Here is a 57,671-nt window from a genome sequence, read left to right on the forward strand (position 1 = left end):
GGATTTATCCACACCATGTCCATGCTGGTTTGGGGGAGAGAGGAGATTTTATGAAGATAGAAAAAGCCTCGACTCAAGGAGTCGAGGCATATGAAAATGCTTAGGTTTGCTTGTTTGCTTCGTCGTATTCTTTACAGATCTGTTCTCTGAACGTAGGATCATCAAGGGCTTTTACCATGTCGGAATTGCGTCCTGAATCAAGGAGCCATTTGTATACAAGACTTATATGGCTTTCACCTTCTGCACGGCCTTCTGCACGGCCTTCTGCACGGCCTTCTGCACGGCCTTCTGCACGGCCTTCTGTACGACCCTCAGCAAGACCGGCTTCACGTCCTTCGGCGAGGCCTTCTTCTCTGAATTGATGCTTATAACTATTTATGGTAAGCATTTCAAGTTCTTCATTAGTTATCATTTTTCTAACCTCATGATTCTCTGAAAACTTGGCAACGTCCTTATAAAGATCTAAAAGAAAAGGATTGCTTCGTATTGCCTCTCTTACAGCGGGATGATTGATATCTGCAATCATGGCGAGCAATGTAAGAAGCTCTAAATCTTCATCTTCATTATAGGTTTTGTTCACAAACTGTTCAAGAGCCTTATCTAACTGTACAAATGCTATATTTCTGAGCATAGGGAACTCCATACCTGTGTCAGATATAGCTTTGTTTACACGATGTATGTATCTTGAGCTGTCAAAGTTTTTGAAAAGTTTGGGAGATTCCTTCATTAGTATGACGAATATTACATCTAAGATATTTGAATAGTTGATTTCTCCTTTGGATTTTCCTGCTTTGGCAGAATATTGAAGAAGCAGTGCCTTGGAGGAATAGATATCAATTCTGTTAAATATAAATTCCTGTGCCACTTGCTGTATTTCCAGATCTGCATATCGCTCATCCTTAAGCCAAGAGGGGATATCAGTTATAGATTTCTTGGCCTCGAATGAATCTACCGGTGGCTCATTTGTGGCGGAGCTATTTGCAAAGATGGTATAGTCTCCGGTTACGTGCTGCATTAGATAATCGAATCTCTCGGGATGGATGTCTGGAGAGAGGACGAGTTTACTGATTGTATCTGTTGCGATGGAGGCCAGCTTTTTGTTGTCAAAGATATCCAGCAGGTTCTGCTTAACATCTTCGGGCATCGATAAATTGTTAATTACTCTTTGTCTTAATTCCTGTAATTCTTTTGATTCTTTTGTTTCTTCCATAAAATCTCACTTTCTTTAATGTTTATTAACCCTGTGTACAAGCATACTTGGGATTCTTTGACGATCAGTCAAAATTGAAGGGCATAGCCCAAATTGAAATCAGCAAGAATTGCTGACATAAGGATAATAGCACATTCACAGGCAAAAATCGTGAAGTAATTGTGAAATTTAGTTGCAGATAATGGTCTTATACAAATGTAATAAAAATACGTGAATTATAAAACAGTATTTTGTATTGATTTTAGAAAAAATTTATGATTAAATATTGCCGTTTGCGTTTCGTTTAGATTATGAGGAAAAAATCTATGAACTATATTTTTGATGGAGTTAAGTGTGCTCCGGGGCATGCGCTGCCTTTTGGTGCGTCGCTGACAGGTGACGGTGGAATCAATTTTTCCATAAATTCCAAAGACGCTGAAGCATGTATCCTTGAACTATATAAAAAAGACAGCGGACCTGTTTTTGCAAACATCAGGATTCCACAGGAGTTCAAAAAGGGCAACAACTATTCGATCATCGTCTATGGACTGGATCCAAAGATGATTTCCTATAATTATAGATTTGAAGGAAGATATGAGCCTTCTGAAGGCTTAAGGTTTAATCCTGATTGGTCACTTCTTGATCCTTATGCTAAGAGCGTAACGGGCAGAGAAGAGTGGCACAAGGATGTTTCACTTCCCATGAGAGGCAAGATTCTCACAGAGGAGTTTCGGTGGGATGATAATCCACTGATTGACCTTTCCTACAACGACTTAATAATTTATGAAATGCATGTCAGAGGTTTTACCAACGATCCTGCATCCAAGGTAAAGTGCAAAGGAACCTATAACGGCATTGTAGAGAAGATTTCTTATCTCAAGGACCTGGGAATCAACTGTATCGAGCTTCTTCCTGTGTTTGAGTTTGACGATCTGGAGGATAACGGTTCCTACAACGGAGAGCCTCTTTACAATTACTGGGGCTACAACACGGTTTCATTTTTTGCCCCGAAGGCTGCTTATGCCAAGAGTAATACTCCAGACGGCATAGCTCATGAATTCAAGAACATGGTTCAGGAGCTTCATAGAAACGGTATAAAGATAATCCTTGACGTTGTGTTTAATCACACCGCGGAATATAACGGAAAGCTGGGCCTTACCTACAATTTCCGCGGCATAGACAACCGTTCCTACTATATTCTTGATGAGAACGGTGAGTATGCAGACTACACAGCCTGCGGCAACACCTTTAAATGTAATGATCCCATGGTGGCAGGCTTTATCGTGGACTGCCTCAGATACTGGAAGGATGAGTATCATGTGGATGGCTTTAGATTTGACGAAGGAGCGATCCTCAGCAGATCCGCCACAGGGGAAGTAATGAGTAACCCTCTTGTCCTCGACATGATATCAAAAGATCCTATTCTTGCAGATGCAATCCTGATAGCTGAAGCTATCGATGCTTCAGGACTTTATCAGGTGGGCTGTTACCCCGCTGATTCCCGCTGGGGAGAGTGGAACGACAAGTTCTCACACTGTATCAGGAAATTCATCAAGAGTGATGAAAGCGCAGGCCCTGAGCTGATAAAGCGCATCAAGGGATCTCCTGATATTTACAACGAAACTTACACACACTTTGGTGTTAACTATGTGACCTGCCACGATGGCTTTACCATGAATGATCTGGTTTCCTACAACGACAGGCACAATATAGAAAACGGCTGGAACAACGAAGACGGAATCCATGAGAACTACAGCTGGAATTGCGGTGTAGAGGGTGAATCTGATGATAAAGAGATCGAGAGCCTTCGCAGCAAGCAGGTAAAAAATGCCTTCGCGCTTCTTATGCTAAGCCGCGGCGTTCCCATGATGCTTGCAGGTGACGAGATCAGAAACGGACAGAAGGGTAACAACAACGTCTTTTCACAGGACAGCGAGATTTCCTGGATTAACTGGAAAAACGAGAAGGCCCACAAGGACGTACACGATTTCTTTAAAGAAGTAATTAAACTTAGGCAGGATCATCCTGTTCTTAGATCCACATATAAAGGAACTGACAAGAATTCAAGCGATTACCCGGAGCTTTCCTTCCATGGAACCACTCCCTGGGAGCTTGATGAGAATGCACCTTTCTTAACTTTCGGGTTTATGTATGCTGAGACGAAGGCTGATCACAATGCAGATGAAGACTGCTTCATATACTGCGGTGTGAACGCTTTCTGGGAAGACCAGACTTTAGGACTCCCCATCGTTCCGGAAGGCTTTGAATGGAGCCTTTACGTAACCTCTGCCAACAGGAAGTATAAGAAAACTGATATAAACGACAGTATTACATTAGAACCCCGTAGCCTTACAATCCTTATTGCAAAAAAGACAAGGAGGAGCTCTAAGTGAAGAAACAGGAAGATATTAAAAGAGAATACTTAAAACTACTCCCGGTCCAGATAATCGGTATTTTGGTGTCGGCAACAAACGCTCTGATCGACAGCGTTATTACCGGCAGATACATTGGCTCTGAGGCCCTTGGAGCAATAGGCCTTTTTGCACCTGTTATCTCAGCGGTGGGATTTTTCATGATCCTTATTACAGGCTTTGAGATCCTCTGTAGTAACGCCATGGGAAAAAAGGATAGTAAAGAAGCCAGCGCACTTTTTTCAACCTGTATATTTATGGCGGCCCTTCTGTGCATACTGTCCACTGCTATATGCATATTGTTCAGAGCTGTGCTGTCACAGCTTCTTGGAGCAGATGAAAGCTCAAAGCAGCTCCTTATGGACTATATTTCGGGATATTCCCTTGGATTTGTGGGGGACGTCCTGTGTGCCATATTTATGATCTTTCTGCCTCTGAACGACGATACAAAAAAATCCTATTTCGGCCTTGTGGCAATGATAAGTTCAAACATAATTCTTGACCTGGTTAATGTACTGGTGCTGGACATGGGAACCTTCGGAATGGGCCTGGCTTCATCAGTAAGCTACCTTCTATCCGCAGCCATCATGCTTCCTGGCTTTACCAAGAGCGGAAGACTTTTGAAGCTTGGCTTTAAGAACCTTAAGTTCAAGGATATGCCTGAAGCCATCAGACTTGGTTCGCCGAACCTTATGTTTACGCTGGGAACCGTAGTTAAGGCTTATGTTTTTAACAGAGTCCTTGTCAGCAGCTTTGGCATTCCCGCCATTGCAACAGCTAACGTTCAGGGAACTCTCTGCAGCTTCCTTGGTGCAATACCCCAGGGCTGTGCTGGAGCCTTCCTCTTTATCGGAAGTATGTACTACGGAAGTAAGGATAAAAAGAGCTTTACCCAGGGGTTTAGCTTTGCCATGAAGATCGGTGCAGCTCTTTCTGCCACTGCAGCTGCTGTACTTATGATCTTTTCCGGCATGATCGCATCATTTTATTTTGATTTTAATGAAGAGGCTTATATTATGACAAGAGACATGCTTTTGGTGTTCCCGTCATTTTTGATCTTCAACACAGCACTGAATCTTCTTCTGAAGGTTTATCAGAGTCAGGGGAAAATTACTCTGGTAAATGTCTTTTCAATAGCTGAGAACCTGATGATTGCGGGACTTGCCGTTGTTCTGATAAAGGTTATCGGAATAAACGGTGCATGGATTGCATTTCCGCTGACAGAATTATTATGCATACTTCTCGTCTGCGCAGACATAGTATTTAACGGTAAAAAAGGGGAGGAACCCGTAAGGGAATGGATTAGTGTTAAGGAATGAGCTTTTGGTTTTCGAGTAAAAAAGGAGAGAAGTAATGAATTTTTGTTTTATATCACCTAATTATCCTGAGTGCTACGGCAATTTTTGCGACAGATTAAAAAAGAACGGCGTTAATGTCCTTGGTATCGGCGATGCTCCCTATGATGAGCTTTCTGATATGCTTAAGGAGGCACTTACCGAGTACTACAAGGTTGATTCACTTATGGATTATGACCAGGTATACAAGGCAGTAGCATATTTCGCATTTAACTATGGAAAAATAGATTGGATCGAATCCCAGAATGAATTCTGGCTTGAAAATGACGCCAGACTCCGCGAGGATTTCAATGTTAATACAGGCGTTAAGGGCAGCGAGATTGATAAATACGTACATAAAGCCATGATGCATCAGATGTATGCAGATGCCATGATCCCTACAGCACCCCAGATCACAATAACTGACCTTAGAAAGGCTAAGCAGTTCGCCAAGAAGGTTGGCTATCCTGTTATTGTTAAGCCCGAGAGAGGAATGGGGGCATCCGGAACCTGGAAGATCAGAGATGACAAGGAACTGAAGGCATTTTTTGATGAGCTTCCCGAGACTACTTATGTTATGGAGAAGTTCCTCTCCGGAAGAATCTGTGCATTCAATGCTATCTATGATGCCAATGGTGAGATAGTATTCGAGCAGTTTATGGAATGTGATCCTATCATGGATGCTGTCGCTGAAGGAAATGATTTATCTTACTTTACAATTCCCAAGGTGCCTCTTAATGTGCATCTTCTTGGAAAAAAGATAATCGATACCCTTGGTGCCAAGTCAGGCCTTGCTCATATTGAATTTATCAAACTTGACCAGGATTATCCTGGAATCGGGAAGAAGGGCGATTTATCAGTACTTGAGCACAACATGAGAGCTCCCGGCGGTTTCACTCTTGATATGATGAACTTTACAGGCTCCTGCGATATCTATGACCTGTACGCAAGAATGGTCAAGGGAGAGGATTTAAAGAAACTGGTTTCCAAGGATACCTATTACTGCGCCTATGCAGCAAGAAAAGAGCATTTCTGCTACAAGTTCTCCCATGAAGAGCTCATGGAGAAGTTCGGCGAAGCTGTTATGATCGACCGTTTTATGCCTGAATCAGATTGGGAAGCTATGGGTCAGTATATGTATATCGCCAAATTCAAGACTTCAAAGCAGGCTGAAAATTTCATGAAAACAGTTCTTGCCAAGCAGGGCTGCGCTGTTCGTGAAATCGCTTAAGAACTTATTTTATATAATAAAATGACGGCTGAAAAATAAATTTTCAGCCGCCATTTTTGTTTTATCAAAAAATTACTGTTTTTTACGTTTATAAGTGGTACAATTATTTTAATACCACAATATATAGTATTATGCCTTTTTATATTTATTGTTTTAGCAAATTAATTTCATATAATTTTTCGTTAAATGAAATTATTCTCCATTTGTGACCAAAATGTGAACATTACATGGAGATTTAGGGGGATAAAAATGATAAAATATAGATAGACAGAAATAAAATTTCAAAATTCTTGAAATAATAGGCTAATTGAAATTCATCGGGGGATGAGATGACATGGACAGCCAATTGCTTATTTTGACCAAGATGGATACACGAAAAATAGTCATTAATTCTCGGTGTATTCAGACAATTGAATCAAGTCCGGACACAGTCATAATTCTAAGCGGGGGAAGGAAACTTATTGTTAAAGAAAGCTTGGATGAGATTGTAAAAATGATCCAGGAAGGATGACCTTGTTGGTCTTTTGTGATTTTCTTATGAACAGGTAGTATAAATATACTATAAGGGGGTATATTACGTGGATATAGCGTCATTACTTGGTGTAGTATTATGTTTCATATTCATGATTCTGAGTATTGTGTTCGGTGCAGGAATCACCGGTGTAAAGTACTTTCTGGATGCTCCTTCTGCTATGATCACATTCGGAGGAGCCTTCATGGCGGTTCTTGCTTCGCGAACCATGCCAAGTTTCATTAACGGTCTGAAGGCTTACACCCTTATCTTTAAGATGCCCAATTTTGACACTAAGGGCACCATCAAACAGATCATCGACCTGTCCAATACAGCCCGTAAGGAAGGACTCCTTGCACTGGAAGAAGCGGCAGGTAATCTTGAAGATGCTTTCATGAAAAAAGGCGTAGGACTTATCGTCGACGGTACAGAACCGGAGCTTGTAAAAAGCATTCTGGAAGCCGAGATCGATGCCATGTCCGAAAGACATAAAGAAAACTATTCATTCTACGGAGACGTTGCCGGCATGGGCCCTTCCTGGGGTATGATCGGTACACTTCTCGGACTGGTTCTGATGCTTCAGAACATGTCAGATCCTTCTTCAATCGGACCGTCCATGGCGGTTGCTCTTATCACTACATTCTATGGTTCAGTTCTTGCTAACTGGTATTGTTACCCGGCGGAGAATAAGTTAAAAGCCAGGGACAATGCAGAATATATGGCAAAAAGTATCATAATTGAAGGTCTGTTATCGATTCAGGCCGGCGAAAACCCCCGTGTTACCGAAGAAAAGCTTAAATCATTCCTTTCACCTGCCGACAGGGCAGCTTATGAGGCAGAGAATGGTTCCAGCGATGGAGGCGGCGAATAATGGCAAAGAAACCTGAAGAGATTAAACCGGGTTTGCCTGCGTGGCAGGGAACTTTCGGTGACCTGATGAATCTTCTTCTTTGCTTCTTCGTTTTGCTTTTCTCAATGGCCAGTATGGATGCGGCGAAGTTTGAAGAGGTGGCAGCATCCTTCAGTTCAGCCTTCGGTATCTTTTCCGGAGGTGAGATGGCAATTGGCAAGGGAGCACTTATTGGAGACGGTGTGTCCCAGCTGACTGAGTTATCTGCTTATACCACATCAATGGGCCTTGCCCAGAGCGGCGATGACGCTGAGGAGGAACGAGATGCGGTGGGAGAGATGGAACAGCAGGAACTCATGGAGGCAGCGGAAGAGGAACAGCTGGAAGCATCCGCTGAGCTTGCTGAGAAGATTGAGAAAGCTCTTGAAGAGGGAGAAATAGAAGATCAGGTTTATGTAAATTACACAAGTCAGTATGTGCAGCTCACAATCCAGGGCGCAATACTTTTTGATTCCGGACAGGTTGATCTTAAGGAGGACGCACTTCCCGTCGTTGACAAAGTGGGACAGATCCTTGAGACCTACGCCGGAGGAACCATCGAGATTGAGGGACATACAGATAACATACCCATGGGAGGAAAAGGAAAGTATTCCAATAACGATGAGCTAAGTTCCGGAAGAGCTCTGTCGGTGTTCTATTATCTTCAAGAGAACACCAACCTGGACCCTTCAAAGATTGTACATACAGGACGAGGGGAATACGACCCAATTGCTGATAATTCCACGGACGAAGGCAGGGCAAGAAACAGACGTGTTGAAATTAAGATCTACAATCCACTTAGCGCTTCTTATTGAGCAGGAGGAAAAAACAGACAATGAAAAAGAACCTTTTATCCATCATTATTCTGGCATTACTTGTTATCAATCTGGGAATGACAGGATTTATGCTTCTTAGCGTCATGTCCACCAATTCCCAGACAGCCAAACTGATATCGGATATAGCAGCTGCTCTTGAACTTGAAGCAAGCGGTGGCTCCGGCGGAGGCTTCGGGGGCTCGGCAGTTCAGCCTGTAGGCGTTGACAACCTTGCTACCTTCGAACTTACCGGCGATGACAAGATGACAATCAACCTGAAGGCAGGAGCCGATGGAAAGACACATTACATGGTTGTGGAAGTTGTATTCTCACTTAATACAGCCAATACGGACTACGCAACAATGGGAAGTTCCGAATCAATGGCAGCCAAGAAGAGCCTTATAAAGGCTAAGGTTCAGGAAGTTCTGTCATCACACACTATGGAAGAGATTCAGGCCAACGAAGCTACTGTTAAGGATGAGATCCTTGAATCTGTTCAGGATCTGTTCGGTTCCAACTTTATCTATGAAGTAAGCTTCTCAAGTGTGCTGTATCAGTAATGTTTTTTACAGAAAAAAGTTTTAAGAGAGGAGAGACATTGTGAGTGAAGTACTGTCACAAAATGAAATAGATAGTCTGCTGGCAGCACTCTCAACCGGTGAGCTTGATGTAGACCAAATGCAGGCCGCGGACGAAAAGAAAGTCAAAGACTATGACTTTAAACGTCCCGCGAAGTTCTCAAAAGAACACCTTCGTACTCTGGAGATGATCTACGAACACTATGGCCGACTTTTGTCTACCACGTTGCCTTTGTATCTTCGTAAGAATGTATCGGTATCAGTGGCCAACTCTGAGACGGTAACATATTCCGAGTTCAGTAACGCCCTGTCAAACCCTGTAATCCTTGGAGTTATCAATTTCCTTCCGTTGCAGGGAACCATCATTCTGGAGCTGCAGGCAAATATAGGTTTTTCCTTTATTGACAGAATGCTTGGAGGTGAGGGAGGAACCCTTGATAAACCAAGACCCTTCACCGACATTGAGATGCCCCTTATAGAGAAGCTTGTTACCATCTGTATGCAGCTGATGGTAGAGCCCTGGCAGAACGTAGCAGGCATCAATCCCGTAATGGAGAGAATTGAGACCAATCCGCAGTTTGCACAGGTTATCTCACCAACGGATATGATCGCCATCGTAACGCTTAACATCAAGATCGGTGATACGGAAGGTCTGATGAACGTCTGTCTTCCATACTTCACTCTTGAGAGTGTTATGGACAAGCTCAATACCAAGTTCTGGTTCTCAACAATGCAGAAGAACAACGACGAGGACTATGAAGAGACCCTTGAAACCATGGTCAAGCACGTTGATGTTCCTGTAAAAGCGATACTTGGTAAGTGCAATGTTTCAGTTAATGATTTTGTACATTTACAGGCCGGAGACATAATAAGGCTTGATAACAGAGTAAATACGGACATGCAGATATATGTAGGAAATCTCTTCAAATTTACTGCATTGCCCGGAACTGCCAAAGACAAGTATGCCGTCAAAATTACGTCGGTTGTAAGAGAGGAGGATGAGTAGAGCATGGATGGAATGTTATCCCAGGACGAAATTAATGCTTTACTGGCCGGTATGGATACTTCCGGCGGTGGAGGTGATGCCGGCGGTGATGGAGCAGGAGATGCTCCGGCCGAGGCTGCTGCCGCATCGGCGCCTGCTGCAGGCGGAATAGATGAGTCACTTCTTACGGATTCCGAAAAGGATGCCATCGGTGAAGTGGCCAATATCAGCATGGGATCATCGGCAACAACGCTGTATTCCCTTGTTAACCAGAAAGTAAATATCACAACCCCTCAGGTTGAGCTTGCTACCTGGGAGACTGTGATCAATAACTATGAGAGACCCTGCGTATTTATCCAGATCAAATACACCGTAGGTCTTGACGGAACCAATATCCTGATCCTGAAAGAACACGACGTAATGGTAATCACCGACCTTATGATGGGCGGAGACGGTACCAATACGGAAGGTGAGATCGGAGAGCTCCAACTGTCAGCCATTTCTGAGGCCATGAACCAGATGATGGGTGCTGCGGCTACGTCTCTTTCCACCATGATCAATCAGAAGGTAGATATCAGCCCACCGCAGGCTACCCTTCTTGACATGATTAATGACGATCCTTCGGATATTGCGGATTTCCTGACAGGAACCTTCGTAAGAATTTCCTTCAAGATGCAGGTCGGAGATCTTGTAGATTCAACGCTTATGCAGTTGTATCCCATAGATTTTGCCAAGACTCTGAAGGATACAGTTATTTCTGGTGATTCAGGCGCTGAAGCTGCTCCTGAACCTGCACCTGCTCCGGCACCCGCGCCCGCTCCGGAAGCTGCTCCGGCACCCGGACCTATGCCTGCTCAGGATCCTTCAATGATGCAGGGAATGCCTCAGATGGGTATGCCCCAGATGGGAATGCCTCAGATGCAGATGATGCCTCAGATGCAGATGATGCCCCAGATGATGAATATGAATATCCAGCCTGCTCAGTTCCAGAATTTTGCAGGTGGAACCACCATTATGGCAGGCGGCGAGAACATCGGTATTATCAAGGATGTACCATTGGAGGTTACCGTAGAACTTGGAAGAACAGCCAAGCCCATTGCGGATATTCTTGATTTTGCACCCGGAACCATCATAGAGCTTGATAAGGTTGCCGGTGAGCCTGTTGACGTACTGGTTAACGGTAAGTTCGTAGCTAAGGGAGAAGTAGTAGTTATCGAAGAAAGTTTCGGTGTCCGTGTAACGGAGATCGTTCAGTAAAAAAGGGAGACCGCAAATGACGGGGAGTACATATTTACAGTTTATTTCGGTCCTGATCATTTTTATCCTGGTTCTTGCGGCAGCCTACTATGTCACCAAATGGATCGCGAATTATCAGAGCGGAATGGGAAATACCGGCAAAAACATCAAGATTATTGAAACCTGCAGGATTTCTCAGACCAAGTATATTCAGATAGTTCAGATAGGCGGCAGATACGTCGCCATAGCAGTGTCCAAGGACCAGGTAACATCACTTGGTGATGTGAATAAGGAAGATCTTATCATCAAGGATGAAACTCAGGAAAACGTTAGCTTCAAAGATATACTTGAAAAATTTAAAGGCGAGAAAAAGGGTTAATGAAGAGACTAAGGGGAGATGGGAATCACAATCTGAAAATCAATCTTAAGAAGGGGCTGATCTCGGCTCTTGCTTTAATTGGCATGTTCGCATTTCTTTCTTTTTCCATTCCTATTTCAGCCGGTGCTACGGAGAATATCATCCAGGATTCAACACCTACGGATCCAACCCTTGATGAGGATCAGCATCTGACGGGGGAGAAGGATGAGAGGACCAATATCAATCCGCCCGGCGTATCCGAGGATCCTGAAGACCTTCAGGAACTTAATATTGCCAATACCGTTACGGTAACCTATGACAACGGCAACGGATCCCTCAACGGTGCGCTTAGGATACTCATTACTTTAACGCTTATTTCTCTTGCACCGACTCTTATCGTAATGATGACTTCTTTTACCAGAGTCATTGTTGCGCTTCACTTTACAAGAACGGCTATAGGTACTCAGACTTCGCCGCCCAATATAGTAATCATCGGAATCGCTCTTTTTATGACATTGTTCATTATGCAGCCTACGTTAAAAGAGGCTTATGATACGGCGGTTGTGCCCTTTGAAGACGGTCAGATGGATCAGAAGGAGTTTTTTGACACCGCAATGAAGCCCTTCAGGCAGTTCATGTACGGCCAGACTCAGACCAAGGATGTAAGGCTTTTCATGGATATTGACAAAATAGAGTGGGATGGCGAGCTGGAGAGCATTCCAAATATTGTTCTGGTTCCAAGTTTCATCGTCAGTGAACTTCGTACTGCATTTATCATAGGATTTTTGATCTATGTTCCTTTTATTGTAATAGACATGGTTGTGGCGTCGGTACTTATGAGTATGGGTATGATGATGCTGCCGCCCACAACAATTTCGCTGCCCTTCAAGATTCTGCTCTTTGTCCTGGCTGACGGATGGAGTCTTGTGATCGGCAATCTGGTGAAATCGTTCTATTGATATTTTAAGAATTAAGTCATTAAACCATATGAGGGAGGGAAGATAATGATCACAATTTCAGATATCAACTTAATAATCAGCGAAGCCCTCTATATGGTTATCAAGATGTCACTGCCTATCCTTTTGACATCGATGGTAATCGGTCTTATTATTTCAATCTTTCAGACCGTTACGTCAATTCAGGAACAGACCCTTACCTTTGTGCCCAAGGTAATCGGAGTATTTGTAATGATAATGCTTCTTGGCAACTGGATGCTTACCGAATTATCGGGATATATCATTTCTCTCTGGTCGGATTTTTCCAAATATGTCCGATAAGGCGAAGGAGAGGACGGGGCCATGATTGATTATTCCTTCAGCTACGGAGATCTTGAGATATTTCTATTGATCTTTGTAAGAGTTACAAGCTTTATATTTGTCGCCCCCTTCTTTGGAGGAAGACAGACACCTAACCTGGTTAAGATAGGTTTTGGCCTGCTACTTGCGATACTTTTGTACGGTGCAGTGCCTTTTAATCCGCCGGCATACAATACGATAACCGGATACACCGTTATTGTGTTAAAAGAGGTTATGGTCGGCTGGGTTATCGGCTACGCAGTCATGATCTGTGAACTGATAGCCAATTTCGCAGGAACCGTCGTTGATATGCAGATCGGTCTGTCAATGGTTTCTCTGTTTGACCCAAATACCAACGAGCAGGTTTCAATCACGGGAACAATTTATTCACAAGTTCTCACAATGATGCTTATTATCACGGGAATGTATCAGTACATACTTAGGGCACTTGCAGATACATTTACCCTTGTTCCGATAAACGGTGCGGTGATCAATCCCGACAGATTCCTTGAATCAATGCTTGTTTTTATGAGGGATTACATTGTTATAGGTTTCAGAATCTGTCTTCCGGTATTTATCATCACCTTTATTACCAACGTTGTTCTTGGCGTACTGGCTAAGGTATCGCCGCAGATGAACATGTTCTCTGTTGGTATTCAGATCAAGATCATCGTTGGACTAATGATAATGTTCATCACTGTTACAATGCTGGATGATGCTGCCAACTTTATTTTCATTAACATGAAGGAGCTGATGGAAAGATTTGTTTACAGCTTGCAGAGCGGCTGAAGAAGAGAGGTTTCAGCTTCGAATAGAATATAACCTGCAGTTCTTCGCTGAGGATGCCAACGGTGCTGAGAAAACCGAGCAGCCCACCGCCAAAAAGCTGGATGATGCCAGAAAAGAGGGGCAGGTTGCGAAGAGCCAGGAAATCGCCACTGCCTTCAGCTTACTCGCTTTGTTTTTGATACTTCGTTTTGGCTATGGCTTCATGGGCGAGAACTTTGTAGGTATATTTGGAAGAGTGTATGACAACATTCCAAATATTGCCAGAACCTATGACGGACATCTTCCCTGGGCTTATATAACCAGCACACTTAATAACGCAATGCTGACAATGCTGCTATTGTGTGCACCATTTTTCCTGATAGGTTTCCTGATCGCATTCTTGAGCGACATTGTTCAGGTAGGATTTAAACCAACCTCCAAGCCGCTGCAGCCTAAGCTCTCCAAGCTCAATCCTATCTCAGGTATGAAGAAGATCTTTTCGACAAGAAAACTCTTCGAGCTGGCTAAGTCAATACTTAAGCTCCTTGTTATGGCTGTGGTTATATATTCATTTTTTATCGGCAGAGATGAGAGCCTGTTCCTTTTGTATGACATGCCTCTAAGACAGGCAATTGGCCTTATGGGAAATCTTATTTTTGACCTGGGACTTCGAATTGCCATAGCATACATGATAATTGCCTTAGCGGATCTTATTTATCAGAGACGCAAGTTTAACAAAGATATGATGATGACCAAGCAGGAAGTTAAGGACGAGTTCAAGAACTCCGAAGGAGACCCTGCCGTTAAATCAGCTCAGAGAAGGAGAATGATGCAAGCGTCCCAGAGACGTATGATGCAGCAGCTCCCTCAGGCGGATGTAGTCATCACCAACCCTACACATTACGCAGTGGCCATCAAATATGATGCTGAGGAACAGGAAGCACCAATGGTCATCGCCAAAGGTGCCGATTATCTGGCTCAGAGGATCAAGGAAACAGCCAGAGAAAACGGCGTTGAGATTGTTGAGAACAAGCCCCTTGCCAGGATGCTCTATGCCAACGTTGAAGTCGGCGAGCTGGTACCGCCGGAGCTGTACAAGGCGGTTGCTGAGGTTCTTGCATATGTTTATCACTTACAGGGCAAGGTATGATAGTACTTTTTTTAGCTGTACTGTCAAATACTTAGAAAGGGGGACATGGGATGGATAAAAAAAGAATAGTCGATCGAATATATGACTACGGCCTGGCGCTATATATCGTGGCAGCGGTTGTAATGCTGATCATCCCGCTCCCGGACTGGCTTTTGGATATACTTCTTGCGATGGATATGTCACTTTCCTTTGTAATTATGTTCACCGCAATGTTTGCACAGGATGTTCTGGAGATGTCTTTCTTCCCTACAATCCTGCTTTTCACCACAATTTTCAGAATCGCCCTTAACGTATCCTCCACAAGACTTATTCTTACCCAGGGAAGTGCGGGACAGGTTATCACGGTATTTGGTTCCTTCGTGGGTGGCGGCGATCTGATCGTAGGTGCCATCGTATATGTAATTCTCATCATCGTACAGCTGATGGTCATCAATAAAGGTTCTGAGCGTGTAGCTGAAGTATCAGCAAGATTCACCTTGGACGCTATGCCAGGTAAACAGATGGCTATTGATGCCGACCTTAACACCGGAGCCATTACGGATCAGGAAGCAAGGGCGAGACGAGAGAAGATTCAGGAAGAGGCCAGCTTCTTCGGAGCCATGGACGGTGCCACCAAGTATGTAAAGGGTGATGCTACCGCGGGACTTATTATCACGGCAGTCAACCTACTGGGCGGTATCGCAATGGGCGTTCTAAGACGTGGAATGGATGTAAATGCAGCTATCGATACTTACTCAATCCTTACCATGGGCGATGGTCTTGTAAGTTCGATTCCTTCCCTGATGATCTCCATGAGTACCGGCATTCTGGTTACCAAGGGATCAAAAGAAGCGGATTTCGGTCATGTGCTTATCAATCAGCTCTTTGGTATGCCAAAGACGTTGTACCTTGTAGGCGGTGTAGTTGCAGGACTTGGTATTTTATCACCGCTTCCTACGGTACTGTATGTTACCTTCGGAGCAGGATTTATCCTACTTGGAAGAGTTGCCAGCAGAACTATTGAAGAGGTCAAGACAGAGACGGAAGTTGCTACACCTGAAGAACAGCAGGCTGAGGAGATCAGACAGCCCGAGAATGTTACCAGCCTTCTTCAGGTTGATCCTATAGAGCTTGAGTTTGGCTACGGTATTATACCTCTTGCTGATGTCAATCAGGGTGGAGACCTTCTTGACCGAGTTGTTATGATAAGGCGTCAGGTAGCACTGGAACTTGGTACGGTGGTTCCCATCATTCGACTGAGGGATAATATTCAGTTGAATCCTAATCAATATATCATTAAAATTAAAGGTATACAGGTAAGTGATGGCGAGATTTTGTTTGATCATTATATGGCCATGAATCCCGGACATGTCGAGGACGAGATCACTGGTATTCCAACCTTCGAGCCTTCCTTCCATCTACCTGCGATCTGGATCACGGAAGGACAGCGTGAGAGGGCGGAGAGCCTTGGTTACACCGTAGTAGATCCGCCATCGATCATTGCTACGCACCTTACTGAGATAATAAGAGAGCACATCGCCGAGCTTATGACCAGACAGGATGTGCAGAATCTTGTTGATAATCTCAAAGAGAACAATCCCGCTCTTGTTGACGAGCTTGTGCCTAAGCTCATGAGTCTTGGAGAGATTGAGAAAGTGCTTCAGAATCTCCTGCGTGAGGGCGTATCTATCAGAGACCTTGTTACGATATTTGAGACACTGGCTGATTTTGCTCCGTCCACAAGAGATCCCGATATTCTTACGGAGTATGTAAGACAGAGTCTTAAGAGAGCAATTTCAAGCAAATATTTTGCTGTGGGTGAAACAACTTCGGTAGTCACTCTGGATCCTAAGGTTGAACAGGAGATCCTAAGCAGCGTAAAACAGACAGAGACCGGAGCTTATCTGACTCTGGATCCTGCCAGAACGAAATCCATTCTGAATGCTGTAGGGGAACAGGTACAAAAGCTGGAGGAAGCCGGCAAACAAGCTATTATAATGGCTTCGCCCATTGTCAGAATGTATTTCAAGAAGATGACCGAGGATTACTACAAGGATTTGGTTGTAATTTCCTACAACGAAGTGGAACCTAACATAGAATTGCAATCAGTGGGGATGGTAACTGCATAATATGATCATTAAAAAGTATGTTGGAAAAACTGAAAGTGAAGCAACAGATGAGGCTAAGAAGGAGCTTGGGCAGAACATCGTCGTTATGAACGTAAGACCCATGAAAAAAAGCGGATTTCTTGCGCTGTTTCAGTCTCAGAAAATCGAGGTGACGGTGGCTCTTGAGGAGGAGACAGAGAAACCGCAGAGGACTTTTTCTCCCGATAAGAACTCAAGGCCGACTCCGAGAAAACCTGTAATCGATGAGGCAGTGAAGGATACGGCTCAGACTCTCGGCGCCGTTACTCAGTCAATGCCTTCTGCGCCCGCTAGGCCAAAGGATATCATCGATGAGAGCAGCGCTATCGAGGAAAAACTCGATAATCTCAGTAGCCTCCTGGAGAAAAATATTAAATTCAGTGAAAAAGATGACGTTTCAAAGGAACTTAAGGAGCCTGCCAAATCAGGACTTGAGACCCTGAGAACGCCCAAGCAGAGCGACATCTCCGAGGAGACTCTGTCCTTCATAAAACTGTTGTATAATACTCTTATAGAGAATGAAGTTGATGAGATCTATGTCAATCAGCTTACGGATGAAGTTGAGAAAATATGTAAACCCGGAATGCCCTTTGACTTTGCTCTGTCCAATGTATATCAGAAGATGGTACTTAAGTTTGGCAAATCCGAACCCATAGATAACGTTGAGAACGGGCCGAGAGCAGAGATCTTTGTCGGACCCACCGGCGTTGGTAAGACCACTACAATTGCCAAGCTGGCAACGGATCTTACAGTTAATCAGAAGAAAAAAGTAGCACTTTTGACAGTTGATACATACAGAATTGCCGCAGCGGAGCAGCTAAGAACCTACGCTTCAATAATCGGAATTCCCTTCAGAGTTGTATACTCCGAGGATGAGATGAGGCAGGCTGCAGAAGATTTCAAGGATTATGACTACATCATGGTAGATACGGCCGGACATTCGCTTAAGAACGAGGAACTCAAGGAGAGCGTTGAGAACTTTATCAGAGTTCTGGAGGATGTGATGGAATGTGAGAATTTCCTCGTTTTGTCAGCTACTACCAAGTACAGAGATCTGATAGAAATTGCTGATTGTTATTCATCCATGGTGGCTTACAAGCTGATCTTTACCAAGATGGATGAAACCGGAGCCAAGGGTAACCTCTATAATGTCAGAATGCATACAGGGGCACCTATAGCATATATCACCAACGGTCAGAATGTTCCGGATGATATAGCCGTATTTGACGCTCAGCGTATCGTTAAACATTTATTGGGTGGAAAGAATTAATTCGGGGATTATTATGGATCAGGCACAACAACTACGAAATATCATAAAAAGTCAGGGTGTGCCCCAAAGACCGCTTGCCAGAATCATTACCGTTACCAGTGGTAAAGGAGGTGTAGGCAAGTCCAATGTGGCCATAAACCTTGCGGTTCAGTTCAGAAAAATGGGTAAGAGGGTTATTATTCTCGATGCGGATTTCGGACTGGCCAATATAGAGATAATGTTCGGAACCATTCCGAGACATAATCTATCGGATCTTATTTATCAGGGCAAGAATATCAAGGATATCATAACCTGGGGACCTGAAGGAGTCGGTTTTATCTCAGGCGGATCAGGAATATCCGGCATGTACAATCTAAGCCGCGATTATCTTGTTTATATTATCGTAAATCTTGCCGAACTTGATGCAATTGCTGATATAATAATAATAGATACAGGAGCGGGTATTTCCAGTGCAGTAATGGAGTTCCTTGTAGCCAGTGGTGAGATTATTCTGGTTACAACTCCGGAGCCGACATCAATTACGGATTCCTATTCGCTTTTGAAGGCTCTTAATCAGACGCCGAGGTTCTCAAGAGACTTCACCAAGGTCAAGGTTGTTTCCAACAAGGTATCCTCCGACGAAGAAGGTCAGCAGTTGTTTAACAAATTAAATGCTGTCGTCGCAAGATATTTGAAACTCCCACTTACCTATATGGGGGCGATACCGCAGGATCAGATGCTGTCAAGGAGCGTGATGCAACAGTCACCTGTTTCACTTCAGTATCCCAATGCCAAGTCGGTTAAGGCTTTTGAGAGAATCGCCGGAGAACTGGTAAGTCCGGCTGAGGCAAAGGAGATTAAGCAGAGGGGAATGGCTGCTTTTTTCTCACATATCATAACAGGCAGGAAACTGAGCAGTGCTCAAATGCCGGGGACAAGCGGCCCTGTCAATTTACAAAACACTACCAACTAATTTCTTATGAGAAAATGGAGAAACTGACAATTTATGCTGGCTGATTACATTTCACCGGGAAACAGAGTAGAACTGAAAGCTACCGGCAAAATCTGGATGGATGAGGATGCTAGGACAAAGCAGATCTACATGAGTAAGGTCATGGATATCACCTCTGACGACAGGATAGAGGTGCTGATGCCCTTTGAGAAGGGAAAACTTGTGCTGCTGCCTGTGGACGGAGAGTACAGTTTGTGCTTTTACTCCACCAAGGGACTTTTCCAATGCTATTCCAGGATTGTAGACCGGTACAGAAGCGACAACATGTATATTTTGGTGCTGGATCTGACGAGCAACCTGCAAAAGCTCCAACGAAGGGAATATTACAGATTCAGCTGCGCTTTGGAACTTAAGTCAAGGTTATGTAGCACCGAAGAATTTGAAGCCTTCAAGAGAAACAGAAAATATCTTGTTGATCCGGGTTCCCTTGAAAAAAGTGTTGTGGTAGATATCAGCGGAGGAGGCCTGAGATTTGTTGCCAACTTCATGTACGAGGAAGGTAGTACAATCTACTGCTCCTATAGACTACCGGGAAATATTAACGATAAAGAGTACGAAATGATATGCAATGTTCTAAAGGTTCAAGAGCTGGAAGCCAAGCCTGGCCTGTATGAACACAGAATTCAGTACATTTACATTGACGAGACTTCCAGAGAAGATATTATACATTTTATCTTTGAAGAAGAACGAAAAATAAGAAAGAAGCAAACTTAATTATGAAAAAAATTTTGATTATTGATGACTCTGCACTTATGAGAACCGTCCTCAGTGATATCATTAATTCAGATTCAAGATTTCAGGTAGTAGATAAGGCTAAAGACGGTGTTGAAGGACTTGATTTACTTAAAAAGAAGACCTATGACGCCGTTGTTCTCGACATTAATATGCCGAGAATGGATGGAATCACAATGCTCAAGGAGCTGAATAAGGCCAAGATCAAAGCAAAGATCATGATGGCCAGCACCGACACGAAAGAGGGTGCCAAGGTTACCATGGATGCCCTTGATCTGGGAGCACTGGATTTCGTTCATAAGCCGGATAGAGCTTCGGAGTGTAGGGGAGAGGACTTTACTAAGACCTTTATTAACACTCTGGCAGCCGTAGCCGATTCCAAGGCACCTGTTTCAACCAAGAGTTTCTCCATGGAAGACGTGAAAGAAACCAAGAAGGTTGTGGATCTTGTCAGCAAATCTGCCAGCAAGATAACAGGTAACAGAATTGTAGCAGTGGCAAGCTCTACGGGAGGACCAAGAGCTCTTCAGGCAGTAATACCAAAACTTCCTAAGAATCTGAAAACGCCGGTTGTACTTGTTCAGCATATGCCGGAAGGCTTTACCGCATCTCTTGCGGAGAGACTTGATTCTCTCTCAGAGGTTAAGGTTAAGGAGGCAGCTGAAGGAGATATCCTGCAGCCGGGAACGGTTTACATCTCTAGGGGCGGCAAACATATGCATATAGTGAAAAACGGGGGCAAAAGCACTATTCACTATATGGATGGTCCCACCAGAGAAGGCGTCAGACCTTGTGCTAACTTCATGTACGAATCTCTCATGGAATCCGATTATGATGAGATTTGTTGTGTAGTTATGACAGGTATGGGTGCTGATGGAACAGAAGGAATTAAAAATCTGAAGACTAAGAAAAAAGTACATGTGATCGGACAGGAAGAGAGTACCTGTACCGTTTACGGAATGCCCAAAGCAGTTGCAACGGCCGGACTTGTTGATCAGGTTGTAAAACTCGATGACATTGCCCGGGAAATCATTATGAATGTCGGCGTGTCTTGAGGGATTTCATTACTTTTTAATTATTCTTTAACAGACTTTTAGCAAATTCCTCTATATGAAATGTCGATATTTAGTACAAAAGTATGCGATAATATACGTGTACTTTTGTACTTAACTTTTCTTATGGAGGTATATAGGTTATGGATGTTTCCCAGTATCTAAGTGTCTTTCTCGATGAAGCTAAGGAGCACCTGCAGTCCCTTAATGATAATATTATGGTTCTGGAGCAGGATCCTGAGAATGAAGATTGTATTAATGAGATCTTCAGATCTGCCCACTCCATGAAGGGTATGGCCGGAACCATGGGCTATACCAGAATGCAGAACCTTACCCACGACATGGAGGACGTATTCTCCGATGTTCGTGCCGGCAAGATCAAGATCAAATCTGCCGATATCGACGTTCTTTTGCAGTGCCTTGATGCTATTCAGGGATATGTTGACAATATCACCGAGAATCAGGATGAAGGAACTGAGGAACATCAGAATATCATAAAGTCTCTTGCTGATATCAGAAATGGTGTAAGTGGTGACGGCGATGCAGCTCCCGCAGCAGCACCTGCAGCAGAGGCAGCTTCCGGCGATGGTGGCGATGCAGCTCCCGGAGCCGACGGAGCATCAGACTACAGGGCAATTCGCCTTGATCCGTCAGTAAAATCCACATTGGAAGAAGCCAAAAATCAGGGTAAGAATATTTTCGGTGTTACCGTTCATATCCAGGAATCCTGCATCCTTAAGGCTGCAAGAGGTTTCCTTGTATTCAAGGGACTGGAAGAGATCGGTGAGATCGCTGTTTCTGATCCCACAACCCAGGATATTGAGGATGAAAAGTTTGAATTCACTTTCTCCCTTATCCTTATTACTGATGAGTCAAAAGAAAAGGTAGAAGAGATAGTTAAGGCTGTTTCTGAAGTAGAGAGCTGTGATTGCGGCGAATTTGATCCCAGCGGCGCGAAAGCTGCAGAGGATAAGGAAGAAGCAGCGCCTGCAGCATCAGCAGCACCTGCGCCCGCAGCATCAGCAGCTCCAGCAGCTGCAGCAGCACCCGCAGCCAATACTCCCGCACCTGCAGCAGCAGGCGGCGGAGCAGGCGGCAAGAAGCCTGTTGGTAAGCCCGTTGTTAACAGAACAGTCCGTGTAGATATAGAGAAGCTCGATGTTCTCATGAACCTTGTATCCGAGCTTATTATTGCTAAGAACTCACTTATTTCCGCAGCCAATACATCAGGCGTAAGTAACGTAAATGAACAGATAGAGTATCTTGAGAGTGTAACCACCAACCTTCATGAATCGGTCATGAAAGTTCGAATGGTTCCTATCGAGAGCGTTCTTCAGAAATTCCCTCGTATGATCAGAGACCTTAACAAGACTCTGAACAAGAAGATGGAACTGACCATGACCGGTGAAGAGACAGAAATGGACCGTACCGTGGTTGATGAAATCGGCGATCCTCTGATGCACCTTATCAGAAACAGTGCCGACCATGGTATTGAGTCTGCAGAGCTTCGTGCTCAGCGTGGCAAACCGGAAGTTGGACAGATTTTCCTCCATGCTTATCAGGACGGCAACAGCGTTGTTATCGAAGTTGGTGACGATGGTAACGGTATTGACGCCGAGGCAGTTAAGAATAAGGCCATCGAAAAAGGTGTCGTATCTCCTGAGCAGGCAGCACTTCTTACAGAGAAACAGTGCGTAGAGCTTTTATTCCATCCCGGCTTCTCTACAGCAAAGGTTGTTTCCGAAATTTCAGGTCGAGGCGTAGGTCTTGACGTTGTTAAATCTAAAGTTGAATCACTTTCCGGTGAAGTAACTGTAAAGACCAAGCTTGGTGAAGGATCAACCTGGGTTATCAGACTTCCTCTTACCCTTGCCATCATCCAGGCTCTCATGGTTGTTATCGGAAATGAAAAATATGCGATTCCTCTGGATTCAATTCAGAGTATCGAGGATGTTAATCCTGCAGATCTTAAGCTTGTTGAGAACAAAGAGGTTATCAACCTTCGTGGAAGCGTACTTCCTCTCATCAGACTTAACGAAGTTCTTGATACTGAGTCCACAAGATCACCTGACGAAGATATGGTTGTTGTTATCGCAAGAAAGGGCGATCAGCTCGCAGGTCTTGTAATCGATGAACTCATGGGTCAGCAGGAAATCGTTATCAAGCCTCTTGGCAAATATACCAATAAGTGTAAGCTCATCAGCGGTGCTACTATTCTTGGTGACGGTGAGATTGCTCTTATTCTTGATACCAATTCAATTTTCTGATGAAGATGAAAAGGAGAAATCGTTATGAATGAACTTAGAGATACCGCTGATGTAGGAGAACTTATTCAGTATATCGTTATCAAAATCGATGAAGAGCAATATGGTATCAATATCAAATTTATTGATAACATTGTAAGAATGCAGCAGATTACCCGTGTGCCTAAGGTTGATGATTATCTTAAGGGCGTTATCAATATCCGAGGCGAGATTGTTCCTGTTATGAGTGTTCGTATGAAGATGGGGCTCGCAGAGGAAGAGATTACCAATAAGTCCAGAATCATTATTCTTAAGACTTCAGAGGGCGATCTTGTTGGAATCATTGTTGACCAGGTTAACCAGGTTCTTACACTTGGCTCCAACAATATTGAGAAGGTTCGCTATGATGACAAGAAGAGCAAAGAGGAAACAACCTTCGTAAGCGGAGTTGGTCACTATGATGGAGGACTTGTATCAATTCTTGATCTTGATGCGGTAGTTTCAGAAAAGGAAATTAAAGAGAAGGCAGCAAGCGCAAGCTGATTGGAGGTATGAAACATGGGAGAAATGAGTCTGGACAGCTTATCCAGCCAGTATTTCGATGTCTTAAAGGAGCTTGGTAATATCGGTGCCGGTAATGCCACAACAGCTCTTGCACAGATGATCGGAACCAAGGTAGATATGTCTGTGCCCCAGGTACGACTTCTTGACTTTAAGGATGTCGGAGACCTTATGGGCGGTGCAGAGAAGATCATGGCAGGTATTTACCTCGCCGTTGAAGGAGATATAGACGGAAGTATCATGTTCCTTTTGGGAAAACAGGCTGCAAGACATCTTGTAGATAAACTGATGGGAACCGGAAGTAAACCTGAGGAAGCTGATTTTGATGAGGTTGAGATGTCGGCTCTTAAGGAAGTCGGCAATATTATCACAGGTTCATACCTTAATTCATTGTCAATGATGACGAACCTCAAGCTTGTTCCATCAATTCCGTACGTTGCCATTGATATGGCTGCGGCTATACTGTCAGTACCGGCAATTCAGTTCGGTATGATGGGCGATAAGATACTCCTTATTGAAACACAGTTTTTTGATGAGCTTAAGTTATCCGGTTACTTTATTCTTTTACCTGATGTGGATGGCTATACAAAGATTCTCTCTTCACTGGGAATGGGAGATATTTCACTTTAACGAAGGGGCATTTTATGAGTCAGATTATTAAGGTTGGAATGGCCGATCTGAATATTTGCGTAAGCCCCGACGGTATAACCACACTGGGGCTAGGTTCCTGCGTAGGCATAGCCATAAGGGATCCGGTGACCAAGATTGGCGGACTGGCACATGTTATGTTGCCTGACTCCACTGAGATAAAGAACAATTCCAATATTCCCAAATTTGCCGACACCGGTATTGAAGAACTGGTTAAACAGATTGTGGCTAAAGGTGCGTCCAGATCGAGGCTTGTCGCCAAGATCGCCGGAGGTGCCCAGATGTTTGCGTTCCAGTCAAATAACCAGACAATGCGTGTGGGTGATAGGAATGTTGCGGCTTCTCTTAAGAAGCTTAAAGAACTGAACATACCTGTTCTTGCTCAGGATACAGGTGATTCATATGGAAGAACAGTCATTTTTTATCCGGAAAACGGGAACTATATAATCAGAGCTGTTGGAAAGCCTGAGAAAACGATATGAGTACGGATACAGAAAACCTCGAAAACGAGGAAACCAGAGAAAAAAATAGTTCTTTTGATAACATCGAAGCTATCAAAAAGATCAATACTAAACTGATCACACCACTGATAGTGCTTTCTGCTACTGCCGTGATTGCGGTATTTACGTACTTTAAGCGCTATCCGGTGGGGGATTGGTTTGTTATTGTTTTTTCATCTGTTGTCATTTTCCTGATTATTGGATTTATTACCGAGAAGATGATAACCGGATTTTTGGAAATTAACTACCAAAAGCTTCTGGCGGAAAAAGAAGAGGCCGACAGACTTGCCGAGGAAGCCAGAAAAGCTATGGAAGCTGAAGCGGGAGATGAAACACAGATAAGTGAAGATCAGGATTTCCCCGCAAATAATATATTCTGAGAATTTGGGGTTGTGACGCATGGATGAAGCGGGAAAGAATAAATTATGGGAAGATTACCATAAGAATAAAACGCAGGAACTGAGGGAACAGCTTATTTTGGAGTATGCTCCTTTGGTTAAGCTTGTGGCCGGAAGACTTAGCATGTACCTTGGATTTAACGTTGAGTACGACGATCTGGTAGGCTATGGCATCTTTGGTCTGATAGATGCTATAGATAAGTTCGATCTGATGAAGGACGTTAAATTCGAGACCTATGCAAGCCTTCGTATTCGTGGTGCGATTTTGGACCAGATAAGAAAGATGGACTGGATTCCAAGAACCATAAGACAGAGACAGAAAAAAATTGATGCCGCAATCCGTGAGATTGAAAGAGATAAAGGACATGTGGCCACAGATGCCGAGATAGCGGCAAAGATGGAAATCTCCGAGGATGAATACGCCAACTGGCAGAGCCAGATGAAGGTTACCGGAGTCGTTTCACTTAACGAATTTATGGACCAGGGCGCAGATATACCGGAGGATGTAAATAACAGAAGCGCTGGATTTGTTAAACCCGAGGAAGCAATTGAAAAAGAAGAGCTTAAGAAAATGCTGGCGCAGTCACTTGAGCTTTTGACAGATAAAGAGAAAAAAGTAATTCTATTGTATTACTATGAAGAACTTACTCTTAAAGAGATAAGCGAAGTTCTGGAGGTATCGGAATCGAGAGTATCCCAGCTTCATACCAAGGCTCTTCATAAAATGAGAGAGAAGCTCGGAGCCTATTTGGGAATTCTCACCAATTCCAGATAATCGATAAGGAGTATTGGCATGGATGGGTATTTTCAGCTTGTTATCACTCCAAAAGGTACTGGATTAAGGGTTTATGCTCCAACTGATGGAGGTGAACCCTTAAATGTTAATGATGTCCGGGACTATTTGGACGACAGAAAAATTCAACATGACGTTGTTATTGTAAATGAAGCTGTGACGAAGGCCGACGGAGAAGTATACATTTTTTCTGAAGCGCAGATTTTGCCTGAAAGAGAAGCTGTAAAATTCGACGTTTCCAAGGACCGTATGACTGTTACGGCCTTTTTTTATCCTCCTTCTGAAGGCGCAGAGCTTATGCAGGAAAAAGAGATTTATGACAGTCTTGCCTACAGGAAGATAACTTTTGGAATACAAAATGATGCAATTCATGGTTTCTTTGAGAGAAGGAGGTACTGCACAGAGATAGTTGTTGCCAAGGGAAAACCTGTAAAGGAAGGCCGCGACGGGGAAGTGGAATACCACTTTAACAAAAGTCTTAGACCAAAGCCAACTCTTAAGCCCGATGGGAGCGTTGATTATTTTAATCTGAATATTATCAATAATGTACAGGAAGGGCAGCTTCTTGCCACATATCATCCTGAAGTACAGGGCGAACCGGGAACCAATGTATATGGAGAGACTGTTAAGCCAAGACCTGTCAAACCTTCAATGATCAAGTTCGGCAAGAACACTACGCTGTCAGAGGATAAGACCACGCTTACGGCAGCGAAATCCGGTCACGTAACGATTAAAGAAGGAAAGATTACTGTTTCTGACGTACTGGTGGTTGAAAATGTCGACGTTAAAACAGGCAATATAGACTGCGAGGGAAGCGTTGAAGTAAAAGGCGTTGTTGCCTCCAATTTCAGTGTGAAAGCCGGAGGAAATGTTATCGTTAAGGGTATTGTGGAAGGTGCCACAATAGAAGCAGGAAACGACGTAATACTGGAAGTTGGTGCTAAAGCCGGAGGAAATATCATCGCCGGCGGTAACGTCATCGCCAAGTTTATTGAGAATGCAAAGATTACTGCCAAAGGCGGAGTAACATGCGAGTGCATACTACATTCACAGGTTATATCCGGAACCGAAGTTAACGTAACAGGTAAAAGAGGTTTCATCGCCGGCGGTAAGGTTATAGCTGCGGAAAAGATAGAAGCCAAGGTTCTGGGATCAGAAATGGGCACAAATACAATAGTCGAAGTAGGTGCAGATCCTCAGGTTAAACTAAGACTAAAAGAAATACAGAAGTCCATGGCTGAGGCAGGTAAGCAAATTGAAGCGATGAGACCTACGTTGGATGGTTTTGGCAAACTACTCAAGGCAGGTGCCAAACTTACTCCTGATCAAATTGCAAACGTAAAAAAGCTTATGGAGCTCGATAAGGCTCTTAAAGCCAAAATGGAATCTGAAGGAGAAGAATACGGCGTCTTAATGGAAAAACTTCAGGAACAGAAAGAGGCTGAAGTACTGGTTGAAGGCATTGCTTACCCGGGGGTTACGGTCAATATTGGTGAGCTTTCTATGATAGTCAAAAAAGAAGCACAACATACGCGATTTGTTGTTGATAAAGGGGATGTACGTTTGGCGCCTTTTTGATATAATTAAGGTGACAAAAAGCTTGCATTACGTGTATGGGGATACATAAAGCTTTTGTCATTACAGGTATGAACAGCAATGAGAGGAGGTAGTCATGTCTATTAATAGAATTGACTTCGGTGTTATTGCTGCCTCAAGTGAAGTGTCCACGATCAAGGCTGCCGAGGATGCAAGACCGTTAATTAATCAACAGAATTTCCAGACCCAGTTCAATGAAGAGGTTGACAACCAGAGGAATCAGGTCAATCAGAAGGATGACGTAGGGCAGGGCGAGCTTCATTCTGATGCCCAGGAAAAGGGAAGCAATGAGTATATGGGCGACGGTGGTCAGAATCGCAGGGGTTCACGAGGCGGAGAAGAGAAAAATGCAATTTTGGAAAAGCAGCTTTCTCTTGAGAAAATGGAGAAAATATCAAGCGGTATGTTAGACAAACACGGAAAACCTGTCGATCTTAGTATTTCCTCTGGATTTGATTTGAAGATTTAGTATAAATATATTATAATTTAGTTATACTGCATACAATATATTGTATGCGCGTGCGTTTTTTTGTGGGGTATTGGGCGGAGATATGATTAGCATTACGGAGATTGTACTTATTGTTGCGGGATTCGCAGCAATTATACTGGGCTACCTTCTTCCGGCCAGCAAAGAACTGGACGAAGAAGATAAGCTGCTCATGGAGAGGGAGATCCGTGAGCTTGTTCGGCGTGAAGTGGAGGATCAGAAGGAGACCATTGAGAACATGGTTGATGACACTGTTGATCATTCACTTGACAGAACTGAGCGCGCCATGGAGCGCATTTCCAACGAAAAACTTTCTGCGATCGGAGAATATTCCGATACTGTCATAAACGATATTCACAAAAATCATGATGAAGTAATGTTCATGTACGATATGCTTAATGATAAGCATAAGAATCTCACCTCAGTTGTCTCTGAGGTTACCAAGCGTGCAGATGAAGCTAAACAGGCTGTTCTCGATGCCGAAGCAACGGCAAGAGATGCCAAACAGGAAGCAGCCGCAATAAGAGCAGCAAAAGAAGAAAATGTCAGAGCAATCTTTCTTGATACTGAGGAGGATAAGCTCAGCGGAATTCATATTCCATATAAAGAAAAGCCTGTATCAGGACTTCAGAGACTTGCGGAAGCGGGTCAACAAAATCTCCAGATAGAGCAAACTCCTGTCAGCGGACCTGAGCCCATCAGAACTCAGCAGGCTGCACAAATTGAAGCAGCAATTGCTGCAAGCGCCAGAGCTGAGAGTAACAGCGCAGAACCTTCCTTTGAACCATTGCAGCCCGACAAGATCGAAGTACCACAGGCTCCACTTGCCATAGAGAGCGGATATGTTGATGAGAGCAATCTTAAGGAGCTCAAGGAACTGAGTCAGATTAGGTCAGAAGTTGTTAACACTGATAAGAACAACAATCTTCATGTAATAGGCAATACTTCCAAGGAAGTTGTAGTGCCGTCTCAGGCCAAGGTTGTTTCAATAAACGATGCGCCCAGACGTGAGAACCCCGACAGGAATATGCAGGAATTAACTGCCAATGATCCAATATCTCAGAACAGGCAGATCATAGAGATGCACAAAGCCGGCAAGTCCAATATGGTAATAGCCAGAGAACTTGGGCTTGGAATAGGTGAAGTTAAGCTAGTAATAGATCTTTCCAATAAACACAGAAAGGTAAAATGACCAGATGAAACTCAAGTATTACCTTCGCGGAATGGGCATCGGAGTAATTCTTACCGCGATTGTTATGGGCTTCGCCCTGGGAGGCCGTAAGAAAACAATCAGCGATGCTGAAGTCATAGAGAGAGCCAAGACTCTCGGTATGGTTGAGGCGGGAACAGGGGTTTTGTCACAATATTCCAGCCAGGAACAGGAGGATGACAATAATGAGACTACATCCGATTCGTCACTGGGTGAAACAGGAGAAAAGATACCTGAAGAAAACAACCAAGGGGTCGCTTCGACAGATCAATCAATTTCGGACCTTTTTGAGAAAACGCCGGAAGGAGAAAATCAGAAAGCAGAAGTTGCTGGAACTTCTAAACAGGACTCTGACGAAGTGGCAAGTTCAGATACTAAAACGGATAAGTCAGCAGAAGGAAAAAATGAAGCAGACGTAAAAACAGAGAATAAGACTGAAGCAGATAAATCAGATAAAAAGTCTGATACTGATAAAGCAAACAAAGATGTGGCCAAGACTGATGAATCATACAATACCAACGAAAATTCTTCATCTGAGACACAGCAGTCTGATGCTAATAAGCAGGAGGAAGCTACTACTCAGGTTGCCATGACTGAGAGCGAAATAACGGAGAATGATACTCCTGTTACCACCGATGGCTTTAAGACTTCCGAAACAAAAACGGTATCGATTCCCGGTGGTATGAGCAGCGATTCTGTTGCTGCCATTCTATATAAAGAAGGCATCATTGATAATGCTACCAATTTCAATCGTTACCTGATAGAGCATAACAAGGACAGATATATAAGAAGCGGGGCAAAGACAATTCCGGCAGGATCTGATTATGAGCAGATTGCTAATATCATATGTAGAGGATAATTTACCGGATGAGTTTTTATACCAATGGGGACGGTTCTGTTTGGTAAAGTTTTTCAAAAAACTATACCAAACAGAACCGTCCCCATTGGTATAAAAACTCATCCAATTACTCGGTTATTCTAAAAATCTTGTTTGATTCCCCTCTTGAAATATTAAAAACTGTATGCTATAGTAAAAAAGCTGTGGACTTATGGGTGAATTATGCCCTGAAGAAACAGCGGAAACAAATAAACACGTGCATTCAGACTCATTCCGGTGTCGGATATGATATCCGATCAGTTTGAGAGCCTTGCATTACGGAAGACGCGCCGCGGTGCGATATGGGGCTTAGGATTGTACGGAAGAACAAACCAAATGGAGGTAATATCATGAGCGTTGTATCAATGAAACAGTTACTTGAGGCAGGTGTACACTTCGGACACCAGACAAGAAGATGGAACCCTAAAATGGCTCCTTACATCTTCACAGAAAGAAACGGAATCCACATCATCGACCTTCAGAAGTCAGTTGTTAAGGTTGACGAGGCTTACAAGGCAGTATTCGAGATTGCACAGCAGGGTGGAACAATCCTTTTCGTTGGAACAAAGAAGCAGGCTCAGGACGCAGTTAAGACTGAGGCAGAGCGTTGCGGAATGTACTATGTAAACGAGAGATGGCTTGGCGGTATGCTTACAAACTTCAAGACCATCCAGTCAAGAATCGCAAGAATGAAGGCTATTGAGAAGATGCAGGAAGATGGAACATTTGATGTTCTTCCTAAGAAGGAAGTAGCTCAGCTTAAGAAGGAGCTTTCCAAGCTTCAGGCTAACCTTGGCGGAATCAGAGATATGAAGAGAATCCCTGACGCTATCTTCGTAGTAGATCCTAAGAAGGAGAGAATCTGCATCCAGGAGGCAGAGTCACTTGGCATCACACTTATCGGTATCGGCGATACAAACTGCGATCCCGAGGAGCTTGATTTCATCATCCCCGGTAATGATGACGCTATCAGAGCCGTTAAGCTTATCGTTGGTAAGATGGCTGACGCTGTAATCGAGGCTAATCAGGGTGCTGAGGCTGATACAGCAGCTGACTATGTTGCAGCTGACGCTGAGACAGAGGCTTCTGATATCGAGGAAGTTGTAGCAGCTGAGTAATTGAATGATAAATGGATTCAAAGTCGAATACATCAATGCTTGCATTAAGATGTATTCGACCTTGAAGACTTAACAAGCATGAGAAAATAGATATACGAAGAATGAGTATATCTATTTTAGAATGTTTGTAGAATTGCGAAGCAATGGAGCAATTCGTTATATTTAAAACATAATATGGAGGAAAAATAAATGGCTATCACAGCAGCAATGGTTAAAGAGTTACGTGAGTCTACCGGCGCAGGTATGATGGAGTGCAAAAAGGCTCTTACAGAGACTAACGGAGATATGGACGCAGCAGTAGAATACCTTAGAAAGAACGGTATCATGAAGGCTGAGAAGAAAGCCAGCAGAATCGCAGCTGAGGGTCTTACAAGAGTAGCTGTTAAGGATGATCAGACAGCAGCAGTTGTTGAGGTTAACTCAGAGACTGACTTCGTTGCTCAGAACGAGAAGTTCCAGGCATTCGTAGAGGCAGTTGCTACTCAGGCTGTTAATTCAGATGCAGCTGATCTTGACGCATTCATGGCTGAGAAGTGGAATCTTGATGAGTCCAAGACAGTTAACGAAGCTCTTATCGAGATCACAGCAGTTATCTCAGAGAAGCTTTCTATCAGACGTTTCGAGAAGGTTGTTGCTTCTAACGGTGTTGTAGTTCCTTATACACACGGTGGCGGAAGAATCTCAGTTATCGTAGAGGCTGAGACAGATGTTGTTAACGATGACATCAAGAACGCAGTTAAGAACGTAGCTATGCAGGTTGCAGCTCTTAATCCTAAGTTCGTTTCTTCAGAGGACATCTCTGAGGAGTACAGAAACCACGAGAAGGAGATCCTTCTTGCTCAGGCTATGAAGGAGAACGAGGAGCTTCCCGAGGGCAAGAGAAAGCCTCAGGAGATCATCGAGAAGATGCTTGTTGGACGTCTTAACAAGGAGTTCAAGGAGATCTGCCTTAACGAGCAGGTTTATGTAAAGGCTGAGGATGGCAAGCAGACTGTTAGCCAGTACCTTGCACAGGTTGGTAAGGCTAACTCAACTAACCTCAAGATCAAGAGATTCGTTCGTTTCGAGACCGGCGAAGGTATCGAGAAGAAGAACGAGAACTTTGCTGAGGAAGTAGCTAAGCAGGCTGCAGGTCTTAACTAATTCAGCGAAGACTCAATAATATGATTTTTGAGACCGGGTTCTTTAAAGAGCCCGGTCTTTTTAAATGAAAATGCAGTCAAAGACTGTATTTCGTCAGATTTTAAGCGGATTTTTTGTGTTTAAATTTGATGTTAAATGGCATATAATTGATGGGTATGAATTTTTTAAAAGGTTGGGTGACCATCATTGAATCAGAAAGTTACTATTAAAGGTACCAAATCAGGCATCATCCTGGTTCTGGATGATAAATATCCCTTTGAATTGTTACAAAAAGAAATAGCAGACAAATTCAAAGAAGCGGCAGCCTTCTTTGGTAAGAGCAGTATGGGTCTTGTTATCAGAGGAAGAGATCTGGATGACGAGCAGGAAACAAGAGTCGTTGAGATAATTGAAGAGAATTCTGAGCTTACAATTTCCTGCATTATCAATGAGGAATCTGAGATTGATCAGTTTATGGCTGAAGCAATCCTTCGCCGCACTTTGCAGAATCCGGAAGCCGAGAAGCAGGAGGAAGCATCGGAGTTTACACAAGTTGATCCATCCAATGCACGAATCATCAAGGGTAATCTACGATCCGGACAGGACATTTCCTGCAAGGAGAGCGTTATTGTTCTTGGAGATGTTAAGCCCGGCGCCAGCGTGACTTCCTATGGCAGCATTTTTATACTTGGTGAGCTTCGTGGCAACGCTTTTGCTGGTGCTGATGGTGACAGGGACTCTGTTGTTATGGCATTGAAGCTCAATCCTCTGCAGGTAAGAATAGCAGATGCCATTGCTATTTCACCTGATGCAGAGAAAGGTCCCAAGCTTAAGCTTCGCAGGAAGAAACTAATGAACAGTGTTGATGAACCTGAAGTAGCTTATATTGAGAATGGACATATTATTAAGACAGGCTATGGCCATCAGTTTTTAAGATCTTTTTACAGGATCTGATAATCTAAGTTTTGGAGGAAACATATGGGAGAAGTTATTGTAATCACATCCGGAAAGGGAGGCGTAGGTAAGACCACCACAACAGCTAATGTGGGTACCGGCCTTGCCAAGCTCAATAAGAAAGTAGTCCTCATTGATACTGATATAGGACTCAGAAACCTCGACGTAGTAATGGGACTGGAGAACAGGATCGTTTATACTCTGGTTGATGTAATCGAGAAAAACTGCAAGCTTAAGCAGGCACTTATCAGGGACAAGAAATATGAGAATCTTTTCCTTCTTCCTGCAGCTCAGACAAGAGATAAGACCTCTGTAACACCTGAGCAGATGAAGGAGCTTACTGATGAGCTCAAGAAGGAATATGACTATATTATTCTTGATTGCCCCGCAGGAATTGAGCAGGGATTCAAGAATGCCATTGCCGGAGCAGACAGAGCACTCGTTGTGACAACTCCGGAAGTATCTGCAGTTCGCGACGCAGACAGAATTATAGGCCTTCTGGAAGCAAATGAGATCAAGAAGACACATCTTATCGTTAACAGACTTCGTCCTGATATGATAAGGAGAGGTGACATGATGTCAGCTGAGGATGTTATAGATATTCTTGCAGTAGACCTCATTGGACAGGTTCCGGATGATGAGAATATCGTAATCGCCACCAATAACGGTGAGCCTCTTGTAGGTGACAATTCTCTTGCAGGACAGGCTTACATGAATATCTGCAGAAGAGTAATCGGAGAGTCTGTTCCTTTCCTTGATCTTGAGGCAAGAAAAGGGCTTTTCTCCTGGTTTAAGAAAAGATAAGGGGGACTTTGTAATGAAATTATCAGATTTTTTCAAGAAGAAATCTTCCAGTGATGTTGCAAAGGACCGACTTAAGTTTGTACTCGTTTCCGACAGAGCATCCTGCTCACCGGAGATAATGCAGAAGATCAGGAGCGATATCATAGAAGTATTATCCAAGTACGCTGAGATTGATATGGACAATATTGACATCAATATTACTCAGATGGACGGAGAGGATAACGGTGGTAAATCGGCACCGGCTCTTTATGCTAATATTCCGATCAAAAACATTAATCACAACGTTAAATGATGCATAAATATTCAATAACTCATGTTGCAAAAAACCATGCAAAATTTAATGCAGTGTGATAATATTAAATAGGATAAAATCTATTTACGTGGGAGTTTTTTGTTATGAGTAATGAAAATGAAAAGTATGAACAACTTAAGCTGGGCAATCAGCTCTGTTTTCCGCTGTATGCCTGTGCAAAGGAAATCATCAGAAAGTATAAGCCTTATCTTGATAAGATAGACCTTACTTACACTCAGTATATTGCTATGATGGTTCTCTGGGAGATGAAGACAGTCAACGTCAAGACTCTTGGAGAGTGTCTCTATCTTGATTCCGGTACTCTTACACCTGTTCTCAAGAAACTTGAATCCAAGGGCTACATAACAAGGGTTCGTTCCAGTGAGGATGAACGTAATCTTGTTGTAACAATCACAGAAGAAGGTGAGAAGCTTAAGGACATGGCTATTGATATTCCGGCAGAGATGGGAGCTTGTGTCCGCCTTAGCAAAGAAGAGGCCAAACTTCTCTATGACCTTTTGTATAAGATTATCGGAAATATTAGATAAACTTTATGCTTTTTTCTTTCAATTATATCAATTAACACATAATCTTTATTGATTTTTTCTGCTATTAGAAATATAATAAACATCGGTCAAATGTGCGGTTTTGGGGATAAAAATTTTTTCACTGTTAAAAGTCAAAAAATTAACAAAAACGCACATTTATTATGGAGGTTTTTATGAGTTCACACAATCATAATCATCACCATGATCCTGAAAACATGAAGGCCATTGTCAACAGACTGTCCAAGGCTATCGGACACCTTGAGTCGGTCAAAAAAATGGTAGAAGATGACAGGGATTGTACAGAAGTTCTCATTCAGTTGGCAGCTGTGAGAAGTGCCATTAACAACACAGGCAAGGCAATCCTAAAAGAGCACATCAGTCATTGTATTGTTCATGCTGTTCAGGACGGCGATGATGACGCAATTCATGAACTTAATGACGCCATCGACAAATTTATGAAAAATTCGTAAGCCAGTCTTACGAAAATGTATGTGAAAGGGGCGAAAACACCTTGGCTATCCCAATTCTTAATGTAGTTTATTTCTTAATTTTATTTCCTTTCTTAATGGCAATAATAATAGGGCTTCTCAGATATTATTCTCCTTTCAGAAGCGCTGTAATCATGCTCGGCGGTTTTACTATTATGGCTGCTGCTATTTATGTTGCCGTTAACGTACTTATGTCCGGTGATACTTCACAATTTATGTATTTGGAGGATGCGGAGATCCCCAATTATGTAATTATGGCCGGCGAAGTATTTCTTATGTGTCTTGTATGCTTTTTAAGTATCAAGTACAAAAAGTATTATGCAATTATAATTTCACTTGTAGGTACAATTCCCGTGCTCTGGATGGACCTTTCAGGTAATGCAGTGGAAGGCAATACACATCTTCGTATCGACACCTTTGCTGCCGTTATGTACCTTATTGTAGGTATTGTAGGTATTCTTATCTGTATCTACGCAAGTGGTTATATGAAAGATTATCATCATCATCACACAGATGTAGCAGACAGATCAAACTATTTCCTTGCTCTTATGTATGTATTCCTTGGAGCAATGTTTGGTCTTATTTCATCCGACAATCTTGGATGGATCTATTTCTTCTGGGAAATCACAAGCGTATGCTCATTCCTTATGATTGGCTATACAAGAACAGAGGAAGCTGTTAACAACTCCTTCCGTGCTCTGTGGATGAACCTTCTCGGTGGAGTAGGTTTCGCTGCAGGCCTTATGTATTGCAACCTTCAGCTTGGAATGTCCAACCTTAGTGAGATTACCGATATAGGAGCTGCAGAGTTCGTAATTATTCCTGCAACCCTGTTTGCATTTGCGGCTCTCACCAAGAGTGCTCAGTTCCCATTCTCAAGATGGCTTCTCGGCGCCATGGTGGCACCTACACCTTCCAGTGCGCTGCTTCACTCAGCGACCATGGTTAAGATCGGTGTCTACATGCTCATCAGATTGTCTCCTGTAATGTATGGAACACTTACAGGTATCATGATCACAGTCATCGGTGGATTCACATTCTTTGCAGCATCACTTCTTGCAATAACTGTTAGTGACGGTAAGAAGGTGCTTGCTTATTCTACAATTTCAAACCTTGGACTTATCACAGCCTGCGCAGGCACCGGTACAACAGAAGGTGTATGGGCTGCTGTTATGCTGGTTCTTTTCCATGCTGTTTCCAAGTCACTTCTGTTCCAGACTGTTGGTGATATTGAGAACTGTATGCACAGCCGTGATATTGAGGATATGCACGGACTTATCATCAAGCTTCCAAGACTTGCATTCATCATGATCATCGGTATCTGCGGTATGTTCATGGCTCCTTTCGGAATGCTTGTATCTAAGTGGGCTGCTCTTAAATCCTTCGTGGATTCAGGTTCTGTATGGCTGGTCCTTTTCCTTGTATTTGGTTCAGGTTCAACACTTTTCTACTGGGCTAAATGGCTTGGCAAGATCTGTACAGTTATCCATCAGTCCTTTGAGATTGAGGATATTACACCAAGGAGTGAGATGGTTTCCATTTTCCCTCTTACAACAATGATTGTTGTTATGTGCTTTGCATTCCCCTGGATGTCAGGCAACATGATCCAGCCTATTCTTGATGAGGCATTCAACACCAACATTCCTGATGTTATCGGTGGCAGCGATGTTATCATCATGATGATTATGGTTGCGATGATATTTATGATTCCTATCGGATCAAGAATTATGTCAATCGGTAAGAACAGCAAGATGTCAATGTCTTATGTGGCCGGTGTTAATGCAGGTGACGACAGACATTACATCGATTCCTTCGGCAAGGAGAGAGCGCTTTACATGTCCAACTGGTACATGGAAGATTATTTCGGTGAGAAGAAGCTTCTCTGGCCCAGCATTATCGTCGCTGCAGTGCTTGTTGCTGTAATGCTTATCGTAGTAGTTGGAGGTGCTTTCTGATGGATGTGATGATTTTTGTTAAGGCTTTAATTTATATAGTGCTGGCACCTTTTATTGGAGGACTTCTTGCAGGTGTGGACAGAATTTTCTCTGCACGTATGCAGGGCAGACAGGGCCCACCTCTTTTCCAGCCCTTCTATGATGTGTTCAAGCTTTTAAACAAGCAGACCACCGTTGTTAACAGTATTCAGGTTCTGTTTGTAACAGGCTACCTTATTATGACAATTTTTACAGGTGCTCTTTTCTTCGGCGGCGGAGATATGCTTCTTGTATTCTTTGCGCTGTCCATGTCTGAGGTTATGATGGTTATGGCTGCTTTTTCAACCAACGGACCTTACAGTATCATGGGTGCACAGAGAGAACTCCTTCAGATGATGTGTTATGAGCCTATGACTCTTCTTGTTGCAATTGGTTTCTACTATGCAAACGGAAGCTTCATGGTTAACGACCTGATTCAGGCAGAGGTTCCTGCGATCGTACAGATTCCCGGATTCTTCATCGGCTTTGTATTCATCCTTATCATCAAGCTGAGAAAGTCTCCTTTCGACCTTAGTACATCTCACCATATGCATCAGGAGATGGTCAAGGGTCTTACAACGGATCTTTCAGGTGGAAACCTTGCACTTACTGAGATTGCCGAGTGGTATGATCTGGTACTTATGATGGGTATCGTTGGAATGTTCTTTATTACATCCAACCCTATCAGCAGAGTATGGGCAATCATAGCTATTTCAGTGGTATTTTTCCTTGAGACACTTATTGACAATTTGTTCCCTCGTGTTAAGTACATCACCATGCTTAAGGTAACATGGTCTGTTATCCTTATTTTCGCAGGAACAAATCTGTTGATCCTCAATGTTTTGAAATAAGATGAAGGGAATAAAAATCAATGAAAATATCTAAATCACCATGGGTGTTACATTATGATGGCTCCAGCTGCAATGGCTGTGATATAGAAGTACTTGCAACGATGACTCCTCTTTATGACGTGGAGAGATTCGGAATTATTAATACAGGTAACCCTAAGCATGCTGACGTTCTGCTTCTTACAGGCGGCGTCAATGCCCAGACTGCTCCTGTAATCAGACAGCTCTACAATATGATGCCTGATCCCAAGGTAGTAGTTGCCTGCGGTATCTGCGCATGCGACGGCGGTATCTTCAAAGAGTGCTATAACATCTTGGGAGGCGCCGACAAGGTTGTTCCCGTTGATGTTTATGTACCGGGATGTGCCGTTAGACCTGAAGCTCTTATTGAGGGCGTAGTTAAGGCTGTTGGAATTCTTGAAGAGAAGAGAAAGAAACTTAAGGAATCCATGAAAGCCGGCTATTGTACCGTTGACTATAGCAAGATTGCAATTCATACAACTGCTGATGACTATGATCCCAGCAATCAGTATGATGCTGTTCTTACAGAGGAGGCTCTCAGACAGCAGGCAGAAGAGAAGATCAAGGCATCTGCAAAGCCTGCTCCCAAGCCGGCTGCAGCCGTAGCGCCTAAGGCTCCCGCAGCTAATGCAGCTGCACCTGCACAGGCTCCTACAGCAGCGCCCGCTGCCGATAACACCAAGAAAGGAGAAAACGCATAATGAATACAGAATTTATCAGTGTTAATCCTGAAAGCGTTATCGATGAGACTCAGAAGATCAAATTCCAGGGATATCACCTTATGCAGCAGTGCGCTACAAGAATTCCCGGAGCTTATGAGCTGATCTATTCCTTCGGAAAGGACCTTGAGATGAAGCATTTCAAGATCACTCTTCCCGAGGATCAGGAGATTTCCAGCATCACAAGCATCTATCCCTGTGCTTTCATCTATGAGAACGAGATGCACGATCTTTTCGGTGTGCAGGTTAAGATGATCAATATCGACTTTGAAGGTAAGCTCTATCGTACAGCGATCGAGACACCATTTAAATAATTGGAGGAACCAAAAATGTCTACAAGAAGTGTAATTCCATTTGGACCCCAGCATCCGGTTCTTCCGGAACCCATTCATTTAGATCTTGTTATGGAGGACGAGAAGGTAGTTGAGGCTATTCCTTCCATCGGTTTCATCCACAGAGGTCTCGAGAAGCTGGTTGATAAAAAAGATTTTAACGAGATGGTATACGTTGCAGAGCGTATCTGCGGTATCTGTTCTCTTGGCCACGGCCTTGGCTATTCAGAGGCTGTTGAGCACATCATGGATATCGATGTACCTATGCGTGCTAAATACCTTAGAACTATCTGGTCTGAGCTTTCCAGAGTTCATTCACATCTCCTTTGGCTTGGTCTTTTGGCTGATGCTTTTGGATTTGAGTCTCTTTACATGGATTGCTGGAGACTTCGTGAGGATGCCCTTGATATGTTTGAGGCTTCCACCGGCGGACGTGTTATCTTTTCCGCTATGAAGATTGGCGGCGTTAGAAGAGATGTTTCTGATGAGATGCTCAGAGACTTCGCAGAGCGTATTACAAGAATGGAAGAGGATCTCAAGGTTATTGCCAAGCCCTTCCTTAACGATATGGCCGTTCAGACAAGACTTCGCGGCGTAGGTGTTCTTACTGCTGAGCAGGCAGATGCTCTTGGTTGCTGCGGACCTTTCCTTCGTGCCAGCGGTATTGCCCGTGATATTCGTAGCACAGGCTACTGCGCATACGGCGATGTTGATTTTGAGCCTATCATCAGCAATGATGGTGATTCCTATGCAAGAACAGAGTGCCGTATCAAAGAGATTTTCCAGGCATTTGATATTATTAAGCAGTTAATCGCCAAGATTCCTGCGGGAGACATTGATGTTCCCGTTAAGGGCATGCCAAACGGTGAGTATTTCATGCGTCTTGAGCAGCCCAGAGGAGAGGCTCATTACTACGTAAAGGCTAATGGTACCAAGTTCATAGACAGAATGAGAGTCCGCACCCCCACCTTTGCAAACCTTTCAGGTCTTGTTGAGACACTTAAGGGCTGCGATCTGGCAGATGTTCCGATCCTTGTTCTTACCATTGATCCTTGCATCAGCTGTACAGAGAGGTGATTAAATATGTCTTTGATTAGTTTTAAAAACACAATTCTTCATAATCTTGTATCAAAGCCTAAGACCAGAAAGGTTGAGAAAGAGTACCCCGTAGGCACAAGAGGACATGTTGAGAATGATATGGATCTCTGTGTATTGTGCGGTCTGTGCTCCATCAAATGCCCTACTCATGCTATCAGCATTGATAAGGCAGAGAAGACCTGGTCCATCAATCCTATGAGCTGCATCCAGTGCAGATGCTGTGTAGATAACTGCCCTAAGAAATCACTTTCTATGGGACTTAGATTCACAGAACCCGGTCCTGAGAAGGTTACCAAGACCTTCAAGCAGTCTGAGAAGGCTATCGCCGCTCAGGAAGCTCTTATGAAGGCAGCTAAGGAACGTGCAGCAGCTGCAGCAGCCGCTAAGGCAGCACAGGCAGCCGCAGCAGGAAATGTAGAGAAGAAAGAAGAACCTAAGGCTTGATTTTTTGAGACAAAAAGATCAGATTATGACAATTAAGATAAGAGTTAAAGGGGCGGTACAGGGTGTTGGTTTCCGCCCCTTTATTGCTGAAACGGCAACTAAATACGGCATAAAAGGTAATGTCAAAAATATCGGAGCAGCTGTTGATATTCTTGCGATTGGAAATAGGGACGAATTGGACTTATTTATCGAGAGCATTAAAAGTGAGTATCCGGCAGGTGCTTTTATTCTTGATTTGTCTGCAGAGGAAATCGTGAACTATGATGAGACATCCCTTTCGGAATTTATGATTGTTCCAAGTGATGAGATTGATCTTTCCTCTGAGCTTCCTGTTTTTCTGCCGGATATTGGGATCTGTGACGACTGCATGAATGAAATGCTGGATGAGAAGGACAGAAGATATCATTATCCTCTTATCAGCTGCGCAGTTTGCGGTCCGAGGGTCAGTATATTGAATAAACTTCCTTATGATCGCGACACCACTACAATGATTGATTTTGAAATGTGTGGTGATTGTGATAGCGAATATCGCAGAGGAAGACGCCGCCATGCACAGACAATTTCTTGTCATAGCTGCGGACCTCAGATGATTTTCAGATATTCAGAATCTGAGGTAAATAGGGAAGAAGCCGTAGAAAAGGCTATTGAGGTATTATCAAATGGCGGAATAATCGGACTTAAGGGCATATCGGGTTATCAGCTTGTTTGCCTTCCGACAACAGAAGCCGCTACAAGGCTCAGAGAACTGAAGGGTCGCGAGAGGAAGCCCTTCGCCGTTATGTTCTCCGTACTTGAAGAAATATCAGAATATTGTTATGTGAACGATAGGGAGAAAGACCTTCTTTTATCTTCTGCAAGACCAATCGTTTTACTTCAGAAGAAAAAAGACTTTCCTGAGCAGGTCTGCAGAGACAGCCGATACATCGGAGCTTTTCTTCCTTCTTCAGGAATTCACAGACTGTTATGCGATGAACTGGGACCTCTTATTGTCACCAGTGCTAACAAGTCTGACCAGCCTATGATTTATTCAGATGAGAAGTTTTTTGATATTTTTTTGGATGAAAAAAATGAACTTCACGCAGATGGAGTTCTTTACCATAAAAGAAAGATAAATATTGCCCAGGATGATTCTGTACTCTTTGTCATCAGGTCATCCAAAGGTTTTTCAACGCAGTTTATCAGAAGATCTAGAGGATATTTTCCTCTTCCTGTACTTTTGAAAAATAATAGTCCTGAAAGCTGCAGTGGTGCTTCATGTAATAAGGCTGTACTTGCCCTGGGAGCTGATCTTAAGAATACATTTGCATTTGCAAAGAAGGATAAAATTATCCCATCTCAGCATTTGGGAGATCTGGCTGATGTAGACGTATTTGAAGAATATAAGAAGCTGATTCCTTATTGCAGAGGGTTGTTCCATTTTTCCTTTGACAGAATGATCTGTGACAAGCATCCCGGATATTTTTCTTCGGGTTATGCTGCAAAACTTTTACAAGCTAATAATCTGGATGATAGCTCTATTATCAAAGTACAACATCATCACGCTCACATTTTTTCTGTAATGGCCGAAAGCGGAATTGATAGCTGTATTGGCATTTCCTTCGATGGAACAGGCTACGGAGATGACGGCAAAGTCTGGGGCGGCGAGTATTTCTACTGCAACGAGACTTCTGTTAAACGCTTCGGACATATGTCTTACATCAAGCTCTGCGGCGGAGATATGGCACCCAAAAAAGCCGATCTTGTAAGGGACTGTTATAGATTTGCCTGCGATAACGATGGTGAGAGCGATATTATTCCGGATATAATAAGATCTGCACTTAACAATAACATCAATACTTACGAAACCTCCAGTGTTGGAAGACTATTTGATGCTGTTTCGTCTCTTCTTGGAATCTGTGGCTATAATTCTTATGAAGGAGAATGCGCCACAGCCCTTGAAAAAGAAGCCTGGAAGTATACAGGTATTGACAGACCGGAATTTGAGCTTAAAGTATATAGAGATGATAATGGTAATATTATCACCGATCAGGCTGATTTTTTTAGGCAGATAGTAGAGTGCCAAAGGGAAGGCAAATATAACACCGTTTTATGTGCTTATGCGTTCCATGTGGCTATTACAACCGCTATCAAAAGTGTCTGTGACATTATTAGAGAAGAAACAGGAGAAAAGAAAGTCTGCTTATCAGGTGGTGTTTTCATGAACAGACTTCTTTTGACCAAAACAATTAATTTACTGAGCATCAGCGGCTACGAAGTGTACTGGAACCAACAAGTTCCGGCCAGTGATGCTGGGATTTCTCTGGGACAGGCCTATTACGGTCTAATGCTTTCAGAATAATACAGTAAAAGAAAGGAACAATATGTGTGTTGCAATACCCGGTAAGGTAATTAAACTTGAGGGAACCAAGGCTACAGTAGATTTCTCAGGAAATATAGTTAATGCAGAAGCGGGCCTTGTTAATGTTAAGGTTGGTGATAAGGTTCTTGTCCACGCAGGATGTATCATTCAGACAATGGATGACAAGCTTGCAGATGAGATGGAGGAATTATTCAGAGAAATCGAGGGGCTCGAAGTCTGATGCGAAATCTTGAAGAGATAATCACGGCTTTAAAAGAATATGACGGTGAAGAAGTTCGTATTATGGAGGTTTGCGGTACACATACTGCCGCAATATCAGAGAATGGTATCCCGGATATGCTTTCACCTAAGATCAAGCTGATATCCGGTCCCGGGTGTCCGGTATGCGTTACGGTTACCGCTGTAATTGATAAACTTGTTGAGCTTGCCATGAGAGAGGATACTTGCGTACTTACCTTTGGCGATCTGATAAGAGTCAAGGGAACCATCAAGTCATTGGCAGATGCCAAGGCAGACGGAGCTCACGTAAGAATGGTGTATTCACCAATGGAATCAATTAAACTTGCTGAAGAAGACCCTGCGCATACCTATGTGTTTGCTGCAATCGGCTTTGAGACCACGACGCCTGTATATGCAATGCTGTTGGAGGAAGCTGTTAAAAAGGATCTTAAGAACCTGAAGCTCCTCACATCACTTAAGACAATGCCGGAAGTAATCAGGTGGGTTGTAACTAATGGTGGTGGCATTGATGGTTTCATTGCCCCCGGCCATGTTGCAGCAGTTACAGGTAGCGGTATTTTTGAGGAACTGTCCAAAGAGCTGGGAATCCCTTTTGTTGTATCGGGGTTTGAAGGAGCTCAGCTTCTTATGACAATATATGCTCTTATATCCATGAAGGGCAAAACCGGAATGAAAAACCTCTACAAAGATGTAGTTAGCTACGAAGGAAACATTAAGGCACAAGAAGTGGTTAACAAGTACTTTGAGCCTTCTGATTCATCCTGGCGCGGTATGGGTAAGATTCCGGGTTCAGGTATGACCTTGAGAAAAGAGTTCTCTCCTTTTGATGCTGGCAGTATAGGTCTTGATGAAGATCATATGCCACCTGGATGTCAGTGTGCAAATGTGCTTGTAGGTAAGCTAAGACCTTATGAATGTCCATTATTCGGCAAAGCCTGCACTCCTGATAATGCACACGGAGCATGCATGGTTTCAACGGAAGGAAGCTGCTACAACTATTTTGTATCAGGAAGAAAATAAGTATTTTGGAGATATAGATTCATGAAGATTACAATGGCTCACGGAAGCGGAGGAGAGTCCACTTCCAGGCTTATAAAAGATGTTTTTGCCAAACATTTTCATAACGAGATCCTTGAAAAACTTGAGGATTCTGCAGTAGTTAAAGGCGCAGGTAAGCTTGCCGTAACTACGGACTCTTTTGTGGTGACCCCTATTGTTTTCCCCGGCGGAGATATCGGAAGGCTCGCCGTATGCGGTACTGTAAATGACCTTCTTATGAGCGGTGCAAGACCACAGTATATCACCTGCGGTTGTATTTTGGAGGAAGGCCTTGATATTGATGTTCTTGACCGCATTATTGCCTCTTTTGCGGAGACCTGCAGAGAAGCAGGAGTTACTGTGGTTACAGGCGATACCAAGGTTATTGAGAACAAAGGCGGAGAGCCGGGACTTATCATCAATACTTCAGGAGTTGGATTTATCGATGAGAATCTTGCGGTTCCCGGTCCCTTTAATCTTGAGGATGGAGACAAGATCATAATCTCAGGCAATCTCGGAGATCATCATGCAGCCATTTTGGGCAAAAGAATGGGAATTGAGAGCAATATCGTATCCGATGCGGCACCTCTTAAGGAGATGGTTTTTGCACTGCTTGATGCAGGCATTAAGGTTCATGCCATGAGAGATGTGACAAGAGGCGGCCTTGGAACGGTACTTAACGAATTCAGTGACAGCTCCAAATGTACAATTGAGTTAGAAGAACAGAGTCTTCCCGTATCTGATTCAGTAAGAAATTTCTGCGGAATGTTAGGCCTTGACCCTCTTTATATGGGAAATGAAGGTAAAATGGTATTGTCTGTTGCCGCAGATGACGCTGACAGAGCAGTTTCCATTATAAGAAGTGCCAAATACGGCGAAAATGCTTGCATTATCGGGCAGGTTCATAAACAGGACACCTCATCCGATGATAACAGTGTGGTACTGCGTACCAAGATAGGTGGCAAACGCATAGTGGGACTGATGTACGGAGAAGGTCTTCCAAGAATTTGTTAAATGTTGTAAAATAAACCTTGTCTTTTGAGAAAATTTTTATAGAATTTTAATTTTGACAAAACAGACTAATCTCTAGATAATATGGATTAACAATAGATCGTCGGTTTTTGAAAGGACTTTTAATGGAATTTAAGAGAATAAATAAAGACACGGTTACGTGTATCATAACTGAGGATGATATGGACGAACAGGGAATCAAGCTTGAGGACCTGTTTGAGAAGAAGAAAGAGGCTATGGAATTTCTTCATGATGTAATGAGAAAGGCAGAGGAAGAGGTTGACTACAAGCCTACAGGTTCCTTTATGCCTATGCAGATCACAGTACTTCCCGATCATTCTATTTCACTGACACTTTCAGAGAACGCTTCAGCTTCCTTCGGAGAGATTCTCAAGAACCTTACCGATAAGGCAGGCATCAAGATTCCCAAGAATGTACTTGAGGATATTGGAGATGCAGCCGGAGATGAGAGAATCAACAGACTTAATGAGTATTTGAAGAGCCTTAAGCAGCTTACCAATTCCGTCAAGGATATTATGGAAGAGAACGGAATCGCTGACAAAAACGACAAGCTTCTTCTTAACAAAAATGAGACTGTATCCGGTAACAAGGCCAAGGTTGACAAAATCACCAGCGCAGCCAAGAAGAATCCTGAAGTTATTGCCGAGGAAGAGAAGGCCAAGAGAGATCAGAACAGACTTAAGTTCCATGAATATGTATTCAAATTCGAGGATATTCACACTGTTATGTCTTTCTGTGCCAAGGCACCTAAGGACATCAGCATTTCAAGTGCACTTTATAAGAATGAACAGGATGGCAAGTATTACCTTGACCTCAAGAGAGAGAACGAGGATCCCAAGGTATTTGCAGGACTCTTTACAATGGCTTATGAGTTTGCTCATTTCCAGGCAACCAACAAAAATGTCATCGCTCATATGAAGGAGAACTATGAACTTCTCATTGCCGATGATGCAATAAACAAGCTTGCTGAAGCCGCATTTTAACTGCTAATTCAGTATATTAACGTATTGAGGAAACACTTAAGAAATATTATAATTAAACGGTTAGGATTTGTTCCTGGCCGTTTTTTCTTATAGTTAAATGGAGAAAAATATGAGACTTAATCAGTACATAGCGTCCTGCGGAGTATGCTCCAGGCGGGAAGCGGATAAGCTAATAGATGCCGGAAGGGTCACTGTTAACGGGAATAACGCTCAGCCGGGAATTCAGGTAACAGACAAGGATGTTGTTACTGTTGATGGCAGGAAGATTGAACCCTCCAAGTCTTCTGTGGTTATTGCATATTACAAGCCAGTGGGAGTCACTTGCACCGAGAAGGATGAACATGCCGAGAGGACAGTTATCGAGGACCTTAGCTATAACAAACGAGTTACATATGCCGGCCGCCTTGACAAGGATTCCGAAGGGCTCCTTCTTATGACTGACGATGGCAAACTCATAGATGCTATGATGAAAGGCGCTAAGCGACACGAGAAGGAATATGAAGTAACCGTAGATAAACCTTTAAATGGCGATTTTTTAAAAAAGATGTCTTCAGGAGTCTATCTTAAGGAACTTGACCAGACGACTAGAGGATGCAAGGTTAACAGAACCGGTAAGTGTTCTTTTAATATTATTCTGACTCAGGGACTTAATCGTCAGATAAGACGAATGTGCAAGACTCTTGGGTATGAAGTTAAGAAGCTTAAGAGAATCAGGGTTATGACTATTAAACTGGAGGATTATAAGCTTGCTCCGGGAAAATATGTGGAGCTTAGTGAAGCGGACAAGAAGAAATTATATTTAGCTGCCGGTCTTAGAATGATTTAAACGGCGGATGTGAGTCAATGGGGACGGTTCTATGTGACTCGCTTCGTGAGTCACATAGAACCGTCCCCATTGACTCACATCCGCCGCAGAAAAGAAAAAAGTTGGGAGATAAAGAATTGGCAAATACAGAAGAACTCAAACAAGAATATGATGCCCTTGTTAAAACCATCAAGCATCATATGGATTTATACTACAATCAGGACTCACCTGAGATTTCAGATTATGAATATGATCAGCTCATGCAGAGGCTGAAAGCAATAGAGAAGGACAACCCTTCTTTTATTACCAAGGATTCACCATCACAGATCATCGGCGGAACCGCCAAACGTGAAGCAGGAGTTAAGATAATACACAACGTTCCGATGCTTTCAATTGAGGACGTGTTCAATAAAGAAGACGTAAGAGCCTTTGTAGATAAGGTTCATGCTGTTCACCCCGGAGCACTGTTTTCCGTGGAACAGAAGATTGACGGACTTAGCTTATCCCTTAGATATAAAAGACAGGAAGATGGCATGATGCACCTTACTATGGCAGAGACCAGAGGAGACGGACTCATTGGCGAGGATGTAACAGCTAATGCTCTTGTAATCCCGGATATAATGCAAGTTCTTAACCTTCCCTATGAATATCTGGAGCTTCGCGGTGAAGTATATATGTCCCACGAAGATTTTGAGAGATTTAACGATGAACAGGAGAAACTTGGTAAGAAAATCGCAGCCAATCCCAGAAATCTTGCCGCCGGAACTCTCAGACAGCTTGATCCTGAAGTAACAAGAAACCGCGGCCTTAAGATGTTCGTTTTTAACATTCAGGATGGTCCTTCGGAGCTTAGAGAGTCTCATTGCGGAGGCCTTGATGCCCTTGAAAATGCCGGAATCAAGACAGTTTTTCATAAGCAGTGCAAAGATGATGACGAAATCATCGACGCCATTGATGACATCGGCAGTATGAGAGATAACCTTGAGTTTGACTTGGATGGTGCAGTAATAAAAGTTGATAACCTGGCCTGGAGAGATGATTTTCCTGCAGGCTCCAAGTATTCCAGTGGACATATCGCATATAAGTATCCTCCGGAAGAACGAATTGTCGTAATGGACGAAATATTGGTTGATGTTGGCAGAACCGGTAAACTTACCTTCACCGGAAGCTTCCATGACAGAGAAACAGGCAAACCTGCCAGACTCTGCGGAACATCAGTATCCAGAGCAACTCTTCATAACCAGGATTACATCACTCAGATGCAGATAGGAATAGGCGGAGAATACAAACTCTTCAAGAGCGGTGAGATCATTCCCAAACTGAACGGATGTGTCAGAGCCCCTGAAGTTGTATATACAGCCCCTGATGTATGTCCTATTTGTGGTGGTCATCTGATTCGTGAGGAGGATACTGCTGACATCAGATGTATCAATCCCACATGTCCTGCTCAGGTGACTCGTACTATAGCTTATTTCACAGGAAGAGATGCCATGAATATCATGGGGCTTGGAGACACCCTTGTTGACGCACTTGTCTCCGAGGGATATCTTAAGAATTATTCAGACATTTATAAGCTTAGAGACTACAGAGACGAACTCGTGGAAAAAGGAATAATCGGCAAAGAGAAAAACACCGACAAACTCCTTAATGAGATAGAAAAATCCAAATCCAATGATCCGGTAAGACTTCTAACCGGTCTTGCCATCAGAAATGTTGGCAAATCTACTGCAAGAGAAATCATGAAGCATTTTGATAATCTCATGGATCTTACAAATGTTACAGTAGAAGGATTTCTTCAGATTCCTGATATAGGAGAAACAACAGCAAATGATTTGTATGATTTCTTCCATGAAGCTGCTAACCTTGAGATCCTTAATACAATGAAGGAGCTTGGCCTTAATATGGCAGCCGAAAAAGATGCCGATGCCTCAGACAAGCTCGCCGGAATGACTATCGTAGTTACCGGAACTCTTCCGACTCTGGGAAGAAAAGAAGCGGAAGAACTGATCGTAAAAAATGGTGGTAAAGCCTCAGGAAGCGTTTCTAAGAAGACAAGTCTTGTCCTTGCGGGAGAAGCCGCAGGTAGCAAACTTACCAAAGCACAGGAACTTGGAATAAAAGTCATCGATGAAGCAGAGTTTCTTGAGATGATAAAATAATATGATATCATTATCGTTATAAAATATTACAACAAGGAGAACCCAGACCAATGCCTATTAAGATACAGAACGATTTACCCGCAAGAGAAATACTTGAGCGGGAGAATATTTTCGTGGTGGATGAGAATAGGGCTATGCATCAGGATATCAGATCCCTTCAGATATGTATTCTGAATCTTATGCCTCTTAAGGAAGACACAGAGCTCCAGCTTCTTCGCTCTATGTCCAATACGCCTCTTCAGATGGATGTATCTTTTATGCAGATGAGTTCTCATCATTCATCAAATACATCCCCCAACCATCTGAACAGATTCTATAACACGTTTGATGAGCTTAAAGATAACACCTACGATGGTCTTATTATCACGGGAGCTCCCGTTGAGCAAATGGACTTCGAACAGGTTGATTATTGGGATGAACTGTGCAAAGTATTTGAGTGGAGTAAGACCAATGTCACTTCCACTTTCCATATCTGTTGGGGAGCTCAGGCAGGAATATATTATCACTACGGAATCAATAAGAAGCCTCTTGATGAGAAGCTGTTCGGTATTTTCCAGCACAGAGTAATGAACAGGAAAGTGCCGCTGGTAAGAGGTTTCGATGACATATTCATGATGCCTCATTCCAGACATACCGCAACTCCTTCAGAAGATATTCATGCATGTGACGATCTTGTGGTTCTTGCAGAATCTGATATAGCCGGAGTATTTCTTTGCATGAACAGGTCCGGCAGCCAGATTTTTGTAATGGGTCATGCTGAATATGACAGACTTACCCTTGACAGTGAATACAAAAGAGATCTGGGTAAAGGCCTGGATATTCATATCCCGGAGCACTATTATCCCAATGATGATCCCACTAAGAAGCCTGACCTGGTATGGAGAGGTCATGCCAACAATCTATACTCAAATTGGCTTAACTACTATGTATATCAGAACACACCTTATAAGTGGGGGCAGATTCTTGACGAGGACAAGAGAAAGATGGCTGCCAAGGCCTTAACCAAGAAAGTAGATCAGAATTAAGCATATTAAATATTTAGAAGGTGCAAAATGGGAGAAAGATTAAGAAATATTTATACGCAGTTCCCCGGAGGCAAGCATAAGGTTCTGACGCTTAGCTACGACGATGGAAAAATTGAGGATAGACGCCTTGTTGATATTCTGAATGAGAACGGCATTAAGGCTACCTTCAACGTCAATTCCGGTCTTGTAAACGATCATTTCGATGAGTATTACAAGGAAAGAATTCCAATGGAAGAATATAGAGACCTCTACAAAGGTCACGAAGTAGCAGTTCATACTGTAACGCATCCCACTATAGCAAGATGCCCTAAGGAACAGATGATTCGTCAGATCATCGAGGATAGAAGAGCATTGGAAGAAGTTATGGGCTATACAGTTCGGGGATGTGCCTATCCTAACGGCTCATACAGTGATGAAGTTGTTGATGCACTCAAAGCTTGCGGTATCAGACATGCCAGAACAGTAAGATCAACAGGGGGATTCTATCTTCCCGAGGATTTTCTCAGATGGCATCCTACCTGTCACCATAATTTTGAAGGCCTTGATAATCTCAAGAAGGAATTTCTTGCCCTTAAGAAAACTCAGTATCTTTATATTTTTTATCTCTGGGGCCATAGCTATGAATTTGAGGTAAACAATAATTGGCACGTAATTGAAAGCTTTGCAGCTGATATGGGAGGTCAGGATGATATCTGGTATGCCTCCAATATAGAAATTGTAGATTATCTTGACGCAGCCGGCCGTATGCAGGTATCTGTAAAGGGTGACTTCGCCTATAATCCCAGCGCTATCAGTGTATTTCTTGAAGTAGACAAAAAGACAGTTGAATGTAAACCGGGCATTACCACAGAGTTGTAATTTTCTTTAAAATAAGTTAAAATATAAATGTTAAGACGTTAATTTTTTTCTCTGAAAAGGAGACTCTCTTATGCCACTTGATATGGAAAACGAAGAGCTTGAAGAAAAGACAACGGAATTAAAGAAAAAACCAACCAAAAAAACTAAGGAAATGCTTGAAGAGAACGCCAAGCAGATTGAAGACCTCAAGCTGGAACAATCCAGACTGAATGAAGAGCTTGCGGGACTTGATAAGGAAGATTCTGCTCTTGGAGATAAATCTGCCATGGGACTTAAGGTTAGTCATAAGAAGTTCGGCGCAGGCGAGATTATCAAGCAGGACGGTAAGTATATAGAAGTTAAGTTCTCAGACGTAGTTAAGAAGTTCGTTCTTCCCGGCTGCATCGCAGACAAGTTTTTGGAAGTAGATGACGACGTTGTGTATGATTACTATGTAAAGAGTAATGAGATACACAAAAAGCGTATGGCTACAGAGCTTAAGATCAAATCCGCTGAATTCGCAGTTCAGCGTCATGAAGATGCCATCGAGCGTTTGAATGCCAAACTGAAATAATTGTATATTTTGAATATAAATAGGACGCAGATTTTTCTGCGTCCTATTTTTTATATGGCTTTTTTAATTGTATCAACTTTCTTCTGAGCAGTAGAAAGCATCAGTTTGATTCGGTTAAGCTGGTTAACTTCGGATGCCCCGGGATCGTAGTCGATTGCTACAATGTTGCAACCGGGATAGAGGTGACGCATCTGCTTGATTACACCCTTACCAACCACATGGTTAGGAAGGCAACCGAAGGGCTGTGTACAAACTATATTTGAAGCACCTTCTTTAATAAGTTCAACCATTTCTCCTGTAAGGAACCATCCCTCGCCGGTCTGATTACCGATAGATACGATGGGTTTTGCATATTCTACGAGCTTGTAGATGCTTGTAGGAGGATCGAAATGTTCACTTTTCTCAAATGCTCTGGAAGCGCCGCTTCTAAGTCTTTCTATTCCCCAAATGGCAGCCTTCATAAGTGTTGCGGTCTTAGCACTGGTTCCGAGTTCTTCTGCCTTGTAGATCTGATTGTAGAAGCAGTAGAGCATGAAATCAATAAGATCAGGAACAACAGCCTCTGCGCCTTCTGCCTCAAGTAGCTCTACAAGGTGGTTATTGGCTGCGGGAGCAAATTTAACAAGAATCTCACCAACTACGCCAACTCTTGGTTTGATCTCATCGGTAATTTCTATCTTATCAAAGTCCTCAATGATCTCTTTGCAGAGTTTCTGGAACTTTAAGAAACTCATATGCTTAGCTGTAACAAACTCTTTTACAGGTCCCATCCACTTCTCATGGCAGGCATCTACTGAGCCCTTAACTTTCTCATAAGGTCTCATACGGTAAACGCATCGCATGAATACATCTCCGAAGATGGCACCATAAGCAGCTCTCATCAGCATCTCAAGGTTAATATGGAAACCGGGGTTAGCTTCAAGCTTGGACAGATTCAGTGATACGACAGGAATCTGTTCCATTCCGGCTTTCTTGAGGGCTCTTCTGATAAAGCCTACATAGTTGGTAGCACGACATCCGCCACCTGTCTGGGACATGATGACAGCAGTGCGGTTAAGGTCATATTTGCCGGACAGAAGCTCATCCATAATCTGACCTACAACCCAAAGTGAAGGATAGCAGGCATCATTATTTACGTACTTAAGTCCCATATCGATAGCATGTCTGTTGTCGTTTTGCATTACAACGAAGTTGTAACCACAGGCAGCAAAGGCAGGCTCCAATATGTCAAAGTGTATAGGTGACATCTGAGGGCAGAGGATGGTGTAGTTCTTTCTCATATCCTCAGTGAAAAGTACTCTGTGATTAGAGCAGTCATTTACATGAATCTTCTTATTCTTTTGTTTTCTTACTCTGATAGCGGCAAGAAGAGAGCGAACTCTGATCCTTGCACTTCCAAGGTTGTTGACCTCATCAATCTTAAGGCAGGTATAAATCTTGTCTGAACCTGAAAGAATATCATTGACCTGATCTGTGGTAACGGCATCAAGTCCGCATCCGAAGGAATTGAGCTGGATAAGATCCAGGTCCTCTCTGGTTCTTACGAAGCTGGCTGCGGCATACAGTCTTGAATGATACATCCACTGATCTGAAACGATAAGAGGTCTCTCAGGAGTTCCAAGGTGAGATACTGAATCCTCTGTAAGTACCGCAACGCCATAGGAGCAGATCATGTCAGGAATACCATGGTTGATCTCCGGATCTACGTGATATGGTCTTCCTGCAAGTACGATACCGTGACGACCATTTTCTTCCATCCATTTCAGTGTCTCTTCACCCTTGTCTCTAATGTCCTGACGGGCTTTTGCCATCTCATCCCAGCCATCCTTGGCGGCTTTGATAACTTCGTCTGCGGGAAGCTCAGCAAATTCTTTTACCAGAGCTTTGGTGGCAGTCTCAAGGCTTGTAAATGCCATAAAGGGGTTACGAAGCTTGGCCTTACCGTCGGTTATGGCTTCAACGTTGTTTTTAATATTCTCACTATAAGAAGTTACAATAGGGCAGTTGTAATGGTTGGTTGCACCTTCTACTTCCTCACGCTCATAGAAAAGACCGGGATAGAAGATGAAATCAACGTTCTGTCTTATAAGCCACTCAACATGTCCGTGTGAGATCTTGGCAGGGTAGCACTCTGATTCACTTGGAATTGACTCGATTCCAAGCTCATATATCTGGTGAGTTGACCTGGGTGAGAGAACAACTCTATAGCCAAGATTGGTAAAGAAGGTAAACCAGAAAGGATAGTTCTCATAGAAATTGAGTACTCTTGGTATACCAACAGTTCCTCTGTGCGCCTTGTCAGCGGTAAGAGGCTCATAACCGAAGATTCTTTTATATTTGTAATCAAAAAGGTTAGGAATATTGTCAGCGTTCTTGACTTTACCTATACCTCTTTCACATCTGTTACCTGAAATATGCTGACGTCCACCGGTGAATTTATTAACAGTGAGACGGCAGTGGTTGGTACATCCCTGACAGGTTGTCATACTGGTGGTGTACTCAAGTGAATTGATCTGATCAATGGTAAGCATTGTGGTCTTATAGTCTGCGGTTTCACCGAATCTGTCTCTTGCGATAAGTGCAGCACCAAATGCGCCCATGATTCCGGCAATGTCAGGACGGATCGCTTCAGCACCGGAAATAATCTCGAATGCACGAAGAACAGCATCATTATAGAATGTACCACCCTGAACAACAATGTGCTCGCCAAGATCCTTGGCATCTGATACCTTGATAACCTTGAAAAGAGCATTTTTGATAACGGAATATGCAAGTCCTGAAGAAATATCGGCAACATCAGCGCCTTCCTTCTGAGCCTGCTTAACTCTTGAATTCATGAAAACGGTACATCTTGTTCCCAGATCTACCGGTGATTTTGCATAAAGGGCTACCTTGGCAAAGTCCTGAACAGAATAATCAAGGGACTTGGCGAAGGTCTCTATAAAGGATCCGCAACCTGAAGAACATGCCTCGTTAAGCTGTACAGAGTCAACAGAACCGTTTTTGATATGAATGCACTTCATATCCTGTCCGCCGATATCAAGGATGCAGTCAACTTCAGGATCGAAGAAAGCAGCAGCGTTATAGTGAGCAATTGTCTCAACTTCTCCGTCATCAAGAACAAGTGCAGACTTAAGGAGAGCCTCACCGTAACCTGTTGAGCAGGCTCTTGCTATCTTCACGCCTTCAGGCATAAGTTTGTAGATCTCCTGAATTGAGGAAATAGCAGTCTTAAGAGGACTTCCGTTATTGCTTGAATAAAATGAATAGAGAAGATCACCGTCTTCACTGATGAGTGCGCACTTAGTTGTAGTAGAACCGGCGTCAATTCCAAGGAAAGCATTGCCCTGGTAGTCATCGAGCTTCTTGGTCCTAACTTTGTACTGAGACTGTCTGTTTTTGAATGCGTTATAGTCATCCTCTGTTTTGAAGAGAGGGTCAAGTCTTGAAACTTCGGCATCCATCACAATCTTATGAGAGAGTTTACCAACCATCTCGTCCATGCTGTAGCTGGTTTCTTCTTTAGCATTAAGAGCTGAACCAATTGCAGCAAAAAGATGTGAATTATCTGTATCGATGGTATGCTCCTCATCAAGGTTCAGCGTTCTGATAAATGCTGCCTTAAGCTGATCCAGGAAGTGAAGAGGACCGCCGAGAAAGGCAATGTGACCTCTGATTGGCTTACCGCAGGCAAGACCTGAAATAGTCTGATTAACTACTGCCTGGAAAATAGAAGCGGCCAGGTCCTCCTTAGTTGCGCCTTCATTAATTAAAGGCTGAATATCGGACTTGGCAAATACGCCGCAACGTGCAGCGATTGTATATAAAGAATTATAATTTTTGGCATACTCATTAAGACCTGATGCATCGGTCTGAAGAAGAGCCGCCATCTGGTCAATAAATGAACCTGTACCACCGGCACAGATTCCGTTCATACGCTGTTCAACGTTGCCACCTTCAAAATAAATAATCTTGGCATCCTCGCCGCCTAGCTCAATAGCGACATCTGTCTTAGGCGCAAGTGCCTTAAGCGATGTGGAAACAGCGATAACCTCCTGAACGAAAGGAACTTCAAGATGCTTTGCAAGTGTAAGTCCGCCGGATCCTGTGATGACAGGATGGAGTATGATGTTACCGGATACCTTGCTGGCCTCCTTAAGAAGCTCTGCGAGTGTCTCCTGAATATTTGCAAAATGTCTTTTGTAATCGGAAAATACTATGTTTCGCTCGCTGTCAAGAAGTGCAATCTTAACTGTAGTAGATCCAATATCAATGCCTAATGTGTAATCCTTAGAAATCATATATAAACCTCATAAAAATATTTAACCCTATATAATAAGTAAAAATAAGGCCAAAATGACAATCTCTATGATTATAATCCAGCGGTCAACAAAAATCAATTAACATAAATTGCACAAAATATAAAATGTGGTATCATGATTTAGTAAGTATCTATGAGGGGAAGTATTTATGTTGGAAAAATTTAGATGTTTTTTAAGTCTGATTTTGGTGGGGGCAATTTTTTCTCTTAGCTTTTCATCCTTTTTGGTTCACGCAGCATCCGATGACGAGATCAAGACTGTCAAAGTCGGATATTATCAGAATGAAGTATTTGAAGACGGTGGCTATGATGGTGCTATAAAAAAAGGATATGCCTACGAGTATTACAGAAAGATATCCGAGTACGCCGGATGGACCTATGAATATGTATACGGAGATTTTGTTGACATCTACAATATGCTTCTTAAGGGGGAAGTTGATGTAGTTGCGGGACTTGCATATACAGAGAAACGTTCAACACTGATCTATTATCCCGAGAAGCCCATGGGCTTTGAGAGCTATGGCCTTGTTAAGCACGAGGGTGATGATTCACTCACATCAGATCCTGCAACGCTTAACGGACGAACCATAGGAGTCCTTGATTCCGCAATAGTAGATATTCTTAATGACTATCTCAAAAAAGAAAGAGTTAATGCGGAGGTTATCACCTTCAGTGATTACGGTAATCTGCTGGAATGCTTCGACAGAAAAGAAATCGATCTTATTGCAGCTGAGATTGACGGAATCTATGACAGGTATCACGCCGAAGTAATGTCTTATTTTGGCGAAAATGATTATTATATGTGCGTCAGCAGGAAAAGACCTGACCTTGTAAGAGCTCTTAATATGGCTCAGGCTCAGCTCTATGTTGATAACCCGGATTATATCAGTAACCTTCGCAACAAATATTATCCATCAGCATTATCCAGCCGTGCTTTTAATAAAACTGAGTTGAAATGGTTAAAAGAGAATGAAGAGTTAACCATCGGTTATCTGAATGACTTTTTGCCGTATAGTGATACAGATAAAAACGGTAATGTAACGGGAATGGTGGCTGATATATTCCCCTATACATTTAAGCAATTGGGAATAAGCTCACTCACCTATGAATACAAGGGATATGACACCTACGATGAACTTATTGCTGCAATAGGAAGTGGACAGGTTGATGTGGCATTCCCTGTAGGTGGAGGCCTCTATTATTCCGAGGAGGACGGCATACTTATATCAGATCCTGTTTTGTCCACATTGACCGATCTCGTATACAGTGAGAAAAGACCCAGTACAGGAACTATTGATTTTGC

Annotated in this window: 55 protein-coding genes (1 of these 55 running past the window's edge); 53 read left to right on the forward strand and 2 right to left on the reverse strand. The window is 43.1% G+C overall.

The window, feature by feature from the left end:
- Positions 1-100: 100 nt before the first annotated feature.
- Positions 101-1,210 carry a hypothetical protein gene (locus tag G588_RS23015; protein ID WP_242830354.1) on the reverse strand — a complete coding sequence of 370 codons (1,110 nt, stop codon included), beginning with the start codon at positions 1,208-1,210 and terminating at the stop codon, positions 101-103.
- 305 nt (positions 1,211-1,515) lie between these two features.
- Between G588_RS23015 and G588_RS0109415 the strand changes: the two genes are divergently transcribed.
- The 52 genes from G588_RS0109415 to G588_RS0109670 all read left to right on the forward strand — a co-directional run bounded on the left by G588_RS0109415 (position 1,516) and on the right by G588_RS0109670 (position 52,047).
- A complete protein-coding gene (locus G588_RS0109415) occupies positions 1,516-3,582 on the forward strand; it encodes a glycogen debranching protein (RefSeq protein WP_022778485.1) in 2,067 nt (688 codons plus the stop codon).
- The gene (locus G588_RS0109420) at positions 3,579-4,919 is read left to right on the forward strand and encodes an MATE family efflux transporter (RefSeq protein WP_022778486.1); all 1,341 of its coding nucleotides are present in this window, start codon (positions 3,579-3,581) and stop codon (positions 4,917-4,919) included. Before G588_RS0109415 ends, G588_RS0109420 begins: the two co-directional genes overlap by 4 nt.
- Positions 4,920-4,953: 34 nt before the next feature.
- A complete protein-coding gene (locus G588_RS0109425) occupies positions 4,954-6,165 on the forward strand; it encodes an ATP-grasp domain-containing protein (RefSeq protein WP_022778487.1) in 1,212 nt (403 codons plus the stop codon).
- Between the two features lie 364 nt (positions 6,166-6,529).
- Positions 6,530-6,676, forward strand: a complete 147-nt coding sequence (locus G588_RS23515) for a flagellar FlbD family protein (protein WP_081644310.1) — start codon at positions 6,530-6,532, stop codon at positions 6,674-6,676.
- A 67-nt stretch (positions 6,677-6,743) separates the two neighbouring features.
- Positions 6,744-7,547 carry a motility protein A gene (locus G588_RS0109435; protein WP_022778489.1) on the forward strand — a complete coding sequence of 268 codons (804 nt, stop codon included), beginning with the start codon at positions 6,744-6,746 and terminating at the stop codon, positions 7,545-7,547.
- Positions 7,547-8,380 carry an OmpA/MotB family protein gene (locus G588_RS0109440; protein ID WP_022778490.1) on the forward strand — a complete coding sequence of 278 codons (834 nt, stop codon included), beginning with the start codon at positions 7,547-7,549 and terminating at the stop codon, positions 8,378-8,380. The genes G588_RS0109435 and G588_RS0109440 overlap by 1 nt, the downstream gene beginning before the upstream one ends.
- 20 nt (positions 8,381-8,400) lie before the next feature.
- The gene (locus G588_RS0109445; RefSeq protein ID WP_022778491.1) at positions 8,401-8,940 is read left to right on the forward strand and encodes a flagellar basal body-associated FliL family protein; all 540 of its coding nucleotides are present in this window, start codon (positions 8,401-8,403) and stop codon (positions 8,938-8,940) included.
- A 40-nt stretch (positions 8,941-8,980) separates the two neighbouring features.
- Complete coding sequence (gene fliM / locus G588_RS0109450) at positions 8,981-9,964, forward strand: flagellar motor switch protein FliM (protein WP_022778492.1); 984 nt, start codon at positions 8,981-8,983, stop codon at positions 9,962-9,964.
- A 3-nt stretch (positions 9,965-9,967) separates the two neighbouring features.
- Complete coding sequence (gene fliY, locus G588_RS0109455; protein ID WP_022778493.1) at positions 9,968-11,200, forward strand: flagellar motor switch phosphatase FliY; 1,233 nt, start codon at positions 9,968-9,970, stop codon at positions 11,198-11,200.
- Positions 11,201-11,216: 16 nt separating this feature from the next.
- Positions 11,217-11,558, forward strand: a complete 342-nt coding sequence (locus G588_RS0109460; protein ID WP_022778494.1) for a flagellar biosynthetic protein FliO — start codon at positions 11,217-11,219, stop codon at positions 11,556-11,558.
- Positions 11,558-12,496 carry a flagellar type III secretion system pore protein FliP gene (gene fliP / locus G588_RS0109465; RefSeq protein WP_022778495.1) on the forward strand — a complete coding sequence of 313 codons (939 nt, stop codon included), beginning with the start codon at positions 11,558-11,560 and terminating at the stop codon, positions 12,494-12,496. Before G588_RS0109460 ends, fliP begins: the two co-directional genes overlap by 1 nt.
- A 45-nt stretch (positions 12,497-12,541) precedes the next feature.
- Complete coding sequence (fliQ, locus tag G588_RS0109470) at positions 12,542-12,814, forward strand: flagellar biosynthesis protein FliQ (RefSeq protein ID WP_022778496.1); 273 nt, start codon at positions 12,542-12,544, stop codon at positions 12,812-12,814.
- 21 nt (positions 12,815-12,835) lie between these two features.
- Positions 12,836-13,621: a flagellar biosynthetic protein FliR gene (locus G588_RS0109475; protein WP_022778497.1), complete on the forward strand. Its 786-nt coding sequence runs from the start codon at positions 12,836-12,838 to the stop codon at positions 13,619-13,621.
- The gene (flhB, locus tag G588_RS0109480; protein ID WP_022778498.1) at positions 13,596-14,750 is read left to right on the forward strand and encodes a flagellar biosynthesis protein FlhB; all 1,155 of its coding nucleotides are present in this window, start codon (positions 13,596-13,598) and stop codon (positions 14,748-14,750) included. The genes G588_RS0109475 and flhB overlap by 26 nt, the downstream gene beginning before the upstream one ends.
- Before the next feature lie 50 nt (positions 14,751-14,800).
- A complete protein-coding gene (flhA, locus tag G588_RS0109485) occupies positions 14,801-16,858 on the forward strand; it encodes a flagellar biosynthesis protein FlhA (RefSeq protein ID WP_022778499.1) in 2,058 nt (685 codons plus the stop codon).
- 1 nt (position 16,859) lies between these two features.
- Positions 16,860-18,146 carry a flagellar biosynthesis protein FlhF gene (gene flhF / locus G588_RS0109490; RefSeq protein WP_022778500.1) on the forward strand — a complete coding sequence of 429 codons (1,287 nt, stop codon included), beginning with the start codon at positions 16,860-16,862 and terminating at the stop codon, positions 18,144-18,146.
- A gap of 13 nt (positions 18,147-18,159) precedes the next feature.
- The gene (locus G588_RS19785) at positions 18,160-19,098 is read left to right on the forward strand and encodes a MinD/ParA family protein (RefSeq protein ID WP_022778501.1); all 939 of its coding nucleotides are present in this window, start codon (positions 18,160-18,162) and stop codon (positions 19,096-19,098) included.
- Positions 19,099-19,131: 33 nt separating this feature from the next.
- Positions 19,132-19,851, forward strand: coding sequence for a flagellar brake protein (locus G588_RS0109500; RefSeq protein WP_022778502.1), 720 nt, complete (start codon positions 19,132-19,134; stop codon positions 19,849-19,851).
- A 2-nt stretch (positions 19,852-19,853) separates the two neighbouring features.
- On the forward strand, positions 19,854-20,924 hold the full coding sequence (locus G588_RS0109505) for a protein-glutamate methylesterase/protein-glutamine glutaminase (RefSeq protein WP_022778503.1): 1,071 nt from the start codon (positions 19,854-19,856) through the stop codon (positions 20,922-20,924).
- Between the two features lie 140 nt (positions 20,925-21,064).
- Complete coding sequence (locus G588_RS0109510; RefSeq protein WP_022778504.1) at positions 21,065-23,188, forward strand: chemotaxis protein CheA; 2,124 nt, start codon at positions 21,065-21,067, stop codon at positions 23,186-23,188.
- Between the two features lie 24 nt (positions 23,189-23,212).
- The gene (locus G588_RS0109515) at positions 23,213-23,707 is read left to right on the forward strand and encodes a chemotaxis protein CheW (RefSeq protein WP_022778505.1); all 495 of its coding nucleotides are present in this window, start codon (positions 23,213-23,215) and stop codon (positions 23,705-23,707) included.
- Positions 23,708-23,722: 15 nt separating this feature from the next.
- On the forward strand, positions 23,723-24,355 hold the full coding sequence (locus tag G588_RS0109520) for a chemotaxis protein CheC (RefSeq protein WP_022778506.1): 633 nt from the start codon (positions 23,723-23,725) through the stop codon (positions 24,353-24,355).
- Between the two features lie 14 nt (positions 24,356-24,369).
- Positions 24,370-24,855 (forward strand): chemotaxis protein CheD, encoded by a 486-nt coding sequence (locus G588_RS0109525; protein WP_022778507.1) that lies wholly within the window; start codon positions 24,370-24,372, stop codon positions 24,853-24,855.
- Positions 24,852-25,253 (forward strand): hypothetical protein, encoded by a 402-nt coding sequence (locus G588_RS0109530; RefSeq protein ID WP_022778508.1) that lies wholly within the window; start codon positions 24,852-24,854, stop codon positions 25,251-25,253. Before G588_RS0109525 ends, G588_RS0109530 begins: the two co-directional genes overlap by 4 nt.
- 19 nt (positions 25,254-25,272) lie before the next feature.
- A complete protein-coding gene (locus G588_RS0109535) occupies positions 25,273-26,046 on the forward strand; it encodes a FliA/WhiG family RNA polymerase sigma factor (protein WP_022778509.1) in 774 nt (257 codons plus the stop codon).
- Positions 26,047-26,064: 18 nt separating this feature from the next.
- Positions 26,065-27,642 (forward strand): DUF342 domain-containing protein, encoded by a 1,578-nt coding sequence (locus tag G588_RS0109540; RefSeq protein WP_022778510.1) that lies wholly within the window; start codon positions 26,065-26,067, stop codon positions 27,640-27,642.
- A 94-nt stretch (positions 27,643-27,736) separates the two neighbouring features.
- Positions 27,737-28,129, forward strand: a complete 393-nt coding sequence (locus G588_RS0109545) for a hypothetical protein (protein ID WP_022778511.1) — start codon at positions 27,737-27,739, stop codon at positions 28,127-28,129.
- Between the two features lie 82 nt (positions 28,130-28,211).
- On the forward strand, positions 28,212-29,339 hold the full coding sequence (locus G588_RS0109550) for a DUF6115 domain-containing protein (RefSeq protein ID WP_022778512.1): 1,128 nt from the start codon (positions 28,212-28,214) through the stop codon (positions 29,337-29,339).
- Positions 29,340-29,343: 4 nt separating this feature from the next.
- A complete protein-coding gene (locus G588_RS21530) occupies positions 29,344-30,216 on the forward strand; it encodes a hypothetical protein (protein WP_022778513.1) in 873 nt (290 codons plus the stop codon).
- A 368-nt stretch (positions 30,217-30,584) separates the two neighbouring features.
- Positions 30,585-31,352 (forward strand): 30S ribosomal protein S2, encoded by a 768-nt coding sequence (rpsB, locus tag G588_RS0109560; protein WP_022778514.1) that lies wholly within the window; start codon positions 30,585-30,587, stop codon positions 31,350-31,352.
- A 189-nt stretch (positions 31,353-31,541) separates the two neighbouring features.
- Complete coding sequence (gene tsf, locus G588_RS0109565) at positions 31,542-32,495, forward strand: translation elongation factor Ts (protein ID WP_022778515.1); 954 nt, start codon at positions 31,542-31,544, stop codon at positions 32,493-32,495.
- Positions 32,496-32,681: 186 nt separating this feature from the next.
- Positions 32,682-33,428 carry a septum site-determining protein MinC gene (gene minC, locus G588_RS19795; protein ID WP_022778516.1) on the forward strand — a complete coding sequence of 249 codons (747 nt, stop codon included), beginning with the start codon at positions 32,682-32,684 and terminating at the stop codon, positions 33,426-33,428.
- 24 nt (positions 33,429-33,452) lie between these two features.
- Positions 33,453-34,232, forward strand: a complete 780-nt coding sequence (gene minD, locus G588_RS0109575; RefSeq protein ID WP_022778517.1) for a septum site-determining protein MinD — start codon at positions 33,453-33,455, stop codon at positions 34,230-34,232.
- 13 nt (positions 34,233-34,245) lie between these two features.
- A complete protein-coding gene (gene minE, locus G588_RS0109580) occupies positions 34,246-34,524 on the forward strand; it encodes a cell division topological specificity factor MinE (RefSeq protein ID WP_022778518.1) in 279 nt (92 codons plus the stop codon).
- 104 nt (positions 34,525-34,628) lie between these two features.
- Positions 34,629-35,072, forward strand: a complete 444-nt coding sequence (locus tag G588_RS0109585) for a MarR family winged helix-turn-helix transcriptional regulator (protein WP_022778519.1) — start codon at positions 34,629-34,631, stop codon at positions 35,070-35,072.
- Positions 35,073-35,245: 173 nt separating this feature from the next.
- Positions 35,246-35,542 carry a metal-sensing transcriptional repressor gene (locus tag G588_RS0109590; protein ID WP_022778520.1) on the forward strand — a complete coding sequence of 99 codons (297 nt, stop codon included), beginning with the start codon at positions 35,246-35,248 and terminating at the stop codon, positions 35,540-35,542.
- A 95-nt stretch (positions 35,543-35,637) separates the two neighbouring features.
- Positions 35,638-37,515, forward strand: coding sequence for an NADH-quinone oxidoreductase subunit 5 family protein (locus G588_RS0109595; protein WP_242830355.1), 1,878 nt, complete (start codon positions 35,638-35,640; stop codon positions 37,513-37,515).
- A complete protein-coding gene (locus G588_RS0109600; protein ID WP_022778522.1) occupies positions 37,515-38,384 on the forward strand; it encodes a complex I subunit 1 family protein in 870 nt (289 codons plus the stop codon). Before G588_RS0109595 ends, G588_RS0109600 begins: the two co-directional genes overlap by 1 nt.
- A 20-nt stretch (positions 38,385-38,404) precedes the next feature.
- A complete protein-coding gene (locus G588_RS23360) occupies positions 38,405-39,103 on the forward strand; it encodes an NADH-quinone oxidoreductase subunit B family protein (RefSeq protein ID WP_022778523.1) in 699 nt (232 codons plus the stop codon).
- On the forward strand, positions 39,103-39,435 hold the full coding sequence (locus G588_RS0109610; RefSeq protein WP_022778524.1) for an NADH-quinone oxidoreductase subunit C: 333 nt from the start codon (positions 39,103-39,105) through the stop codon (positions 39,433-39,435). The genes G588_RS23360 and G588_RS0109610 overlap by 1 nt, the downstream gene beginning before the upstream one ends.
- 15 nt (positions 39,436-39,450) lie before the next feature.
- Entirely contained in the window at positions 39,451-40,530 is a 1,080-nt protein-coding gene (locus tag G588_RS0109615; RefSeq protein ID WP_022778525.1) for a hydrogenase large subunit, read from the forward strand.
- A gap of 6 nt (positions 40,531-40,536) precedes the next feature.
- Complete coding sequence (locus tag G588_RS19800; protein WP_022778526.1) at positions 40,537-40,995, forward strand: NADH-quinone oxidoreductase subunit I; 459 nt, start codon at positions 40,537-40,539, stop codon at positions 40,993-40,995.
- Positions 40,996-41,020: 25 nt separating this feature from the next.
- Positions 41,021-43,333 (forward strand): carbamoyltransferase HypF, encoded by a 2,313-nt coding sequence (gene hypF / locus G588_RS0109625; RefSeq protein WP_035788250.1) that lies wholly within the window; start codon positions 41,021-41,023, stop codon positions 43,331-43,333.
- A gap of 22 nt (positions 43,334-43,355) precedes the next feature.
- The gene (locus G588_RS0109630) at positions 43,356-43,574 is read left to right on the forward strand and encodes a HypC/HybG/HupF family hydrogenase formation chaperone (RefSeq protein WP_022778528.1); all 219 of its coding nucleotides are present in this window, start codon (positions 43,356-43,358) and stop codon (positions 43,572-43,574) included.
- The gene (gene hypD, locus G588_RS0109635; protein ID WP_022778529.1) at positions 43,574-44,614 is read left to right on the forward strand and encodes a hydrogenase formation protein HypD; all 1,041 of its coding nucleotides are present in this window, start codon (positions 43,574-43,576) and stop codon (positions 44,612-44,614) included. Before G588_RS0109630 ends, hypD begins: the two co-directional genes overlap by 1 nt.
- A 21-nt stretch (positions 44,615-44,635) precedes the next feature.
- Positions 44,636-45,646, forward strand: a complete 1,011-nt coding sequence (gene hypE, locus G588_RS0109640) for a hydrogenase expression/formation protein HypE (protein WP_022778530.1) — start codon at positions 44,636-44,638, stop codon at positions 45,644-45,646.
- A 122-nt stretch (positions 45,647-45,768) separates the two neighbouring features.
- Positions 45,769-46,647, forward strand: coding sequence for an adaptor protein MecA (locus G588_RS0109645; protein WP_022778531.1), 879 nt, complete (start codon positions 45,769-45,771; stop codon positions 46,645-46,647).
- A 109-nt stretch (positions 46,648-46,756) separates the two neighbouring features.
- Positions 46,757-47,473, forward strand: coding sequence for a pseudouridine synthase (locus G588_RS0109650; RefSeq protein ID WP_022778532.1), 717 nt, complete (start codon positions 46,757-46,759; stop codon positions 47,471-47,473).
- A gap of 116 nt (positions 47,474-47,589) precedes the next feature.
- Positions 47,590-49,611, forward strand: a complete 2,022-nt coding sequence (gene ligA / locus G588_RS0109655; RefSeq protein WP_022778533.1) for an NAD-dependent DNA ligase LigA — start codon at positions 47,590-47,592, stop codon at positions 49,609-49,611.
- 50 nt (positions 49,612-49,661) lie between these two features.
- Positions 49,662-50,636, forward strand: coding sequence for a homoserine O-acetyltransferase MetA (metA, locus tag G588_RS0109660; protein WP_022778534.1), 975 nt, complete (start codon positions 49,662-49,664; stop codon positions 50,634-50,636).
- Positions 50,637-50,663: 27 nt separating this feature from the next.
- Complete coding sequence (locus G588_RS0109665; RefSeq protein WP_022778535.1) at positions 50,664-51,494, forward strand: polysaccharide deacetylase family protein; 831 nt, start codon at positions 50,664-50,666, stop codon at positions 51,492-51,494.
- Between the two features lie 70 nt (positions 51,495-51,564).
- Entirely contained in the window at positions 51,565-52,047 is a 483-nt protein-coding gene (locus G588_RS0109670) for a hypothetical protein (RefSeq protein ID WP_022778536.1), read from the forward strand.
- A gap of 50 nt (positions 52,048-52,097) precedes the next feature.
- Here the strand turns inward: G588_RS0109670 and G588_RS0109675 are convergent, their stop codons facing one another.
- A complete protein-coding gene (locus tag G588_RS0109675) occupies positions 52,098-56,348 on the reverse strand; it encodes a 2-hydroxyacyl-CoA dehydratase (protein ID WP_022778537.1) in 4,251 nt (1,416 codons plus the stop codon).
- Between the two features lie 169 nt (positions 56,349-56,517).
- Here G588_RS0109675 and G588_RS0109680 point away from each other — a divergent pair, with 169 nt between their 5' ends.
- On the forward strand, positions 56,518-57,671 hold the 5' portion of the coding sequence (locus tag G588_RS0109680) for a transporter substrate-binding domain-containing protein (protein WP_081644306.1). Its footprint extends 1,114 nt past the window's final position; only the first 1,154 of its 2,268 coding nucleotides appear in the window; the start codon lies at positions 56,518-56,520; its stop codon lies off the right edge, out of view.

The sequence above is a fragment of the Butyrivibrio sp. AE3009 genome (assembly GCF_000420845.1).
Taxonomy (GTDB): domain Bacteria; phylum Bacillota; class Clostridia; order Lachnospirales; family Lachnospiraceae; genus Butyrivibrio.

Excerpts from the sequence above, each read along its gene's own strand:
- G588_RS0109600 (WP_022778522.1), top strand. The coding sequence starts at position 37,515 with ATGGATGTGATGATTTTTGTTAAGGCTTTAATTTATATAGTGCTGGCA.
- G588_RS0109595 (WP_242830355.1), top strand. The coding sequence starts at position 35,638 with ATGGCAATAATAATAGGGCTTCTCAGATATTATTCTCCTTTCAGAAGC.
- G588_RS0109530 (WP_022778508.1), top strand. The coding sequence starts at position 24,852 with ATGAGTACGGATACAGAAAACCTCGAAAACGAGGAAACCAGAGAAAAA.
- G588_RS0109500 (WP_022778502.1), top strand. The coding sequence starts at position 19,132 with ATGCTGGCTGATTACATTTCACCGGGAAACAGAGTAGAACTGAAAGCT.
- flhF (WP_022778500.1), top strand. The coding sequence starts at position 16,860 with ATGATCATTAAAAAGTATGTTGGAAAAACTGAAAGTGAAGCAACAGAT.
- hypE (WP_022778530.1), top strand. The coding sequence starts at position 44,636 with ATGAAGATTACAATGGCTCACGGAAGCGGAGGAGAGTCCACTTCCAGG.
- G588_RS0109425 (WP_022778487.1), top strand. The coding sequence starts at position 4,954 with ATGAATTTTTGTTTTATATCACCTAATTATCCTGAGTGCTACGGCAAT.
- tsf (WP_022778515.1), top strand. The coding sequence starts at position 31,542 with ATGGCTATCACAGCAGCAATGGTTAAAGAGTTACGTGAGTCTACCGGC.
- G588_RS23015 (WP_242830354.1), bottom strand. The coding sequence starts at position 1,210 with ATGGAAGAAACAAAAGAATCAAAAGAATTACAGGAATTAAGACAAAGA.
- G588_RS0109585 (WP_022778519.1), top strand. The coding sequence starts at position 34,629 with ATGAGTAATGAAAATGAAAAGTATGAACAACTTAAGCTGGGCAATCAG.
- fliP (WP_022778495.1), top strand. The coding sequence starts at position 11,558 with ATGAAGAGACTAAGGGGAGATGGGAATCACAATCTGAAAATCAATCTT.
- G588_RS0109540 (WP_022778510.1), top strand. The coding sequence starts at position 26,065 with ATGGATGGGTATTTTCAGCTTGTTATCACTCCAAAAGGTACTGGATTA.
- hypD (WP_022778529.1), top strand. The coding sequence starts at position 43,574 with ATGCGAAATCTTGAAGAGATAATCACGGCTTTAAAAGAATATGACGGT.
- G588_RS0109675 (WP_022778537.1), bottom strand. The coding sequence starts at position 56,348 with ATGATTTCTAAGGATTACACATTAGGCATTGATATTGGATCTACTACA.
- fliQ (WP_022778496.1), top strand. The coding sequence starts at position 12,542 with ATGATCACAATTTCAGATATCAACTTAATAATCAGCGAAGCCCTCTAT.
- G588_RS0109650 (WP_022778532.1), top strand. The coding sequence starts at position 46,757 with ATGAGACTTAATCAGTACATAGCGTCCTGCGGAGTATGCTCCAGGCGG.
- G588_RS0109645 (WP_022778531.1), top strand. The coding sequence starts at position 45,769 with ATGGAATTTAAGAGAATAAATAAAGACACGGTTACGTGTATCATAACT.
- G588_RS0109630 (WP_022778528.1), top strand. The coding sequence starts at position 43,356 with ATGTGTGTTGCAATACCCGGTAAGGTAATTAAACTTGAGGGAACCAAG.
- fliY (WP_022778493.1), top strand. The coding sequence starts at position 9,968 with ATGGATGGAATGTTATCCCAGGACGAAATTAATGCTTTACTGGCCGGT.
- G588_RS21530 (WP_022778513.1), top strand. The coding sequence starts at position 29,344 with ATGAAACTCAAGTATTACCTTCGCGGAATGGGCATCGGAGTAATTCTT.
- G588_RS0109510 (WP_022778504.1), top strand. The coding sequence starts at position 21,065 with ATGGATGTTTCCCAGTATCTAAGTGTCTTTCTCGATGAAGCTAAGGAG.
- G588_RS19800 (WP_022778526.1), top strand. The coding sequence starts at position 40,537 with ATGTCTTTGATTAGTTTTAAAAACACAATTCTTCATAATCTTGTATCA.
- G588_RS19785 (WP_022778501.1), top strand. The coding sequence starts at position 18,160 with ATGGATCAGGCACAACAACTACGAAATATCATAAAAAGTCAGGGTGTG.
- G588_RS0109520 (WP_022778506.1), top strand. The coding sequence starts at position 23,723 with ATGGGAGAAATGAGTCTGGACAGCTTATCCAGCCAGTATTTCGATGTC.
- G588_RS0109615 (WP_022778525.1), top strand. The coding sequence starts at position 39,451 with ATGTCTACAAGAAGTGTAATTCCATTTGGACCCCAGCATCCGGTTCTT.
- minE (WP_022778518.1), top strand. The coding sequence starts at position 34,246 with ATGAAATTATCAGATTTTTTCAAGAAGAAATCTTCCAGTGATGTTGCA.
- minD (WP_022778517.1), top strand. The coding sequence starts at position 33,453 with ATGGGAGAAGTTATTGTAATCACATCCGGAAAGGGAGGCGTAGGTAAG.
- G588_RS0109670 (WP_022778536.1), top strand. The coding sequence starts at position 51,565 with ATGCCACTTGATATGGAAAACGAAGAGCTTGAAGAAAAGACAACGGAA.
- G588_RS0109460 (WP_022778494.1), top strand. The coding sequence starts at position 11,217 with ATGACGGGGAGTACATATTTACAGTTTATTTCGGTCCTGATCATTTTT.
- G588_RS0109665 (WP_022778535.1), top strand. The coding sequence starts at position 50,664 with ATGGGAGAAAGATTAAGAAATATTTATACGCAGTTCCCCGGAGGCAAG.
- G588_RS0109550 (WP_022778512.1), top strand. The coding sequence starts at position 28,212 with ATGATTAGCATTACGGAGATTGTACTTATTGTTGCGGGATTCGCAGCA.
- G588_RS0109535 (WP_022778509.1), top strand. The coding sequence starts at position 25,273 with ATGGATGAAGCGGGAAAGAATAAATTATGGGAAGATTACCATAAGAAT.
- G588_RS0109415 (WP_022778485.1), top strand. The coding sequence starts at position 1,516 with ATGAACTATATTTTTGATGGAGTTAAGTGTGCTCCGGGGCATGCGCTG.
- G588_RS0109545 (WP_022778511.1), top strand. The coding sequence starts at position 27,737 with ATGTCTATTAATAGAATTGACTTCGGTGTTATTGCTGCCTCAAGTGAA.
- flhA (WP_022778499.1), top strand. The coding sequence starts at position 14,801 with ATGGATAAAAAAAGAATAGTCGATCGAATATATGACTACGGCCTGGCG.
- G588_RS0109445 (WP_022778491.1), top strand. The coding sequence starts at position 8,401 with ATGAAAAAGAACCTTTTATCCATCATTATTCTGGCATTACTTGTTATC.
- hypF (WP_035788250.1), top strand. The coding sequence starts at position 41,021 with ATGACAATTAAGATAAGAGTTAAAGGGGCGGTACAGGGTGTTGGTTTC.
- G588_RS0109440 (WP_022778490.1), top strand. The coding sequence starts at position 7,547 with ATGGCAAAGAAACCTGAAGAGATTAAACCGGGTTTGCCTGCGTGGCAG.
- G588_RS0109505 (WP_022778503.1), top strand. The coding sequence starts at position 19,854 with ATGAAAAAAATTTTGATTATTGATGACTCTGCACTTATGAGAACCGTC.
- G588_RS0109515 (WP_022778505.1), top strand. The coding sequence starts at position 23,213 with ATGAATGAACTTAGAGATACCGCTGATGTAGGAGAACTTATTCAGTAT.
- G588_RS23360 (WP_022778523.1), top strand. The coding sequence starts at position 38,405 with ATGAAAATATCTAAATCACCATGGGTGTTACATTATGATGGCTCCAGC.
- rpsB (WP_022778514.1), top strand. The coding sequence starts at position 30,585 with ATGAGCGTTGTATCAATGAAACAGTTACTTGAGGCAGGTGTACACTTC.
- G588_RS0109610 (WP_022778524.1), top strand. The coding sequence starts at position 39,103 with ATGAATACAGAATTTATCAGTGTTAATCCTGAAAGCGTTATCGATGAG.
- G588_RS0109525 (WP_022778507.1), top strand. The coding sequence starts at position 24,370 with ATGAGTCAGATTATTAAGGTTGGAATGGCCGATCTGAATATTTGCGTA.
- G588_RS0109475 (WP_022778497.1), top strand. The coding sequence starts at position 12,836 with ATGATTGATTATTCCTTCAGCTACGGAGATCTTGAGATATTTCTATTG.
- G588_RS23515 (WP_081644310.1), top strand. The coding sequence starts at position 6,530 with ATGGATACACGAAAAATAGTCATTAATTCTCGGTGTATTCAGACAATT.
- G588_RS0109590 (WP_022778520.1), top strand. The coding sequence starts at position 35,246 with ATGAGTTCACACAATCATAATCATCACCATGATCCTGAAAACATGAAG.
- metA (WP_022778534.1), top strand. The coding sequence starts at position 49,662 with ATGCCTATTAAGATACAGAACGATTTACCCGCAAGAGAAATACTTGAG.